General features: G+C 71.7%; 51 protein-coding genes (2 of these 51 cut by a window edge). 17 read left to right on the top strand and 34 right to left on the bottom strand.

From position 1 onward, the window contains the following. The 4 genes from AB0L89_RS20370 to AB0L89_RS20355 all read right to left on the bottom strand — a co-directional run. On the bottom strand, positions 1 to 104 hold the 5' portion of the coding sequence (locus AB0L89_RS20370) for a Trm112 family protein (RefSeq protein WP_079036845.1). 73 nt of this gene lie to the left of the window's left edge; 104 of the gene's 177 nt are visible here — the first part of the coding sequence; it begins with the start codon at positions 102 to 104; its stop codon lies off the left edge, out of view. Between the two features lie 326 nt (positions 105 to 430). After that, complete coding sequence (locus tag AB0L89_RS20365) at positions 431 to 1,795, bottom strand: phosphomannomutase/phosphoglucomutase (RefSeq protein ID WP_365142656.1); 1,365 nt, start codon at positions 1,793 to 1,795, stop codon at positions 431 to 433. Between the two features lie 167 nt (positions 1,796 to 1,962). Then, positions 1,963 to 3,579, bottom strand: coding sequence for a lactate permease LctP family transporter (locus AB0L89_RS20360; protein WP_365142654.1), 1,617 nt, complete (start codon positions 3,577 to 3,579; stop codon positions 1,963 to 1,965). Positions 3,580 to 3,804: 225 nt separating this feature from the next. Continuing rightward, positions 3,805 to 4,182 carry a DUF3499 domain-containing protein gene (locus AB0L89_RS20355; RefSeq protein WP_365142652.1) on the bottom strand — a complete coding sequence of 126 codons (378 nt, stop codon included), beginning with the start codon at positions 4,180 to 4,182 and terminating at the stop codon, positions 3,805 to 3,807. Between the two features lie 310 nt (positions 4,183 to 4,492). Between AB0L89_RS20355 and AB0L89_RS20350 the strand changes: the two genes are divergently transcribed. Further along, positions 4,493 to 4,954 carry a metallopeptidase family protein gene (locus AB0L89_RS20350; RefSeq protein ID WP_365142650.1) on the top strand — a complete coding sequence of 154 codons (462 nt, stop codon included), beginning with the start codon at positions 4,493 to 4,495 and terminating at the stop codon, positions 4,952 to 4,954. A gap of 94 nt (positions 4,955 to 5,048) precedes the next feature. Here AB0L89_RS20350 and AB0L89_RS20345 read toward each other — a convergent pair whose 3' ends face one another. From AB0L89_RS20345 to AB0L89_RS20335, 3 genes are all read right to left on the bottom strand, one after another. Next, complete coding sequence (locus AB0L89_RS20345) at positions 5,049 to 6,542, bottom strand: DUF5719 family protein (protein WP_365142648.1); 1,494 nt, start codon at positions 6,540 to 6,542, stop codon at positions 5,049 to 5,051. Beyond that, complete coding sequence (locus AB0L89_RS20340) at positions 6,539 to 10,186, bottom strand: glycosyltransferase family 2 protein (protein WP_365142646.1); 3,648 nt, start codon at positions 10,184 to 10,186, stop codon at positions 6,539 to 6,541. The genes AB0L89_RS20345 and AB0L89_RS20340 overlap by 4 nt, the downstream gene beginning before the upstream one ends. Positions 10,187 to 10,432: 246 nt before the next feature. Beyond that, positions 10,433 to 10,696, bottom strand: coding sequence for a WhiB family transcriptional regulator (locus tag AB0L89_RS20335; protein ID WP_016642094.1), 264 nt, complete (start codon positions 10,694 to 10,696; stop codon positions 10,433 to 10,435). A gap of 642 nt (positions 10,697 to 11,338) precedes the next feature. Here AB0L89_RS20335 and AB0L89_RS20330 point away from each other — a divergent pair. From AB0L89_RS20330 to AB0L89_RS20320, 3 genes are read left to right on the top strand one after another with little or no spacing between them, the layout of a single operon-like run. Further along, complete coding sequence (locus tag AB0L89_RS20330) at positions 11,339 to 11,854, top strand: cysteine dioxygenase family protein (protein WP_365142644.1); 516 nt, start codon at positions 11,339 to 11,341, stop codon at positions 11,852 to 11,854. Positions 11,855 to 11,888: 34 nt separating this feature from the next. Beyond that, on the top strand, positions 11,889 to 12,845 hold the full coding sequence (gene cofD / locus AB0L89_RS20325; RefSeq protein WP_365142642.1) for a 2-phospho-L-lactate transferase: 957 nt from the start codon (positions 11,889 to 11,891) through the stop codon (positions 12,843 to 12,845). Then, the gene (locus AB0L89_RS20320; protein WP_365142640.1) at positions 12,842 to 14,143 is read left to right on the top strand and encodes a coenzyme F420-0:L-glutamate ligase; all 1,302 of its coding nucleotides are present in this window, start codon (positions 12,842 to 12,844) and stop codon (positions 14,141 to 14,143) included. Before cofD ends, AB0L89_RS20320 begins: the two co-directional genes overlap by 4 nt. Before the next feature lie 282 nt (positions 14,144 to 14,425). Here the strand turns inward: AB0L89_RS20320 and AB0L89_RS20315 are convergent, their stop codons facing one another. From AB0L89_RS20315 to AB0L89_RS20305, 3 genes are all read right to left on the bottom strand, one after another. After that, a complete protein-coding gene (locus tag AB0L89_RS20315) occupies positions 14,426 to 15,430 on the bottom strand; it encodes a DNA-3-methyladenine glycosylase 2 family protein (RefSeq protein ID WP_365142638.1) in 1,005 nt (334 codons plus the stop codon). A gap of 66 nt (positions 15,431 to 15,496) precedes the next feature. Further along, complete coding sequence (locus AB0L89_RS20310) at positions 15,497 to 16,579, bottom strand: NDP-sugar synthase (RefSeq protein WP_365142636.1); 1,083 nt, start codon at positions 16,577 to 16,579, stop codon at positions 15,497 to 15,499. 96 nt (positions 16,580 to 16,675) lie between these two features. Beyond that, positions 16,676 to 18,040 (bottom strand): N-acetylmuramoyl-L-alanine amidase, encoded by a 1,365-nt coding sequence (locus AB0L89_RS20305; RefSeq protein WP_365142634.1) that lies wholly within the window; start codon positions 18,038 to 18,040, stop codon positions 16,676 to 16,678. A gap of 138 nt (positions 18,041 to 18,178) precedes the next feature. Between AB0L89_RS20305 and AB0L89_RS20300 the strand changes: the two genes are divergently transcribed. The 4 genes from AB0L89_RS20300 (at position 18,179) to AB0L89_RS20285 (ending at position 24,072) form a co-directional block, all read left to right on the top strand. Beyond that, positions 18,179 to 18,931 (top strand): TIGR03089 family protein, encoded by a 753-nt coding sequence (locus AB0L89_RS20300; RefSeq protein ID WP_365142632.1) that lies wholly within the window; start codon positions 18,179 to 18,181, stop codon positions 18,929 to 18,931. A gap of 139 nt (positions 18,932 to 19,070) precedes the next feature. After that, complete coding sequence (locus AB0L89_RS20295; protein WP_365142630.1) at positions 19,071 to 20,363, top strand: LCP family protein; 1,293 nt, start codon at positions 19,071 to 19,073, stop codon at positions 20,361 to 20,363. Between the two features lie 225 nt (positions 20,364 to 20,588). Then, positions 20,589 to 22,328, top strand: coding sequence for an LCP family protein (locus AB0L89_RS20290; protein ID WP_365142628.1), 1,740 nt, complete (start codon positions 20,589 to 20,591; stop codon positions 22,326 to 22,328). Between the two features lie 124 nt (positions 22,329 to 22,452). Continuing rightward, positions 22,453 to 24,072, top strand: a complete 1,620-nt coding sequence (locus AB0L89_RS20285) for an LCP family protein (RefSeq protein ID WP_365142626.1) — start codon at positions 22,453 to 22,455, stop codon at positions 24,070 to 24,072. 78 nt (positions 24,073 to 24,150) lie between these two features. On the opposite strand, the gene AB0L89_RS20280 is transcribed toward AB0L89_RS20285, so the two are convergent. After that, positions 24,151 to 25,188, bottom strand: coding sequence for a glycosyltransferase family 2 protein (locus tag AB0L89_RS20280; RefSeq protein WP_365142624.1), 1,038 nt, complete (start codon positions 25,186 to 25,188; stop codon positions 24,151 to 24,153). Between the two features lie 257 nt (positions 25,189 to 25,445). Here AB0L89_RS20280 and AB0L89_RS20275 point away from each other — a divergent pair, with 257 nt between their 5' ends. Continuing rightward, entirely contained in the window at positions 25,446 to 26,816 is a 1,371-nt protein-coding gene (locus tag AB0L89_RS20275) for an LCP family protein (protein ID WP_365142716.1), read from the top strand. 111 nt (positions 26,817 to 26,927) lie between these two features. Here AB0L89_RS20275 and AB0L89_RS20270 read toward each other — a convergent pair whose 3' ends face one another. Beyond that, complete coding sequence (locus AB0L89_RS20270; RefSeq protein ID WP_365142622.1) at positions 26,928 to 27,476, bottom strand: acyl-CoA thioesterase; 549 nt, start codon at positions 27,474 to 27,476, stop codon at positions 26,928 to 26,930. Positions 27,477 to 27,605: 129 nt separating this feature from the next. Between AB0L89_RS20270 and AB0L89_RS20265 the strand changes: the two genes are divergently transcribed. After that, positions 27,606 to 28,967 (top strand): LCP family protein, encoded by a 1,362-nt coding sequence (locus AB0L89_RS20265; RefSeq protein WP_365142620.1) that lies wholly within the window; start codon positions 27,606 to 27,608, stop codon positions 28,965 to 28,967. A gap of 168 nt (positions 28,968 to 29,135) precedes the next feature. Beyond that, positions 29,136 to 30,290 carry a dipeptidase gene (locus AB0L89_RS20260; RefSeq protein WP_365142618.1) on the top strand — a complete coding sequence of 385 codons (1,155 nt, stop codon included), beginning with the start codon at positions 29,136 to 29,138 and terminating at the stop codon, positions 30,288 to 30,290. 38 nt (positions 30,291 to 30,328) lie between these two features. Here the strand turns inward: AB0L89_RS20260 and AB0L89_RS20255 are convergent, their stop codons facing one another. Together AB0L89_RS20255 and AB0L89_RS20250 are read right to left on the bottom strand one after the other, a co-directional pair. After that, a complete protein-coding gene (locus AB0L89_RS20255) occupies positions 30,329 to 30,745 on the bottom strand; it encodes a VOC family protein (protein WP_365142616.1) in 417 nt (138 codons plus the stop codon). A 13-nt stretch (positions 30,746 to 30,758) separates the two neighbouring features. Further along, positions 30,759 to 31,121, bottom strand: coding sequence for a VOC family protein (locus AB0L89_RS20250; protein ID WP_365142614.1), 363 nt, complete (start codon positions 31,119 to 31,121; stop codon positions 30,759 to 30,761). A 91-nt stretch (positions 31,122 to 31,212) separates the two neighbouring features. Here AB0L89_RS20250 and AB0L89_RS20245 point away from each other — a divergent pair, with 91 nt between their 5' ends. Beyond that, on the top strand, positions 31,213 to 31,737 hold the full coding sequence (locus tag AB0L89_RS20245; protein WP_365142612.1) for a CGNR zinc finger domain-containing protein: 525 nt from the start codon (positions 31,213 to 31,215) through the stop codon (positions 31,735 to 31,737). A gap of 50 nt (positions 31,738 to 31,787) precedes the next feature. Here AB0L89_RS20245 and AB0L89_RS20240 read toward each other — a convergent pair whose 3' ends face one another. Further along, positions 31,788 to 33,131, bottom strand: coding sequence for a UDP-glucose/GDP-mannose dehydrogenase family protein (locus tag AB0L89_RS20240; protein WP_365142610.1), 1,344 nt, complete (start codon positions 33,129 to 33,131; stop codon positions 31,788 to 31,790). 177 nt (positions 33,132 to 33,308) lie between these two features. On the opposite strand from AB0L89_RS20240, the gene AB0L89_RS20235 reads away from it, so the two are divergent. Further along, a complete protein-coding gene (locus AB0L89_RS20235; protein ID WP_365142608.1) occupies positions 33,309 to 34,466 on the top strand; it encodes an acyl-CoA dehydrogenase in 1,158 nt (385 codons plus the stop codon). 345 nt (positions 34,467 to 34,811) lie between these two features. Here the strand turns inward: AB0L89_RS20235 and AB0L89_RS20230 are convergent, their stop codons facing one another. From AB0L89_RS20230 to AB0L89_RS20195, 8 genes are all read right to left on the bottom strand, one after another. Beyond that, the gene (locus AB0L89_RS20230) at positions 34,812 to 35,342 is read right to left on the bottom strand and encodes a hypothetical protein (RefSeq protein WP_365142606.1); all 531 of its coding nucleotides are present in this window, start codon (positions 35,340 to 35,342) and stop codon (positions 34,812 to 34,814) included. Between the two features lie 94 nt (positions 35,343 to 35,436). Continuing rightward, the gene (locus AB0L89_RS20225; protein ID WP_365142604.1) at positions 35,437 to 35,655 is read right to left on the bottom strand and encodes a DUF397 domain-containing protein; all 219 of its coding nucleotides are present in this window, start codon (positions 35,653 to 35,655) and stop codon (positions 35,437 to 35,439) included. 169 nt (positions 35,656 to 35,824) lie between these two features. Beyond that, positions 35,825 to 36,682 (bottom strand): helix-turn-helix transcriptional regulator, encoded by an 858-nt coding sequence (locus tag AB0L89_RS20220; RefSeq protein WP_365142714.1) that lies wholly within the window; start codon positions 36,680 to 36,682, stop codon positions 35,825 to 35,827. Beyond that, positions 36,666 to 37,202, bottom strand: coding sequence for a DUF6879 family protein (locus tag AB0L89_RS20215; protein WP_365142602.1), 537 nt, complete (start codon positions 37,200 to 37,202; stop codon positions 36,666 to 36,668). Before AB0L89_RS20215 ends, AB0L89_RS20220 begins: the two co-directional genes overlap by 17 nt. Continuing rightward, a complete protein-coding gene (locus AB0L89_RS20210; protein ID WP_365142712.1) occupies positions 37,183 to 37,386 on the bottom strand; it encodes a hypothetical protein in 204 nt (67 codons plus the stop codon). Before AB0L89_RS20210 ends, AB0L89_RS20215 begins: the two co-directional genes overlap by 20 nt. 270 nt (positions 37,387 to 37,656) lie before the next feature. Continuing rightward, positions 37,657 to 38,850, bottom strand: a complete 1,194-nt coding sequence (locus AB0L89_RS20205; protein WP_365142600.1) for a dipeptidase — start codon at positions 38,848 to 38,850, stop codon at positions 37,657 to 37,659. A 17-nt stretch (positions 38,851 to 38,867) separates the two neighbouring features. Further along, positions 38,868 to 39,413, bottom strand: a complete 546-nt coding sequence (gene purE / locus AB0L89_RS20200) for a 5-(carboxyamino)imidazole ribonucleotide mutase (RefSeq protein WP_365142598.1) — start codon at positions 39,411 to 39,413, stop codon at positions 38,868 to 38,870. Next, on the bottom strand, positions 39,410 to 40,600 hold the full coding sequence (locus AB0L89_RS20195) for a 5-(carboxyamino)imidazole ribonucleotide synthase (RefSeq protein WP_365142596.1): 1,191 nt from the start codon (positions 40,598 to 40,600) through the stop codon (positions 39,410 to 39,412). The genes purE and AB0L89_RS20195 overlap by 4 nt, the downstream gene beginning before the upstream one ends. A 171-nt stretch (positions 40,601 to 40,771) precedes the next feature. Here AB0L89_RS20195 and AB0L89_RS20190 point away from each other — a divergent pair, with 171 nt between their 5' ends. Beyond that, positions 40,772 to 41,281: a GtrA family protein gene (locus tag AB0L89_RS20190; protein ID WP_365142594.1), complete on the top strand. Its 510-nt coding sequence runs from the start codon at positions 40,772 to 40,774 to the stop codon at positions 41,279 to 41,281. A 71-nt stretch (positions 41,282 to 41,352) separates the two neighbouring features. Here AB0L89_RS20190 and AB0L89_RS20185 read toward each other — a convergent pair whose 3' ends face one another. Together AB0L89_RS20185 and AB0L89_RS20180 are read right to left on the bottom strand one after the other, a co-directional pair. Beyond that, complete coding sequence (locus tag AB0L89_RS20185; RefSeq protein ID WP_365142592.1) at positions 41,353 to 42,621, bottom strand: ATP-binding protein; 1,269 nt, start codon at positions 42,619 to 42,621, stop codon at positions 41,353 to 41,355. A 119-nt stretch (positions 42,622 to 42,740) separates the two neighbouring features. After that, positions 42,741 to 43,418, bottom strand: coding sequence for a response regulator transcription factor (locus AB0L89_RS20180; protein ID WP_055567988.1), 678 nt, complete (start codon positions 43,416 to 43,418; stop codon positions 42,741 to 42,743). Between the two features lie 471 nt (positions 43,419 to 43,889). Between AB0L89_RS20180 and AB0L89_RS20175 the strand changes: the two genes are divergently transcribed. After that, entirely contained in the window at positions 43,890 to 45,386 is a 1,497-nt protein-coding gene (locus tag AB0L89_RS20175; protein WP_365142590.1) for an oligopeptide:H+ symporter, read from the top strand. A 95-nt stretch (positions 45,387 to 45,481) separates the two neighbouring features. On the opposite strand, the gene AB0L89_RS20170 is transcribed toward AB0L89_RS20175, so the two are convergent. Further along, positions 45,482 to 45,844: a hypothetical protein gene (locus AB0L89_RS20170; protein ID WP_365142588.1), complete on the bottom strand. Its 363-nt coding sequence runs from the start codon at positions 45,842 to 45,844 to the stop codon at positions 45,482 to 45,484. A 263-nt stretch (positions 45,845 to 46,107) separates the two neighbouring features. Between AB0L89_RS20170 and AB0L89_RS20165 the strand changes: the two genes are divergently transcribed. Further along, positions 46,108 to 46,935, top strand: coding sequence for an alpha/beta hydrolase (locus tag AB0L89_RS20165; protein ID WP_365142587.1), 828 nt, complete (start codon positions 46,108 to 46,110; stop codon positions 46,933 to 46,935). A 127-nt stretch (positions 46,936 to 47,062) separates the two neighbouring features. Here AB0L89_RS20165 and AB0L89_RS20160 read toward each other — a convergent pair whose 3' ends face one another. From AB0L89_RS20160 to AB0L89_RS20135, 6 genes are all read right to left on the bottom strand, one after another. Continuing rightward, entirely contained in the window at positions 47,063 to 48,430 is a 1,368-nt protein-coding gene (locus AB0L89_RS20160) for a hypothetical protein (protein ID WP_365142710.1), read from the bottom strand. Continuing rightward, positions 48,430 to 49,593, bottom strand: a complete 1,164-nt coding sequence (locus tag AB0L89_RS20155) for a hypothetical protein (protein ID WP_365142708.1) — start codon at positions 49,591 to 49,593, stop codon at positions 48,430 to 48,432. Before AB0L89_RS20155 ends, AB0L89_RS20160 begins: the two co-directional genes overlap by 1 nt. Positions 49,594 to 49,712: 119 nt before the next feature. Then, positions 49,713 to 50,696 (bottom strand): hypothetical protein, encoded by a 984-nt coding sequence (locus AB0L89_RS20150; RefSeq protein WP_365142585.1) that lies wholly within the window; start codon positions 50,694 to 50,696, stop codon positions 49,713 to 49,715. Positions 50,697 to 50,752: 56 nt separating this feature from the next. Then, complete coding sequence (locus AB0L89_RS20145; protein WP_365142583.1) at positions 50,753 to 51,493, bottom strand: LPXTG cell wall anchor domain-containing protein; 741 nt, start codon at positions 51,491 to 51,493, stop codon at positions 50,753 to 50,755. A 266-nt stretch (positions 51,494 to 51,759) separates the two neighbouring features. Continuing rightward, the gene (locus AB0L89_RS20140) at positions 51,760 to 52,269 is read right to left on the bottom strand and encodes an ATP-binding protein (protein ID WP_365142581.1); all 510 of its coding nucleotides are present in this window, start codon (positions 52,267 to 52,269) and stop codon (positions 51,760 to 51,762) included. 250 nt (positions 52,270 to 52,519) lie between these two features. Next, positions 52,520 to 52,888, bottom strand: a complete 369-nt coding sequence (locus AB0L89_RS20135) for an STAS domain-containing protein (RefSeq protein ID WP_365142579.1) — start codon at positions 52,886 to 52,888, stop codon at positions 52,520 to 52,522. A 238-nt stretch (positions 52,889 to 53,126) separates the two neighbouring features. On the opposite strand from AB0L89_RS20135, the gene AB0L89_RS20130 reads away from it, so the two are divergent. Then, the gene (locus AB0L89_RS20130; RefSeq protein WP_365142577.1) at positions 53,127 to 54,068 is read left to right on the top strand and encodes an RNA polymerase sigma factor SigF; all 942 of its coding nucleotides are present in this window, start codon (positions 53,127 to 53,129) and stop codon (positions 54,066 to 54,068) included. A gap of 107 nt (positions 54,069 to 54,175) precedes the next feature. Here the strand turns inward: AB0L89_RS20130 and hutI are convergent, their stop codons facing one another. Both hutI and AB0L89_RS20120 read right to left on the bottom strand, forming a co-directional pair. Continuing rightward, positions 54,176 to 55,345, bottom strand: coding sequence for an imidazolonepropionase (gene hutI / locus AB0L89_RS20125; protein WP_365142575.1), 1,170 nt, complete (start codon positions 55,343 to 55,345; stop codon positions 54,176 to 54,178). A 148-nt stretch (positions 55,346 to 55,493) separates the two neighbouring features. Then, positions 55,494 to 56,279, bottom strand: partial view of a formimidoylglutamate deiminase gene (locus tag AB0L89_RS20120; protein WP_365142573.1) — the 3' portion only. 576 nt of this gene lie beyond the right edge of the window; 786 of the gene's 1,362 nt are visible here — the last part of the coding sequence; its start codon lies off the right edge, out of view; its stop codon occupies positions 55,494 to 55,496.

Raw genomic sequence — 56,279 nt, 5'->3', positions numbered from 1 at the left:
TCCTTGGCGTCCGCCGTGCAGACCAGCTCGGTCTCCGTCTCCTTGAGCGGGGCGTGGCAGGCCGGGCAGGCGAGGATCTCCAGGAGGCCGGCTTCGAGCGGCATGGGGTGGGTCCCTTCGAGCTGATGTGATGGGGTCGCGCGCTGCCGCGGTGCGGGGGTCCGCACGGGTCCCGCGCTGCGGCTTCCGCGCCGCCACCGCACGGGATGCGGCCTGGTCAGCCTACCTCCGTGCGGGGCGGGACGCGGGGGTGCCTGTGGATAAGTGGCGGGGTGCGCGGAGCGGCCGGGACGGGGGCCGCGCGCGACGGCCCCGGGGGCGTGCCGTACAGGTCCCGCCACACGGCTGCACGCCACACCGCTGCACGGCTACGCGGCTTGCACGGCCGTCAGCCGTCAGCCGTCAGCCGTCAGCCGTCAGCCGTCAGCCGTCAGCCGCGGATGATCGCCAGGGCCTCGTCCCGCACCCGCGCCATGGTGTCCTCGTCGCGCGCCTCGACGTTCAGGCGGAGCAGGGGCTCCGTGTTCGACGCGCGGACGTTGAACCACCAGTCGGCGGTGGTCACGGTCAGGCCGTCCAGCTCGTCCAGGGTGACGCCTTCCCCGCCCTCGTACGCCGTCCTGATCGCGGCGAGGCGGGCGGTCTGGTCGTCGACCGTGGAGTTGATCTCTCCGGAGCCCGCGTAGCGGTCGTACTGGGCGACCAGGGCGGAGAGCGGGCCGTCCTGCCCGCCGAGGGCCGCGAGGACGTGGAGGGCGGCGAGCATGCCCGTGTCCGCGTTCCAGAAGTCCTTGAAGTAGTAGTGCGCGGAGTGCTCGCCGCCGAAGATCGCACCGGTCTTGGCCATCTCCTCCTTGATGAAGGAGTGGCCCACGCGCGTGCGGACCGGCGAGCCGCCGTTCTCCTTCACGACCTCCGGGACCGACCAGGAGGTGATGAGGTTGTGGATGACCGTGCCCTTGCCGCCGTGGCGGGCGAGCTCGCGGGAGGCGACCAGCGCGGTGATGGCCGACGGGGAGACCGGGGCGCCGTGCTCGTCGACGACGAAGCAGCGGTCCGCGTCGCCGTCGAAGGCGATGCCGAGGTCGGCGCCCTCCTCGCGCACCCGCTTCTGCAGGTCCACGATGTTGGCCGGGTCCAGGGGGTTGGCCTCGTGGTTGGGGAAGGTGCCGTCCAGCTCGAAGTACATGGGGACGAGGTCCACGGGAAGGCCCTCGAAGACGGTGGGGACCGTGTGCCCGCCCATGCCGTTGCCCGCGTCGACGACGACCTTCAGGGGGCGGATGGCGGTCAGGTCGACCAGGCCGCGCAGGTGCGCCGCGTAGTCACCGAGGGTGTCGCGCTGGGTGAGCGTGCCCGGGGTGGCCGCGTTCCCCGGGGCGCCGGTGTCCCGCCAGTCCTCCACGAGGGCGCGGATCTGCGCGAGGCCGGTGTCCTGGCCGACCGGGGCGGCGCCCGCGCGGCACATCTTGATGCCGTTGTACTGGGCCGGGTTGTGCGAGGCCGTGAACATGGCGCCCGGCAGGTCCAGCGCGCCCGAGGCGTAGTACAGCTGGTCCGTCGAGCACAGCCCGATCTCCGTCACGTCCACGCCGAGGGCGGCCGCGCCGCGCGCGAAGGCCCGCGAGAGCCCCGGGGACGAGGGGCGCATGTCGTGCCCGACCACGATCGCGTCGGCCGCCGTGACCTGTACGAAGGCCGCACCGAACAGCTCCGCCAGCGACTCGTCCCACTGATCCGGGACCACCCCGCGCACGTCGTACGCCTTCACGATCTGGGACAGATCAGCAGTCACGGCCAACCCTCTCTGGAGGTTCTGCTAGTTCAGCGGTTGCGGGCAGCGCGTGGGTCGTGCCGCGCCGGTCACCCCAAAGCTACCCGCAACGGCCGACAAGCTGCTGCGACCTGTGCCAAGCCGCCTTCGGGCGACCGGCGCGGGGCACCCGGCGGCGGCCTGCCGGACTACGGGAGCATCCAGCCGAGCACAGCCGTGCTCTGTCCCACCACGAGCAGGCACATCACGAGGAGCAGGCCGAGGCTCCAGGGCAGCACCTTGCGGAGCAGATCGCCCTCCTTGCCCGCGAGTCCGACGGCGGCGCACGCGATCGTCAGGTTCTGCGGGGAGATCATCTTGCCGAGGACGCCGCCCGAACTGTTGGCGGCCGCGAGGAGTTCGGGCGAGAGCCCGGACTGCTGAGCCGCCGTCACCTGAAGTGCGCCGAACAGCGCGTTGGCCGAGGTGTCGGAGCCCGTCACCGCGACGCCGAACCAGCCGAGCACGGGCGACAGGAAGGCGAGTCCGGCGCCGGCGGCGGCCACGTAGTGCCCGATCGTGGCGGCCTGGCCGGAGAGGTTCATGACGTAGGCGAGGGCGAGCACGGACGTCACCGTCAGGATCGCGAAGCGCAGTTCGTGGACCGTGGCGGCCCATTCCCGTACCGCCACGCGCGCGTGGACGCCGATGACCGCGGCGGTGCCCACCCCGGCGAGCATCACGAGCGTGCCGCCGGTGCCGAGCAGGGGCAGCGAGAAGACGTTTCCGGCGACCGGGTCGCCCGAGGGGTCGGCGACGTTCAGGAAGGGCCAGTCGAAGGTGCGGGTGGCCTTCGCCAGGAGGTCCTTGACCGCGGGGATCTGGGCGAGCGAGAAGACGGCGACGATCAGGGCGTACGGGGCGTAGGCGCGCAGCACTTCGGGCCGCGGGTCGTCCTGGTCGAGGTCCTCGCTGCGGGCACCGGTGAGGACGGCGGCGCGGACGGGCTCGGCGGCGGGCCTGTGCGCGTGCGGGACCGCCACCAGCGCGCCCGCGCCCGCGAGGGCCGCCCCGATGTCGGCGAGCTGCGCGGAGACGTAGTTGGAGGCGACGAACTGCGCGGCGGCGAAGGCGAATCCGCACGCGAGGGCGGGCACCCAGGTCTCGCGCAGGCCGCGCCGCCCGTCCACGAGCACCACCAGGAGGAGCGGCACGACGAGGGCGAGCAGCGGGGTCTGGCGGCCGACGACCGTGGCGACGGTGTCCAGCGGCAGGCCCGTCACCTGAGCCAGCGTCACCACCGGTGTGCCCATGGCGCCGAAGGCGACCGGCGCGGTGTTGGCGACGAGCGCGACGACCGCGGCGCGCACCGGGTCGAAGCCGAGGGCGACGAGCATGACCGCGCTGATCGCGACGGGCGCGCCGAAGCCGGCGAGCGCCTCCAGGAGCGCGCCGAAGCAGAAGGCCACGACGAGCGCCTGGATGCGGGGGTCGTCGGAGAGCCGCCCGAAGGAGCGGCGCAGGATGTCGAAGTGCCGGGTGCGGACCGTCATGCGGTACACCCACAGGGCGTTGACGACGATCCACAGGATGGGGAAGAGGCCGAAGAGGGCGCCTTGCGCGGCGCTGGACGCGGTCTGCCCGAGCGGCATGCCGTACGCGAGCCAGGCGACGAGGACGGCGACCGCGAGGCCGATGAGGCCGGCCCGGTGCGCCTTCATGCGGACGGCGCCGAGGAGGACGAGGACGGTCAGGAGGGGCAGGGTCGCGACGAGTGCGGACAGGCCGAGCGAGTCGGCCACGGGCTCCAGTTGCTGCGTGAACACAAGCGACTCCCCGGTTTCCGTGATGCGGAAAGTGATCTCTCGCGAGTGGGGGAATGGTCGTGTCCGCAACAACGGCACGTCAATGGGGCGTACGCCAACTGTTGTTCACCGATAAACGACAGGGGTCTACGGAGACGGCTGAGCTTCACGGGGAAAGGTCGCCGCTCCCCGAAGAGAGGCCGTCGCACCGCACAGAGAAGCCGCTGCCCTACGGAGAGGCGGCCTTCAGGGCTCGGGGGACCGCAGCACCCTGAGGTGGCCGCGGCGCGCGACCTCCATCGGGTCCGCGGTGCGGGGGCCACCGCCGCCGGCCTCCGCCGCGCGCTCCTGCGGGCGGGCCGCCTCGCGGACGGCGTTGGCGAGGGCTTCGAGATCGTCGCCGGAGGGGCGGGCCGGACCCGAGGCGTCGGCGAGCCGGACGACCTCCCAGCCGCGGGGGGCGGTGAGGCGCTCGGAGTGCTCGGCGCACAGGTCGTAGCAGTGGGGTTCGGCGTAGGTGGCGAGGGGGCCGAGGACCGCGGTCGAGTCGGCGTAGACGTACGTCAGCGTCGCGACGGCGGGACGGCCGCAAGCGGTGCGCGAACAGCGACGTACAGGGCTCACGACGTTGGACGGTACCGCACTCTTGAGCGGGCCGCGACGACTCTCCCCGAGCTCACCCCACCGTGTCGTGCCGTGCGGCGCACGCCGGAGCGCAGTGCGGGCGCGCCGTTGACCTGCGCAGACGTCAGTGACTGCCGGGACGGGTGGTGTTGAATCCGGTCACCACATGGCGCGAATCACGTCATTTGGCGCGAGACCGACGGTCCCGGAGAGATACGGAATCGAGTCCAAGCTTGGCCGGAATGGTCAGGAAGCGACATGGCGCGCACCGCGCGGAAAGGCCGATCTCGGGGACTACGCTTCATCAGTGATGGACGACCCCGTACAGCCCAGCTCCGCAGACCCGAGGCCCCGCCGCCGCGACCGCCACGGCCGAGGCATGCGCGGCCCTGTCGCACCGCCGCAGGTGCCGCTCTCCGCGAGCCGCGCCGAGGCCTTCACCGACCTCGTGCAGGACTCCGTGGAGCGCCTGGAGCGGCGCTGGCCGCAGCTCACCGAGATCGAGTTCATGGTCCTGGAGGTGCCGCCCCTGAGCGGTCCCGGAGGGCCCGACGGTGAGTGGCGCGACGCGGTGGTGCCGCTGGGCGGCACGATCACGGCGTCCGAGGGGCGCCCCGCCCGCGTCGTCATCTACCGCCGCCCGGTGGAGATCCGCACCAAGGGGCGCGACGAACGCGCCGCCCTGGTGCACGAGGTGGTCGTCGAGCAGGTCGCCGAACTCCTCGGCCTGTCCCCCGAGTCGGTGGACCCGCGCTACGGGGACGAGGAGTGACGGGCCGCCTCCGCGAGGAGTGACGGCCCGCTTCCGCACGGCGTGCCGACCGCCCTCCACGAGATGACGGCCCGCTTCGGAGGAGACCGGCGGTCTACTTCTGCAACACCGTCAGATCCCGCTCCGCCGCCGGGACCGCCACCGACCCCCGGTCGTCGGGCAGCGTCTGCACCGTGAACATGGGGATGCCGTCCTCGGGCAGCTCCAGCATCCGCGAGCCGTAGACGTCGCCGCCGGACACCTGCTCCACCGTGAGCGCGTACACGCCCTTGAGGCCGCTGGGCACCGGCGGATCCTTGATCTCCAGCGTCGTGCCGCCCTTGACCGTGTACGTCTTGGTCGCCGGTGACCCGCCCTCCGTGCCGGCCGACGCCGTCACCTTCACCTTCCCCGACCTGCCCGGGGCCACCAGGGAGAGCGTGGAGCCCTTGGCGCGGTTGTCGGCGGCCGTCGCGCGCGTGCCCACCGCGCTCGTCGCCGGGATGAACGCCGTCTCCTGCTTGTCGCCCTTGCCACGGGTCACGCTCAGCGCCGCCACCACCGGCACCGACGTGTCCGTCGGCGTCAGGAGCAGCGAGCCCGCCTCGCCCTTGGTGACGTCGCCGAGGTCGGCGGCGGCCGTCATGCCGGACTTCACGTGCAGGCTCTCGTGCCCGGCCGGGGTGATCGTGCCGGTCGCCGAGACCAGCTGGATCTTCACGTCCGCGTCGTCCGAGCCGGGCGCGAAGGCGACCAGGCGCACCGAGGTGGCGTCCTTGGGGATGCCGGGCAGGACGAGGCTGTCCGCGGGGTCGGTGGCGGCGGGCAGCCAGTCGCCGCCCAGCTTCTCGTCGGAGGACTGCACGGCCGCCGAGACCCGGCCGCTGCGCACGATCACGTGCATCGTGAGGTTCGGGTACGCCTTCTCCGCGAGCGTGGACAGCAGCACCGGGACGCTGGAGTGCGGCTGCACCTGGATCGAGTCGCCCACCGGAGAGGTGACCTCGCCGTTCGGCCCGAAGAGCTCGACGTCGACGACGGCGGCGGAGTCGTCCGGGTTCGTCAGGTGGATGTAGTCGCTGCGGTCCTTGGCGGTGCTCGCGCCCGGGAACCAGAAGTCCGTGTCGGGCGCCGTGCAGTTGGCGCCCTGCACACCGCGGCCGCTGCCCGCCGCGTACGTCGTGGTCTGCTGCACGGCCCAGCCCGGGGCGAACCTTCCGGTGGCCGTGCCGATGAGCGCGGGCGACTCGGCGCCCGACTCCTCGCCGCCCACGGGGGCGCCCGGCTTCTTCTGCGTCAGGAAGGGCTTGGCGTTCTTCTTGTGCTCCTCCTTGGCCGCGTCCGTCAACGCCTTGCTCACGGGCAGCAGTTCCGCCGCGCCCTTGGTCTCCGCGCCGCTCGACTCGGGCGTGAAGGCGGTGTACGAGGTCTCGGCGAGGTCGGAGCCGCTGGGCACCGGGCAGAGCAGGCTGGTGCGCTCCACGGGCTGGCGCGCCGCGGTCTTCGCCCCGTCGTCGGCCGCGCCGTCCGGGCCGCCGAACGCGGCGAACCCGGTGACGGCGCCGAGCGCGACGACGACGGCGATCAGGGACTGGGTGGTGCGGTTCACTGCTGGCTCCCGTCGGGGCGCTCACTGTCGGTGCCGTGGGGCGGCTGCGGGGGCAGCGGCGGCATCGGGGGCTGCTGCGGGTCGTACGCGGGGTCGTAGGGCTGCGCGTACTGCTGCTCTCCGTAGACAGCACCCGCTCCTCCGTAGGAGGCGTACGGGTCGTACTGGCCGCCCTGGTAGGCGTCCGTCCCGTACGGCTGCTCGTACGTGCCCGCCGCGTACGGATCGCTCTGCTGCCCGCCGCCGTACGCGCCGTGCTCGGCGCCCGCGTGGGCCGGTGCCTCCCACTGCTCGTAGGACTGCTGCTGCGGCACCGCGGCCAGGGCCTCCTCCGAAGGAGGAGGCGGTACGTCCTGGCCCGCCTCCTGCGCGGCCTGCTCGTTCTGGGCGCGCAGCCTGCGTGCCCTGCGGCCCTCGCCCTCGACCGCCTGCGCCGGGACGACGGGCTCCTCGGGGAGGTCGTCGTCGATGTCGCGGCGCCGGCCGGGCAGGGCGAGCACCACGAGGACGACGGCGAGCGCGCCCTGCGCCCACAGCCAGGCCCTGTGGGTCACCGGGGTCTCGAAGGTGACGTCCAGGTGGCCGCCCGCGGTGGGCAGTTCGAAGCCCTGCGCCCAGCCGTCGACCGTGGTGCGGGGCAGCGGGCGGCCGTCGAGGGTGGCCGTCCAGCCCGGGTCGGCCGAGTCGGCGATCCGCAGGACGCGGCCCTCGTCGCCGGACTCGATCTTGGTGTGCAGCTCGACGGGGCCCGCGGCGACGGGCTCCGGGTCGCCGCTCTTGTGGACGACGGCGGCGCGGGCGACCTGGCGGTCCACGCGCCACAGGGCGCTGCCGTCCTCCTGGCTGAGCCGGGTCAGGCCCGGGGTCGCGTCCAGGGTGCGGCTCATCTGGCGGGGGGCGCCCTCGCGCACGAGGACGTAGCGCACGGCGTAGCCGCCGAGCTGGTCGGCCTGGTCGGCACCGGAGCCCGCGACAAGACGGGCGACGATCTTGTCGAGGCGCTCGTCCGCGGGGGCCGCCGCGGCGAGCTCCGCGTCACCGAGCCGGCCGCCCGATCCCCGTACCAGCGCGTACGCGACCTCGGCGGACGACTCGCTGTCGAGGACGAGCGTGCGGGCCTGGTCCTCCGTGCGGCTCTCCTCGGCGACGAACGCGGGCACCTGCACCGGGTCGCGCCGCTCCAGGGGGCCGTCGGCGCCGCGGATCATCCAGCCCGCGGCGAGCAGCAGCGGACCGGCGGCCGCGGCGAACGCGATGAGCGCGGCGACCGGCTGGCGCCAGCCGAAGCTCTGCTCGGCGACACGCGCGCGTGCCCCGTCGGCGCCGAGCGCGGCGGCGGCGAGGAGCGCGATGCCGTAGGAGAGGGTGGCGGGTCCGGCCCACGCCGAGCCGTTCGACAGGACCGCGAAGACCAGCGCGACCAGGGCGGCGGCCCAGGCGGTGCGGACGGCCGCCTGCCGCTCGCCGCGCAGCAGGGCACCGAGCGCGGCGAGCACGACGCCGACGAGCAGCAGGCCGTGCAGGGTCCCGGGGCCGCCGGGCCCGGCACCGAGCAGGTCGAGGGCGCTCGCCGAGCCGGTGCCGAACTCCAGGCCCGCTTCCTTGAAGAAGCCGAAGGGCAGCAGCGACAGGGACCACGGCGCGAGGACGAGCAGCGGGGTGCCGAGCGCGGCGAGGAAGCGCAGGCCATAGGCCGTGATGTCGCCGCGGCGGACCACCAGGAGCGCGAGGCCGAGGACCAGGGCGATGGGCCAGACGATCGGTGTGAAGGCCGTGGCGAGCGTCAGGAGCAGGGCGTACGCCCAGGTGGCGCGCCAGGTCCCGCGGGTGCCGTCCGGGGCGGCCAGGCCGCTCGCCGCGATGCCCGCGCGCGCGATGAGCGGCAGCAGGACGGCGAGGACGGCGGTGCCGACGCGGCCGCCGGCGAGCGCGCCGGTGGCGGCGGGCAGGAAGGCGTACGCGACCGACGCCCAGGCGCGCAGCAGGCGCGAGGTGACCAGCGGCCGGGAGGCGAAGTAGGCGGCGAAGCCGGCCAGCGGGACGGAGCCGACGAGCAGCACGGTGACGGCGAGCCCGGTGGAGCCGAACAGGAGCGAGGCCAGGCCCGCGACGAGCGCGAGGTAGGGCGGCGCGGACTGGGTGCCGCCGGTGCCGACGGGATGCCAGCCGTCCAGGTACCGCGCCCACAGCTCCGAGGAGTCGGCGGGCGCGGGCAGCAGGGCGCCGCCCGCGAGCGCGCCGGTGCCGAGCAGGCCGCGGCAGGCGATGAGCGAGACGAAGAGGAGGACGACGAAGAGCACCGGTCCTGGCTTGCGCGCGATGCGCTTGAGCCGGGCGAACTGCTCGATCTCCAGGAAGTCGGCGTCGTCGCCGCCGGGTCCGGACTCCACGACGCCGTGCCGTCCGGCGCCCGCGGGGGCCTCGGGGTCGGAGCGGCCGACGAGGCTGCCCGCGGCCTGTTCGACGGTGGCGCGCACGGTGGCGCCGGGCGGCGGGAAGAGCGGCCGCATCTCGCCCGCGTCGAGCGCCGGCTTGCCGCGCGTCCTGCGGGCGCCGAGGATGCGGCCGGGCCGCAGCAGGGTGGCAAGGAGACCGGCGATCTCGTCGAGGGCCTGTCCGGGCGCCTTGCCGACCAGGTAGGCGACGGTGCGCAGGAGCGTGCCGACGACGATCCGGAAGAGCACCCACGGCAGCACGGCCGACCGGGCGTTGACGAGCAGGGTGTAGGTGGCGCCCGCCTTGTCGACGCGGTGCGGCGAGGTCGCCGTGCGGCCGACGCAGTCGACGGTGCGGCGCTCGCGCGAGGAGGCCTCGGCGTGCCGCACGACGGCGTCGGGGGCGACGAGGACGCGGTGTCCCGCCGCGTGCGCGCGCCAGCACAGGTCGACGTCGTCGCGCATCAGCGGCAGCCTGCGGTCGAAGCCGCCCAGCTGTTCGTAGACGTCGCGCCGGATCAGCATGCCTGCGGTGGACACGGAGAGCACGGGCCGTACGTGGTCGTGCTGGCCCTGGTCCTGCTCGCGGCGGTCCAGGCCGGTCCAGCGGCGGCCGCTGTGGGCGATGGAGACGCCGACCTCCAGGAGCTGCCTGCGGTCGTACCAGCCGCGGAGCTTGGGGCCGACGACGGCGACGTCCTTGCCGAGCTCGCGTTCGTTCTCGACGACGCGCAGCATTTGCGCGAGGGCGTCGGGCTCGGGCGCGCAGTCGTCGTGCAGCAGCCACAGCCACTGCACGGGCTCGCCGTGCGGCAGCTCCGGCAGGTCGTACGCGTCGTCGCGCCAGCTCCGGCTCACCGGGTCCCAGCCGCTGGGGCGCTTGAGGTACGGGAGGTCCTCGGGGGTCAGCACGCCGGCGGTGCGGACGGCCTCGTCGACGGCGATGCCGAAGCCGGAGCGCCGGGCGAGGTGCAGCACGCGGTCGGCGCCGAGGGCGTCGGTGACCAGGCGGGCGGAGTCGTCGGCGCTGCCGGTGTCCGCGGCCACCGCGTTCTGCACGGGGCGCTCCTGGCCGAGCAGCCCGGCCAGGGCGTCGGGCAGCCAGCGGGCGCCGTCGTGGGAGACGAGGACGGCGGTCACGACGTGCCGCGGGAACTCAGGGGCGGCAGCTTCTTGTTGCTGGGCTGCCGAATGGCTGTGCACGGACATCGAGGTACGGGCCCCGGTTCGATGGACTGCGGTGGACGCCTGCGCCCTGCGGGGGCGCCGGGGCGTCTCGGACGGGGCCCCACACTAACGGCTGGCACCAGGGCGGCCCGCCGCCTGTGGATAACCCATGGGCGTCGGGCCGTTGGTTTGCGCCGTGTTCGAGGGAGTTGTGCGGTCGGTCGACCGGGTGGAGCACGGACGCGCCATCGGGGCGGGCACGTCCGGTCGGGCTGTGGACTTCTCCGGTCAGACCGCGGCCTTCTTCAGTCGCCGGCGCTCACGCTCCGACAGGCCTCCCCAGATACCGAAGCGTTCGTCGTTCGCGAGTGCGTATTCCAGGCACTCGGAGCGGACCTCGCAGGCGAGGCAGACCTTCTTGGCCTCGCGCGTGGAGCCGCCCTTCTCGGGGAAGAAGGACTCGGGGTCGGTCTGGGCGCACAGCGCGCGCTCCTGCCAGCCGAGTTCCTCGTCCGCGTCCTCGACCAGCAGTTCCTGAACCAGCTCGGTCATGTGCGCCCCTCGTCTGTCTGTGCGTCCCCGTGGTGCCTGCCGTTACCGATTTCGGCTGAACGACACGAGTGAAATTACAAGTGTGCCGATCCGGGCCAGTCAAGCCGAGATCTGCTATTGAGCCCCTTATTCACTCTGCGGAACCAAGGCTATGCGGAAAGTGTTCAAATCGGCATAAACCGTGACACTCGCGTGGGGCCGACCAGCACTCCCCTCCAGCGGGGCCCCGAGGGGCTCACAAGGGAAGACGTCGATGTTTGAGTGCCGGTTGCTGCGCCATGTGTCCGGTGGGGCGAGTGCACAAACCTTTCGCCTGGGAGATCAACCGGATGAGGTGAAACATATCCCACATAGCGGACATGAAGTTGACATCGAGGTGTGAGACCGGTGTCCTGGTGGGCATGCTCGCGAACTTGGCTCTTTCGATGACCCGCACCAGCGGGTCCATCGGTGCTGCCCACGCGCGCTGCTGCTGTTCCTGCTCCAGCTGTTGAGTCACTCCAGCTGTCGAGCCGCTTCTCCCGGCACCACCGCTCCACCCCTCTCGATCCCTCCCGGATCTCTCTCGATCTCTCGCTTTTCCAGCGCTTCACCCTTCCTTCGCGACACCCCAGCACTCTTACGTTGAGGAACCACCGCACGATGAACAGCGACAGCGACCTCCAGATCGCCGGCGACATCCTCGAAGTCCCGCACCTCCTTCAGCCCGCCCGCGAGCACCCCGCCACCGTGGCCGAGTTCGTCGGCCTCGCCCGCTCCATCGCCGCCGACCGCTCCCAGTGGGAGCACCTCGTCGAGTACGACGCCACCAGCCGCTGGTACCACCGCCTGCGCACCGGGCCCGGCTACGAGGTCTGGCTGCTCTCCTGGGTGCCAGGACAGGGCAGCGGCCTGCACGACCACGGCCCCTCCTCCGGCGTACTCACGGTCCTGCGGGGCGAATTGACGGAGCGCACGGAACGGGGCACGCGGGCGCTCGGCTCCGGCGCGCAGCGCGTCTTCGCGCCGGGCTACGCGCACGACGTCGTCAACGACTCCCTCGAACCGGCCGTCAGCCTGCACGTCTACTACCCGGGCCTGACCCGGATGCCGATGCACGCGGCGCAGTGCGCCGCCGCCACCGCGGACGGCGTCGCGGAGGATGTCGTAACCGCCTGACGCGCTGTCGTACCCGCCTGACATGCTGGGGGACATGCGCATTGTGGTTCTGGCCGGCGGCATCGGCGGCGCCCGTTTCCTCCGCGGGCTCAAGAAGGCCGCGCCCGACGCGGACATCACGGTCATCGGCAACACCGGTGACGACATTCACCTGTTCGGGCTGAAGGTCTGCCCCGACCTGGACACCGTGATGTACACGCTCGGCGGCGGCATCAACGAAGAGCAGGGCTGGGGACGTACGGACGAGACGTTCAAGGTCAAGGAAGAGCTCGCGGCCTACGGGGTCGGGCCCGAGTGGTTCGGGCTCGGCGACCGGGACTTCGCCACGCACATCGTGCGGACGCAGATGCTCGGCGCCGGCTATCCGCTCAGCGCCGTCACACAGGCGCTGTGCGAGCGGTGGCAGCCCGGGGTGCGGCTCATCCCCATGTCCGACGACCGCGTCGAGACGCACGTCGCCGTCACGGTCGACGGCGAGCAGAAGGCCGTCCACTTCCAGGAGTACTGGGTGCGTCTGCGCGCCTCCGTGGACGCGCAGGCCGTCGTGCCCGTCGGCGCCGAGCAGGCCAAGCCCGCGCCCGGCGTCCTGGAGGCCATCGCCGAGGCCGACGTCGTGCTCTTCCCGCCGTCCAACCCCGTGGTCAGCGTCGGCACCATCCTCGCCGTGCCGGGCATCCGCGAGGCCATCGCCGAGGCGGGCGTCCCGGTCGTGGGGCTCTCCCCCATCGTCGGGGACTCCCCCGTGCGGGGCATGGCCGACAAGGTGCTCGCCGCCGTCGGCGTGGAGACCGGCGCCGCCGCGGTCGCCGAGCACTACGGCAGCGGGCTGCTCGACGGCTGGCTCGTCGACACCGTGGACGCGGGCGTGGTCGAGCGCGTGGAGAGCGCCGGGATCCGCTGCCGGGCCGTGCCGCTGATGATGACCGACGTCGACGCCGCCGCGGAGATGGCGCGCGAGGCGCTCGCGCTCGCCTCGGAGGTCCGCGCGTGAGCGCTCCGTCCTACCGCGTGTGGGCCGTGCCCGGACTGCCCGAGGTGCGGGAGGGCGACGACCTCGCCAAGCTGATCGCGGCCGCCGAGCCGGAGCTCGCCGACGGTGACGTGCTGCTCGTCACCTCCAAGATCGTCAGCAAGGCGGAGGGGCGGATCGTCGAGGCGGCCGACCGCGAGGCGGCCATCGACGCCGAGACCGTACGGGTGGTGGCGCGGCGCGGCACCCTGCGCATCGTCGAGAACCGCCAGGGGCTCGTCATGGCCGCGGCCGGCGTGGACGCCTCCAACACGCCGTCCGGGACCGTGCTGTTGCTGCCGTCCGACCCCGACGCATCGGCCCGCGCCGTCCGGGACGGGGTGCGGGACGCGCTCGGCGTGGACGTCGGCGTCGTCGTCACCGACACGTTCGGGCGGCCCTGGCGGTCCGGGCTCACCGATGTCGCCATCGGGGCGGCCGGAGTGCGGGTGCTGGACGACCTGCGCGGCGGCGTGGACGCGTACGGGAATCCGCTGAGCGCCACCGTCGTGGCCACCGCGGACGAGCTCGCCGCGGCGGGGGACCTCGTCAAGGGCAAGGCCGCCGGGCTGCCCGTCGCGGTGGTCCGCGGGCTGCCGCACGTGGTGGGCGGGGAGCCGGACGACGGCGCCCGCGCGCTGGTGCGGGGCTCGCGCGACGACATGTTCCGGCTCGGTACGTCCGAGGCGGTGCGGGAGGCGGTGGCGCTGCGGCGGACCGTCCGGGAGTTCACCGACGAGGAGGTCGACCCCGGCGCCGTGCGGCGGGCCGTGGCCTCGGCGGTCACCGCGCCCGCGCCGCACCACACGACGCCGTGGCGGTTCGTGCTCCTGGAGTCCGCCGCGGCGCGGGTCGAGCTGCTGGACGCCATGCGGGACGCGTGGATCGCGGATCTGCGGCGGGACGGGAAGTCGGAGGAGTCCATCGCCAAGCGGGTGCGGCGCGGGGACGTGCTGCGCCGGGCGCCCTACCTGGTGGTGCCGTGCCTGGTCATGGACGGCTCCCATACGTACGGGGATGCGCGGCGGGATGCCGCCGAGCGCGAGATGTTCGTGGTCGCGGCGGGGGCCGGGGTGCAGAACTTCCTGGTCGCGTTGGCCGGGGAGCGGCTGGGCTCCGCGTGGGTTTCGTCGACGATGTTCTGCCGGGATGTCGTTCGGGAGGTGCTGGGGCTTCCCTCGGCGTGGGATCCGATGGGGGCGGTGGCGGTGGGGCACCCGGCCGGTGAGCCTGCGGCTCGCGCCGGGCGTGATCCGGGGGGCTTCATCTCTGTTCGGTAGTGGGGCTGTGCGCGTTCGTCTGGGTTTCTCGCGCAGCTCCCCGCGCCCCTTGATCGGGTCGCTCTTCGGGTGCGGGATCGTCTCGGTTGCTCGCGCAGTTCCCCGCGCCCCTTACGGGGCACTCCTGCGCTTCTTCCTCTGACCGTTCACTGCCGTTGCTCGCGCCCGCGCGGCGGAGCCGCTCGTGTCACAGCCCCGCGCCCCTTCGGGGCACTCCTGCGCGTCTTCCTCTGACCGTTCGCTGCCGTGCTCGTGTCACAGGCCCGCGCCCCTTCGGGGTGCCTACAGTGCCCCGATGTTGCCCCTCGGCATGCGGGGGTGTCGTCGGGGTGGGGTTTTGCCGCTCAGGAGGATCAGGCGGGCCGCTCGGTGGCGTTGGCCCTCGTAGGGGGTCAGGAGCGCGAGCATCTCGGTGTCGTCCGCCTCGCGGTTGTCCGCCAGGGCGTAGCCGATGATGCCCGGGAGGTGGAGGTCGCCGACCGTCACCGCGTCGGGGGCGCCGTTGCTGCGCTGGACCGTCTCCGCCGAGGTCCAGGGGCCGATGCCCGGGATCAGTTCCAGGCGGGCCTGCGCCCGGGGCGGGTCCATCGCCGCCGCCTCCTCCAGGCGGGCCGCCCGCGCGACCGCGCGCAGGATCGTGGACGCCCGCTTGTTGTCCACGCCCGCCTTGTGCCACTCCCAGGAGGGGATCAGGGACCAGGCGCGGGGGTCGGGCATCACGTGCATGCGGGCCTGGGCGGGGGTCGGCCCGGGGGCCGGTTCGCCGTGCGCGCGGACCAGGAGGCGCCAGGCGCGATACGCCTCGTCCGTCGTGACCTTCTGCTCCAGGATCGACGGGATCAGGGATTCGAGGACCAGGGACGTGCGGGTCAGCCGCAGCCCCGGGCGACGGCGTTCCGTCGCGGCGACGAGGCGGTGGCGGGGCTCGAAGGCCGCCGGGTCGTCCGACGCGCCCAGGAGCGCGGGGAGCCCGTCCAGGAGCCAGTCCGCTCCCGGGCCCCACGCCTCCGCCTCCACCGTGTCCGCGCGCCGGGCGACCCGGAGCGTGCCGGGACCCTGCGGGGTGCGGCTCGCGCGCCAGACCGAGCCGTCGGGGGTCGCGCGGAAGGTGGGGTCGGCCGGGCCGCGCCGCAGCGGGCCGAGCGTCAGGCCCAGGTCCACCGGGAAGGGCGGGCGCCAGGTGCGGGTGCGGGCCGCGGTGGCGGGGCGGGGAACGCCCGCCGGTACGGCCGTCTCGCCACCGCGCACGGTGGTGCGTGTGGGGCGCGGGGCGAAACGGGACGACATTCGTACGAGGGTAGGGGACGGCCGCCCCCACCGGGACGGATACCGGTGCGCCCCCCGCCGGGACGGCTACTGGTCCGAGGAGAACCGGACCGCGCCCGCCGGCAGCGTCGCCTCGCACCACACGCGTACGCCGTCGCGCAGTTCGTTGTCGGCGCCGACGGTCGCGCCGTCGCCGATGACCGCTCCCGAGAGCGCCGTGCGGGCGCCGATCCGCGCGCCCGCGCCGACCAGGGAGTCCGTGATGACCGCGCCCGGCTCGATGACCGCGCCGGAGAGGATCGTGCTGCCGAAGATCCGGGCGCCCTCGCCGATGCGCGCGTTCTCGCCGACGACCGTGCCGCCGGTGAGCTTCGCGTCGGGCGCGACGCTGGCGCTGGGCAGGACCAGGCGGTCGCCGCAGCGGCCGGGGACCGCCGGGGAGGGGGCGCGGCCGAGGACCAGGTCCGCCGAGCCGCGTACGAAGGCCTGGGGCGTGCCCAGGTCCAGCCAGTACGTCGAGTCGACCATGCCCTGGAGGTGGGCGCCGCCGGACAGCAGGCCGGGGAACGTCTCGCGCTCGACGGAGACCGGGCGGCCCGCGGGGATCGTGTCGATGACCGAGCGGCGGAACACGTAGGCGCCCGCGTTGATCTGGTCGGTGACGATCTCCTCGGGGGTCTGCGGCTTCTCCAGGAAGGCGGTGACCCGGCCGGTGGGGTCGGTGGGGACCAGGCCGTACGCCCGGGGGTCGTCGACGCGGGTCAGGTGGAGCGAGACGTCCGCGCCGGTGTCCTCGTGCGTGCGCACCAGGGCGCGGATGTCGAGGCCGGTGAGGATGTCGCCGTTGAAGACCAGGACCGGCTCGTCGGGCCGCGAGTGCAGGCGGGACGCCACGTTGCGCAGGGCGCCGCCCGTGCCGAGGGGTTCGGTCTCGGTGACGTACTCGATGTGCAGACCGAGCGCGGAGCCGTCGCCGAAGTACGGCTCGAAGACCTCGGCGAGGTAGGAGGTGGCGAGGACGATGTGCTCGACACCGGCCGCCCTGGCCCGCGCCAGTTGATGGGTGAGGAACGGGACGCCCGCCGCCGGCACCATCGGCTTGGGGGTGTGGACCGTGAGCGGTCGCAGCCGGGTTCCCTTGCCGCCGACCAGGAGGATCGCTTCTGTCACCTGTCGTCTCTGCTTCCTGCTGGGGCCGGCCGAACTTGAGTTTCGGCCGGCCAGTGTATGCAGACGGGTTTGCAGATCGTGCAGTGCGACCGGGCCTCAGCGGCCCTGGAAGCGGGCCGAGGTGGACCGGGCCTTGCCGAGCTTCTTGTACAGGCGGCTACCGGGGCACTCGGTGGCGAATCCGTCCCGATGACCGGAGATCACGCGGAGCCGGACGTTCGTCCCTTTCTTGTACAGGTTGCCACCGCCGGACTTCAGGTAGGTAGTACCGCGCGGGTTGGCGCCGTACAGGCCGAGCTTCCACGCGGTCAGCCGGGCGACGGCGTCCACGGCGGCCTTCGGCGGGTTGGAGTCGCTGTACGTGCCGAGAACGGCGATGCCCATGCTGTTCGTGTTGAAACCGAGAGTGTGGGCCCCCAGGACCGGCTTGGCCACACCTCCGGCACGTCCTTCGTAGATGTTTCCGCACCGGTCGACCGCGAAGTTGTAGCCGAAGTCACGCCAGCCACTGCTCTTGACGTGGTAGCGGTAGATGCTGCGCAGGACGGAGCCCGCCTGCGAGCAGCGGTAGTTGTTGCCGGACGCGCTGTGGTGGACGAAGGCGGCCTTCACGGTCTGCGTGTACGCGAAGTCCTTCTCGCGCAGCTTCTCGTCGGCGCCCCAGCCCTTGCGCGTGATGATGCGCGGGCGCGGTCCGACGAACGGCCGGGCCTTGCCGACCGCCTCGGGGCCGCCGCGGACGGCGATCAGGTCCTCCTCGGTCTGCCGCTTGGTCAGCGCGGGGATCACCGTGGCGCCGAGCGGGGCGAGGTCCGCGTTCACGGCCGAGGCCGCGGCGGACTGGACGGTCAGGGCCGAGGCGCGGGACACCTCCGCCTGGCCGCCGCGCGGGGGCTCGTCGCCCGGGTCGACCAGTTCGAGGCGCAGCCCCGCGGGGAGCGGGGACGGGGCGGCGGCCCGGTCCGCGTGCGCGTCCGGCTCCGCCCGTACGCGGATCTCGACGCCGTCGGAGTCGCCGACCCACAGGGGCGCGGTCGAGCCGCGGACCGCGCGGGTGCCGCGCTCGGCGGTGCCGGGGTCGGCGGCGTGCTCGCCGTTGTGCGTCTCGACGTCCTGCCAGCCGGACCAGGTGGTGGTGCCGGTGGCCCGGGTGCGGACCTGGACGGTGCCGTGCAGCTCGGCTTCGGGGTCGTCCCAGACGACACCCACCAGGGAGAAGGGGCGGACATCGCGCCGGGCGAGGCCCTGTTCGCCGGCGCCGGCCGAGCCGAGCGAGCGGTCGGCGCCGAGGGAGGCGAGCGGGAGGGACTGGGTGCTGCCGGGGACCGCCTCCGCGGCGGGCCCGGCGGCCGTGGCCGCGGCGGGCGTCGCGGCCACGGCGCCGGACGACGGCAGGGTGAGGGGCAGGGCCAGGGCGGCCGCGCACGTGACGCCGATCGAGGAAGCAAGAAATCCACGCATACGTATGATCGTCGGCACAACGGAACATATCTGTCCATTGGGGAACTGACGGACCGTCGGCCGGGAGCGGTCGTTCCGGTCTCCCGCACTCCCCCGCCACGCCGAGGGGCGCGCGGGCGCCCGCGTACGCTTGCGCCCGTGAACGCCAACGACCGCACCCCTGCCGACCTGCTGCGATCCGCGCTCGCCTCGGACCCGGGCCGCCCCCTTGTCACCTTCTACGACGACGCCACCGGCGAGCGCGTGGAATTGTCCGTGGCCACCTTCGCCAATTGGGTGGCCAAGACCGCCAACCTCCTCCAGGGCGACCTCGCCGCCGAGCCCGGCGACCGGGCCGTGCTGCTGCTGCCCGCGCACTGGCAGACGGCGGTGTGGCTGCTCGCCTGCGCCTCGGTGGGCGTGGTCGCGGACGTGGGCGGCGATCCGGCGGCCGCCGATCTCGTCGTCAGCGGGCCGGACTCGCTGGAGGCGGCGCGCGCCTGCTCCGGGGAGCGGGTGGCGCTCGCGCTCCGGCCGCTCGGGGGGCGCTTCCCCCAGCCGCCGGCCGGCTTCGCCGACTACGCGGTCGAGGTGCCCGGTCAGGGCGACCGGTTCGCTCCCTACGCTCCCGTGGACCCGGACGAGACCGCGCTGGTGGTCGACGGGGTCGAGCTGACGGGGGCGGAGCTGGTGGAGCGGGCGCGCGCCGATGCGGGGCGGCTGGGCGTCGGGCCCGGGGGGCGGGTGCTGTCCGGGCTCCCCTACTCCTCGTGGGACGGGCTCAGCGGTGGGCTCTACGCGGCTCTGGCCGCGGGGGGTTCCGTGGTGCTCTGCCGGCATCTCGGGCAGCTCGGCGAGGACGGGCTGGAGAAGCGGGTCGTCGACGAGAAGGTGACCCTCACCCTGCGGTGAGCCCTCCGGCTGCCGGTGCGCCCCTTTCCCCCGTTCGGCGCAGCCCCGCCCCCGGCCCAGAGGCCGCCCGCGTCGCGTCGGGCCATGGTCGTTAAGGACGCACCACGCACCGACGCAGCCATGAGGGGTGGACGCACACGTGACCGACACCGAAGGGACGCCTGAGCCGAGGGCCACGTACGGACCCGGTGCCGGGGCGAGCCCCACCGGGGCGGGGGCCGTGCGGCGCAGGCGTCGCTGGCTGCGCTGGACGGCCCTCGGCGTCGCCGTCCTGGTGCTCGCCGCGGGAGGCGTGGGCTGGGCCGCGTACGAGAAGCTCAACGGCAACATCACCAAGGACACCGACGCGGCCGCCGAGCTGGCCCGCTACGAGAAGGAGCGGCCCACCCCGCTGGTGCACGACGCGCAGAACATCCTGCTCATCGGCTCCGACACCCGCGCGGGACAGGGCAACGGCAAGTACGGCAGGGACCCCGGCACCCAGCGCTCGGACACCACGATCCTGCTGCACCTGGCCGCCGACCGGCAGAGCGCGACCGCCGTCTCGATCCCCCGCGACCTGATGGTGGACATCCCCGGCTGCCGCCGTCCCGACGGCTCCCGGACGCGGGCCCAATTCGCCCAGTTCAACTGGGCGTTCGAGTTCGGCGGGACGGCCTGCACGGTCCGTACCGTCGAGAAGCTCACCAAGATCCGCGTCGACCACCACATGGTCGTGGACTTCGCGGGGTTCAAGGACATGGTCGACGCGGTCGACGGCGTGCGGGTGTGCGTGCGGAACCCGATCGACGACGCCGACGCCCATGTGAAGCTCGCCGCCGGACTGCGGACCCTGAACGGCGAACAGGCACTGGGTTACGTACGCGCCCGCAAGAGCCTCGGCAATGGCAGCGACACCGACCGGATGGACCGCCAGCAGGAGTTCCTCGGCGCTCTCGTCAACAAGGTGCGGAGCAATGACGTCCTCTTGAATCCGACGAAGCTCTATCCCGTTCTCGACGCGGCGACTTCTTCGCTGACGACCGATCCCGGACTCGCGAGCCTGCGGGGTTTGTACGAACTGGTGCGCGGCATGCGCAATATCCCCACAGAACGGGTGCAGTTCCTCACCGTGCCCCGGCAGTCGTACACCTATGACGCGAACCGCGACGAACTCGTCGAGCCCGCGGCGGAGCAGCTCTTCACCCGGCTCCGCACGGACACCCCGGTCGAGGTGGCCCCGCAGGAGCCCGATAAATCGGGGACGGGCCAGGAACAGGCGTCCGAGGAGTCCTCCTCGAACGGGTCGTACGAAGAGGAGTCCTCCTACGAGGAGGAGTACGACGACTCCGGCGACTACGAGAGCGACGAGAAGCCCGACGACCCTTCGCATACTCCTTCGCCCGCGCCGACATTCCGGGGCAACACGGCTGCCGGGTCCTCCTGCGAGTAAAGCGATCCTCAAGGGAAGGGCACGCCCCACCAAGAAATAGGGCGGATTGCCCAGTTGTAGGGGAGTGGAATTTGTCACCGGCGTCGTTCGACGCTGAACTGGGCGGATAGTGTGAGCGATCCGGTGCGCCGGGCCAATCGGCCGCGCACCGCTGGAACGAGTGACCGAGCGCCTTCTTGAGGGGGGAAAGGCGCCGCGTGGCCCTGACGGAGGACGCAAACAACCGTGGACGCGCAAGGCCGTGGGCGGGCGGAGAACATCGACCCCGCAGACCAGTGGGTACTCAACCCGGATACCGGTGACTACGAACTGCGACTGAGCCCCTCCGCAGGGCAGTCGTCGGTGCCCGGACCCCGTAGATCGGCGTCCCGGCAGGGTGGCCGCCGCCGCCCCGCGCCGGGCCGTGAGCGCCCCCGCGGGGACGAGCGCGACGAGCAGCGCGAGGTGCCCGTGCAGCGCAGGCGCCGCGTCAAGGAGCCCGAGCCTGCGCCGGCCGGCCGGCGCAAGCAGAAGCCCCGCAAGTCCAAGGGCAAGAAGGTCATGATCTGGACGGGCGGCACGCTCGCCTTCCTGCTCGTGGCGGGCTGCACCGGCGGCTATCTCTACTACCAGCACCTCAACGACAACATCACGTCGATAAACGACGACGGCGCGGGCACCGGCGGCTTCAGCAAGGACCGGGCCATCAACATCCTGGTGATGGGCACCGACAAGCGCAGCGGTGACGGCAACAAGGGGTACGGCGACGAGGGCAGCGCCGGTCACGCGGACACGACGATCCTGCTGCACGTCTCCAAGGACCGCACGAACGCGACCGCGTTGAGCATCCCGCGCGACATGATCACCGATATCCCGGACTGCCCGACCACGATGGACGACGGCACCAAGAAGACCATCCCGGGTTCGCAGAACGTCCGCTTCAACGAGAGCCTCGGTCAGTTCGACCGCACCCCGAGCTGCACGATGCGCACGGTCACGAAGATCACGGGGATAAAGCTCGACCACTTCATGGTGGCCGACTTCAACGCGGTCAAGACGCTCTCCAGCGCCGTCGGCGGTGTCGAGGTCTGCCTCGCCAAGGACATCGACGACCCCAAGTCGCACCTGAAGCTGGGCAAGGGCAAGCACACCATCGAGGGCGAGGAGGCGCTGGCGTTCGTCCGCACGCGCCACTCCGTGGGCACCGGCGGCGACTTGAGCCGGATCGAGCTTCAGCAGCAGTTCCTGAGCGCGCTGATGCGCAAGCTCAAGTCGAACGACACCCTCACCAATCCGAAGAAGATGATCGACCTCGCGGAGGCGGGCACCAAGGCCCTCACCGTCGACTCCACGATCGCGGACATAATGAAGCTCCGTGACCTGGGCATGGAGCTCGGCAAGCTCGACATGAAGAACCTGAGCTTCGCCACGCTGCCGGTCATCGACAACCCCAATGAGAGGGTCCACACCACGGTCGTGCCCGACCCGGCCAAGTCCGAGCAGCTCTTCGCGATGATGCGCGCCGACGAGTCGCTGACCGAGGTGAAGAAGAAGGAGAAGAAGGAGAAGGCCGCGGTGGCCGCCCGGCTCAAGGGCCCCAAGGCCGACGCCTCCGAGGTGCGGGTCGACATCTACAACGGCAGCGGGAAGACCGGCGCCGCTCAGACAACTCTCACGTGGCTGCAGAACAATGAGGGCGTGCTCAAGTCCAGCCAGCTGGGTAACGCGCCCTCGGACATCAAGAAGACGACGCTCGAGTACGCGCCGGACCAGGCGGACCAGGCCCGTCGGCTCGCCGACATCATGGGTCTGCCCGCCGCCGCCCTCAAGCCGGGCAAGAGCGAGAAGAACGCACAGGGCCTCCCGGCCATGAAGCTGACGCTCGGCGGCGACTTCAAGGGCGCTGGGGTGCCCATCTCCGCTCCGGCGAAGGCGCCGGAGGGGATCCAGAAAGTCGAAGCCGACAAGACTGTGTGTGCCAAGTGACCTGAAGCGGTCGTTCTGCGTCTAACAACGCGCCAAGGGCGTGACATCGGGGGGATGTCGCCTCGGCGCCAAGTGGACGCAGGACGCACGCAGTTCAGGACAGGGGCGGGGAGGGGCTGGGGAGATGAGGCAGGACAGTGTACGGAGGGAGAGGACCGAGCGGTCCGTGGAGCCCTCGGACGGGGGCGGTGAGCCCCCGGAGGAGGCCGCGGACGGTGCCGGCAGGCACCGGCAGCGCAGACGGGCCGGCCAGGAACGTCCGCCGCGCCGCAAGCGCGGGGTGCTCCGCTGGTCGGCAACGGTCCTTTCCGTACTGATACTTGGCACGGCCGGCGCCGGTTACCTCTACTACCAGCACCTCAACGGCAACCTGGAGACGGACGACCTGAACCTGGGCGAGCACAGGGCCCCGGAACCGACGCCCAACGCGGCGGGTCAGACTCCTCTGAACATCCTGCTCATCGGCTCGGACGCGCGGGACTCCAAGGCGAACCAGAAGCTCGGCGGCGCGAAGGAGACCTTCGGCTCGCCGCCCCTCGCGGACGTCCAGATGCTGCTCCACCTCTCGGCCGACCGCAGCAACATGTCCGTGGTCAGCATGCCGCGCGACACCCTGCTCCAGATCCCCAAGTGCACGGACCCCGACGACGGCAAGGTCTATCCGCAGACCGGCCCGAAGTACATGACGAACGAGTCGCTCGGCCGCGGCGGACCCGGCTGCACGGTCGCCACCTGGGAGAAGCTCACCAACATCCACATCGACCACTTCATGATGGTCGACTTCTCGGGTGTGGTCTCCATGGCCGACGCCATCGGCGGCGTACCGGTCTGCGTGGACAGGAACATCCACTCGCGCGACCGGGAGGGCCACGGCTCGGGCCTGAAGCTCAAGAAGGGCACCACGGAGGTCAAGGGCAAGCAGGCGCTGCAGTGGCTGCGCACCCGCTACGGCTTCGAGGGCGGCACCGACATCAGCCGCGCCAAGGCCCAGCACATGTACATGAACGCGCTGGTCCGCAAGCTCCGCGAGAACACCGGCCTGACCAGCCCCAACCAGCTGCGCAAGCTCGCCGAGAAGGCGACGAGCGCACTGACGGTCGACGACGCCCTGGGCAGCCCCAAGAAGCTGTACGACCTGGGCAACGAGCTCAAGAAGGTCTCGCCGGAGCGCACGACGATGACGACCATGCCGTTCGACTACGCCGGCGAGCGCGTCGTCCCCAAGCCCGGCGACGCGGAGCAGCTGTTCCGTCTGGTCCGTGACGACGTCCCGCTGGACGGCAAGGGCAGGAAGAAGCCGGCCAAGGAGAAGCTGTCCGACGACCCGCCGGCCGCGGACGACAAGATCGCAGTCCAGGTGCAGAACGGCACGCGCTCGGCCACCGAGCCCCCGGCCGGCGGCCGGGCGAGCGCGGTCGCGCAGCTCCTGGCCGGCAAGGGCTTCACGAAGGCGACACCGGACACGACGACGGCGCTCAGCGAGGAGAAGACCGTCATCCGCTACCCCAGCGCCGAGCTGGAGGGTGACGCCCAGCGGATCGCCAAGTCCCTGGGGATGCGGCTGAGTTCGGTGAAGAAGTCGACGGACGTCTCCGGGGTCACGCTGGTCGTCGGCGCCGACTGGCGCGAGGGCGACGCACCGCCCAAGGCGAAGAAGGACGACAAGACGCCGGATTCGGCGGACGCGCTCAGCGGCTCCGACAAGAAGGCGTGCATGAAGGTGGACCCGAACTTCACCTGGTGACGAACGCGCGTGGGCCCTGCTTCCCGGCCTCGGGAAGCAGGGCCCACGCGTGTTGTCGCGTACGCCTGTCGTCGTCGCTCAGGCCTGCTGGGTCTCCCCCATGACGGCGGGGCGGCGCGAGGCGATGACCTTCCTGGCCAGCGCGCGCGGGCTGGTGAGGAAGCCCCAGCCCCACGACATGTGCATGGTCGCGAGGGCCACCGGGATCTGCAGCCGGGCCTTCAGCGGCAGCCCCTTGCCCGCGGGGACGGACCCGGCGGCGATCGCCGCGAGGTAGCCGCCGGGGATCACGAGGCCCCACGGCGTGAGGGCCGCGCCCACCACGACGCCCGCCGCGATCGCGCAGACCGCGGTCGGCGGCGCGAGGTAGCGCAGGTTGATGGAGCCCTGGTGGTAGCGGGCGACGACGTGGCGCCAGCGGCCGTAGTCCTTGTACTGCTTGGCGAGGGCCTTCACGCTCGGGCGCGGGCGGTAGGAGACCTTCAGCTCGGGCGAGAACCAGATCAGGCCGCCCGCCTCGCGGATGCGGAAGTTCAGCTCCCAGTCCTGCGCGCGGATGAACTCCTCGTTGTAGCCGCCCTGTTGCTCCAGGGCCTCGCGGCGGAAGACACCGAGGTAGACCGTCTCGGCCCGCTGGGCCTCGCCGCCGGTGTGGAAGGCGGCGTTGCCGACGCCGATCTTCGAGGTCATGGCGGCGGCGACGGCCTGCTCCCAGGCGTTGGTGCCCTGGGCGTGCATGATGCCGCCGACGTTCATCGCGCCGGTCTCCTCCAGGAGGCGGACCGCGGTCGTGATGTAGCCGGGCGAGAGCGCCGCGTGGCCGTCCACGCGCACCACGATCGGGTGACGGGACGCCTTGATGGCGGCGTTCAGCGCCGCGGGGGTGCGGCCCGTCGGATTGGGGACCGTGTGCACGCGCGGGTCCTCGCGGACCAGCTCGGCGGCGATCTCGTCCGTGCGGTCGGTGGAGGGGCCGAGCGCGACCACGACCTCCATCTCGCCCGCGTACTCCTGCTGCAGGATCGCGTGCACCGCCTCGCGCAGATGCCGCTCCTCGTTGAGGACGGGCATGATCACCGATACGGCGGGAGGCTGCACCTCAGACTTCGCGTTCATCACGCGTCACGTTACCGCGAATGGGGGACACGGGCGCGCGCCGTCCGGGTCGCTACCCCGGGCCGCATTTCGTATGGCCTTACGTTTCTCGGGTTCCCGGATCTTCGCCCACCCCCATACGGCCCGTTCTCCGCGGAGGTGTCCCCCACGTGCCCACACCGCCCCGCTCCCCCGCCCCCTCACCGCGCCGTCCCCGTCCACCGGCCAGGAAGCCCGCGCGCAGGCCCGCCGGGCGGGGGAAGCGGCCCCGCTGGGCCATGCGGGTGGCGACCACCTTCTCCGTGACGGTCCTGGCCGCGGCCGGCATCGGGCACGGGGTCGTCACCAGCCTCGACACCGGGATCAAGCGCGTCGACGCCTTCAAGGACATGAAGAACAGGCCCGCGTCGGGCAACGGCATGAACGTGCTGCTGGTCGGCACCGACGGCCGGGACAAGATCAGCCCCGAGGAGAAGGAGAAGTACCGCCTCGGGGGCGCGCCCTGCCACTGCACGGACACGATCATGATCGTGCACATCTCGCAGGACCGGGACCGCGCGAGCGTCGTGAGCCTGCCCCGGGACAGCTACGCCGAGCTGCCCCCGCACACCGACCAGACCACCGGCAAGAAGCACCACGAGCACGCCAACAAGATCAACGCGGCGTACGCGGAGGGCGGGCCGAACCTGACCGTACGGACCGTCGAGCACATGACGAAGGTCAAGATCGACCACTATCTGGAGGTCGACTTCACCAGCTTCATGAAGACCGTGGACGTGCTCGGCGGCGTGGAGATCTGCACGGCGCGCCCCCTGAAGGACTCGCACACCGGGCTCGACCTGTCGGTCGGCACGCACGAGCTGAACGGCGGCGAGGCGCTGCAGTACGTGCGCTCGCGGTACGTCGACGGGGCCTCCGACCTGGGCCGGATGCAGCGCCAGCAGCGCTTCCTCGCGGCGCTCATCGCGAAGACGACCGGCAGCGGAGTGTTGTTGAATCCGGTCAAGTTCCGCGACGTGACGCGGACGCTGCTCGGCTCGGTGCGCGCGGACAAGGGCTTCGGGACGGGCGAGATGCTGGACCTGGGGCGGGCGATGCGGGGCTTCTCGCCGTCGTCGTCGGAGTTCACGACCGTGCCGCTGAGCGCGAAGGGCAAGAGCGTGCCCGGCATCGGCTCGATGCTGAAGTGGCACAGGACCAAGTCCAAGAAGCTGTTCGAGGCGCTGCGCGAGGACCGGCCGCTGGCCCCGCACCGGGCCAGGGCGAGGGCGGCCCTCGTCGGCGTCTCGCCCCAGCAGATCCGCGTCCAGGTGGACAACGGCACGGGGGCGCCGGGCCTCGGCAAGCGCGTCGACTCGGCGCTGCGGGCGACGGGCTTCCGCACGACGCGGGCGCCGGGGAACGTGCCGGGCGCGAAGGAGAAGCCGGCCGCGCGGACGGTCGTCGCCTACGACCCGCGCTGGGACCGCTCGGCGAAGGCCCTGGCCACGGCGCTGCCGGGGTGCGAGATGCGGAAGGTCAAGGGCCAGGGGGCGACGCTGAAGGTGATCGCGGGAACGGACTACAGGTCCGTGCGTCCGGTCCACGCGGAGGACGCCTACCAGGGCGAGTTCGGCGCGGTCACGGGGGACCAGGTGGTGTGTCCGTAGCGGGTGGAGTCCGTAGCGGGCGAGGCGGCCTCGGCGGGAGCGGTGGCCGCCCCGGCCGCCTCGGTCGTCGGAGCCCTGCGCCGCCTCAGTCGTCGTACCCCCTGCGCCGCCTCAGTCGTCGTACCCCTCCGCAGCCCGTGACTCCCGCAGTTCCTTGATGGCGCGGCGGCGGGCCAGGCGGTGGGTGCGGCGGATCTGCGCCTCCTGGTGGCGGCGGCGGTCGCGGTCGGTCTCCGGGAGGACCGGGGGGACCGTGCGGGGCTTGCCGTCGGCGTCGACCGCGGCGAAGACGAGGTAGGCGGAGCCCACCTGCTGCGCGGGCTTCGACTCGTTCCAGCGCTCGGCGAGGACCCGGACGCCGACCTCCATGGAGCTGCGTCCGGTCCAGTTGACCTGGGCCTTCACATGGACGAGGTCGCCCACGCGGACCGGTTCGAGGAAGGCCATCTCGTCCATGGACGCGGTGACGGCGGGGCCGCCCGAGTGGCGTCCGGCGACGGCGCCGGCCGCGTCGTCGACCAGCTTCATGATCACGCCACCGTGCACCGTCCCGAGGAGGTTGGTGTCGTTGTGGGTCATGATGTGGCTGAGCGTGGTGCGGGACGCCGAGGTCGGCTTGCCCGGAATTTCCGAATCCGGACTGGGGGCCTGATCTGTCATGCCCTCCACCCTAAGCCGGACGTATGTCCAAGCCCTCCCGGGCCGCTTTGCATCAGCTCTGCAACAGCCCTGGCCCGAAATCCCGACCGCCCTGTAAGCCTCACCGCCCGGCAGGTCACACTGGGCCACATGAGCGATTGGCCAGACGATCAGGCCGGCGGCCGGGGACACGGCCGCGGCAGCGGGAACGCCCAGCCCGAAGGCGCCCGTGTGATGCGGCACATCCAGCGCGGCCAGGCCTCCCGTCCGGCCGGCCCGCCCGGCGGGGTGCCTCCCCAGCAGGGACACGACGACGGCTACGGCGACGACCGGTACGGCAACGGCCAGCCGTACGGCGACGCCCGTGACGAGGTCTTCGAGCCGCGGACCCCGCGCCAGGACCCCTACGGGCAGAACCGGAGCCAGGGCTACGACAGCGGCTACAACACCGGCCAGGTCTACGGCCAGCCCCAGGGCGGCGGCAACGGCGGCCAGGGCGGCGGCCGGCCGCAGGGCACCCCGCGCCCCGCGCCGAACTGGCGCAAGCGCATCAAGTGGGGCGCGATCACCCTGGTCAGCGTGCTCGTCGTGACGTCCGTCGCCACGTACTTCTGGGCCGACTCCAAGCTCAAGCGCGAGGTCGACCTCTCCAAGGTCATCGAGCGGCCCGAGGGCGGCGCCGGCACGAACTACCTGATCGTGGGCTCCGACAGCCGCGAGGGCATGTCCGCCGAGGAGAAGAAGAAGCTCCACACGGGCTCGGCCGAGGGCAAGCGCACGGACTCGATGATGATCCTGCACGTCGCGGACGACGGCGGGAACACGATGATCTCGCTCCCCCGCGACTCGAACGTCACGATCCCCTCCTTCAAGGGCGCCGAGTCCGGCAAGCTCTACCCGAACACGGGCCGCCAGACGAAGCTCAACGCGGCGTACGCGGAGGACGGCCCCGAGCTGCTGGTGCGCACCGTCGAGTACAACACCGGCCTGAAGATCGACCACTACGCCGAGATCGGCTTCGGCGGCTTCGCCAAGATCGTGGACGCGGTCGGCGGCGTCGAGCTGGACATCCCCAAGGGCTTCAAGGACAAGAAGTCCGGCGCCGACTTCGAGGCCGGCAAGCAGACGCTCAACGGCGAGCAGGCCCTCGCCTTCGTCCGTACGCGCTACGCCCTGCCGGGCAGCGACCTGGACCGCACGAAGAACCAGCAGAAGTTCCTCGCGGCCCTCGCCAACCAGGCGGCGACGCCGGGCACGGTCCTGAACCCCTTCAAGCTCTACCCGACGATGGGCGCGGGCCTGGACACGCTGATCGTTGACAAGGACATGGGGATCACCGACGTGGCGTCCATGTTCTGGGCGATGAAGGGCGTCACCGGCGGCGACGGCAAGTCCATGAACATGCCGATCGCGGGCTCCACGGGCGGCAATCTGCTCTGGGACAAGGCCAAGGTCAAGCAGCTGGTCAAGGAGCTGAACAACGACGAGAAGGTGACGGTCTCGGGCAACTGAGGCGCGCTTCGTCCGTACGGGGAGGGCCCCGCCGACTCCGGTCGGCGGGGCCCTCCCGCGTCCCGACACGCCGTGCGCATACCCCGAACGCTGCGCCCGCCGCGAAGCCGCGGCCGCCCCGTGTCACGGTGGTCCGAACTGCCACCCGCCGACGTCCGGAGCACTGCCATGGCAGACCTGCTGGAGGAACTCAACACCACCGCCGAGGCCGGGGAGCGCGACCAGCCCCCCGCTCCGCCCGATCCACCGTCCGCCGACGCCCCCGAAGGACCATCCGCCGACGACCCCGACTCACCACCCGACGCCGCGCCCGCCGCGGCACCGGCGGCACGGGCCCGCTCCCTGCTCGCCGCGCACCCCGTCGCCGACGGCTACAGCGGCCTGCCGTGGACGCTGCGCGAGCTGCACTGGCACGACTTCGAGACCGGCGACAGCGGCCTGGAGAGCGACATCCCGCGGCTGCGCGAGGGTCAGGTCGGGGCGCAGTTCTGGTCCGTGCACGTGCCCGAGGCGGTGAGCGCCGACCGGGCCGTCGGGGCCACCCTCGAACAGATCGACCTCGTGAAGCACGTCGTCGACGCCCATCCGGAGGGCCTGCGGCTCGCCCGCACCGCCTCGGACGCCACCGACGCGCGCAACTGCGGCCGCGTCGCCACCCTCATCGGTCCGGCCCTCGGTGCCGCGCTCGGCGACTCGCTGGGCACGCTGCGGGCGCTGCACAGCCTGGGCCTGTGCGCGGTGACCCTCTCGGGCACGTCGTGGGCGGGCCCGGACGGGCTCACGGCGTTCGGTGAGGAGGTCGTGCGGGAGATGAACCGGCTCGGGGTCCTCGCGGACCTGTCCGGGGCGTCCGAGGCGACGGTGCGCCGCGTGCTCGGTGTCTCCAAGGCCCCGGTGATCTTCACCCGTTCCGGGGCGCGCGCCCTGCGCGACCATCCGGCGAACCTCACGGACGAGCTGCTCGCCGAGGTGGGCGCCGCCAAGGGGCTGTGTCTGGTGCCGCTCGCCGCCGGGCGCACGGGACCCGCGGTGGGCGACGTGGCGGACCACCTCGACCGGGTGCGCCAGGTAGCCGGTCCGGAGTGCGTCGGCCTCTCGGGTGCGTACGACACCGAGGAACCGCATCCGGAGGGCCTCGCCGACACGTCCTGCTACCACCGGCTGATCGCCGAGCTGCTCGAACGCGACTGGTCCGAGGCCGAGTTGGCGCTGCTCACCTGGGGCAACGTCCAACGCGCCCTGCGCGGCGCCGACTTCACCGCGCGGGCGGCACGGGAGCGGAGGGCCGCGTCGACGGCGACGAGGGAGGGGCTGGACGGCTGACCGGGGAGGGCGGGCCCCGGTCAGGGAGCCCGCCCCGGTCAGGGGATCTTGCAGAGGCAGAAGGGATGCCCCGCGGGGTCGGCGTACACGCGGAAGTCGCGTTTGCCCCCGTCGTCGTCCAGGTCGAGGGGGCGCGCACCGAGGGCGAGCACCTTCTCCTGGGCGGCGTCGACCTCCTCGTCGGTGCTTCCCGCGTCCAGGTCCAGGTGGATCTGCTGGGCGTTGACGTCGGAGCGGGGCCACTCGGGCGGGCGCAGGCCCGCCACCCGCTGGAACGACACCTTGACGCGCCCCTCGGCCACGAGGTCGACCCAGTCGCCGTCGTCCTCGATGGTGCCGCCGATGATCCGGGCGTAGAACTCGGCGAGTTCGCGCGGGCGGGGGCAGTCGAGGACCACGGTGCGCAGGCGGGCGACGGGGGCGGTGGGGACGGCGGGGTCTCGGGCGTCCGTCATGTCGTACTCCTCCTCAGTTTCCGCAGAGACAGAACGGGTGCCCCGCCGGATCCGCGTACACACGCCAGGTGCGGCCGGGGGTGCCCGCGTCGAGGACCGTGGCGCCGAGCGCAAGGATCTCCCGCTCCGCGGCGTCGATGTCGTCCACCGTGAAGTCCAGGTGGAGCTGTTGCGAGCCGTCGTCGGAGGGCCACTTCGGCGGTACGTGGCCGGGGGCCAGCTGGAACGCGAGGGTGGTGCCCCCGTGGCCTTCGAGGAGCACCCATTCCTCCTCGCTGCGGTCGGGGGTGCCGCCGACCAGCGCGGCGTAGAACCCGGCGAGGGCGAAGGGGTCGCGGCAGTCCAGGGCGACGACGTCGAGCTTGGCGAGAGGCATGGTTCCTCCAGGCGATCAGGTGATTACCATCTGACGGCTTCAAGCGGTAACGGTTACTCCATGCTCCCGCAGAAGGGGTAACGTCGCAACCATGAATGACAGGGCGCCCGCACCGGGTGGGCTCGCGCTGGTCCAGAAGCTGATGAACACGCTGGACCTGGAGTCGGGCGCCGACGCCCTGGACACGGCGGACGGGCTGAGCGCGTTCGGCATCGCGCCGGGCGAGGCGGCGGCGGCGCGCGAACTGCGGGAGTCGCTGCGGGCGGCGTGCCTGGCGCACGCGGGGCACCCGCCGCACGGGCCGGTGCGCGATCTGAACCGGCTCCTCGCGGAGGCACCGCTGCTGGTGACGGTGGACTGCGCCGACGGCTCGGCGGCCCTGCGCCCGGCCGAGCCGGACTCGCTGACCGCGCGGGTGGCGGCGGCGATCGCGGAGGGCGTCGCCGCGGGCACCTGGACGCGCCTCAAGGCGTGCGAGGCGCCGGACTGCCACTGGGCGTACTACGACCGCAGCCCGGCGTGCCGCAGCCGGTGGTGCGACATGGGGGTGTGCGGGGCGCGGGCGAAGATGCGGGCGTACCGGGCCCGGCGGGCGGCACCCGGAGGCGCCCCGTAGGGGGCGCGGGGAACCGCGCGACCAGCCGGGGACGGCCCGCGGCGCGGCGGCTAGGCCGCGGGCCTGCCCATCGCCCGGTACGTCCAGCCGGCCGCCCGCCAGACCGCCGGGTCCAGGGCATTGCGGCCGTCCAGGACGACCGGCGACTCGGCCACCGAGGCCAGCTCCGCCGGGTCGAGCTCACGGAACTCGCGCCACTCCGTGAGGTGGAGGACGACATCCGCGCCCCGGACCGCGTCCAGCGCGGTCTCCGCGTAGCCGAGGGTGGGGAAGAGCCGACGGGCGTTGGCCATGCCCTTGGGGTCGTACACCGTGACCTGGCCGCCCTGGAGGTGGATCTGCCCGGCGACGTTCAACGCCGGGGAGTCGCGGACGTCGTCCGAGTCGGGCTTGAACGTGGCGCCGAGCACCGCGACCCGCTTGCCCAGGAAGGACCCGCCGCCCAGCGCCTCGCGCGCCATCTCGACCATCTGGCCGCGCCGCCGCATGTTGATGGAGTCGATCTCGCGCAGGAACGTCAGCGCCTGGTCCGCGCCCAGCTCGCCCGCCCGCGCCATGAACGCGCGGATGTCCTTGGGCAGGCAGCCGCCGCCGAAGCCGATGCCGGCCCGCAGGAACTTCTTGCCGATGCGGTCGTCGTGGCCGAGCGCCTCCGCCAGCTTCACGACGTCGCCGCCCGCCGCCTCGCACACCTCCGCCATGGCGTTGATGAAGGAGATCTTCGTGGCGAGGAAGGAGTTCGCCGAGGTCTTCACCAGCTCCGCGGTCGGGAAGTCCGTCACCACGAAGGGCGAGCCCTCCCCGATCGGCGTCGCGTACACCTCGCGCAGCAGCTTCTCCGCGCGCTCGCTGCGCACGCCGACCACGATCCGGTCGGGGTGCAGCGTGTCCTGCACGGCGAGACCCTCGCGCAGGAACTCCGGGTTCCAGGCCAGCTCGGCCTCCTCGCCCGCCGGGGCGAGCTCCAGGAGGCGCGCGGCGAGCCGGTCCGCGCTGCCGACCGGCACGGTGGACTTGCCGACCACCAGGCACGGCCCGGTGAGGTGCGGTGCCAGCGACTCGACCGCGCTGTCGACGTACGACATGTCGCAGGCGTACTCGCCGTGCTTCTGCGGGGTGTTCACGCAGACGAAGTGGATGTCGCCGAACGCGGCGACCTCGGCCGGGTCCATCGTGAAGCGCAGCCGTCCGCTGGAGCCCTCGATGCCCGCGACGTGCTTGCGCAGCAGCTCCTCCAGGCCGGGCTCGTACATCGGGACCTCGCCCCGCTGGAGCATCTCCACCTTCTCGGGGACGACGTCCAGGCCGAGCACCTCGAAGCCCAGCTCGGCCATGGCCGCGGCGTGCGTGGCGCCGAGATAGCCGGTGCCGATCACGGTGATCTTGAGGGCCATGCGGTGCTCCAGGGATGGGAGGTCTGTGATGCGCTGCCCGAGCATAGTCGGGCGTGCCGGGGCCGCTCACCGGGCACGATTCCCGCTGTCGCCAAGCTCACGTATCCCTCGTGAGGGAGCGACCACTAAAATTTGGGTTACTTAACGGTAGTTAGCGTCATGGGAGCGTGAGACACCTTGGCCGGATCGGCTGATTTCGACCTGTACCGCCCGTCCGAAGAGCACGACATGCTCCGCGACGCGATCCGCTCGCTGGCCGAGGCGAAGATCTCGCCGTTCGCCGCCGCGGTGGACGAGGAGGCCCGCTTCCCGCAGGAGGCCCATGACGCGCTGGTCGCCAACGACCTGCACGCCGTGCACGTCCCGGAGAGCTACGGCGGCGCGGGCGCCGACGCCCTCGCGACCGTCATCGTCATCGAGGAAGTGGCCCGCGTCTGCGCCAGCTCCTCGCTGATCCCGGCCGTGAACAAGCTCGGCTCGCTGCCCGTCATCCTCTCCGGCTCCGAGGAGCTGAAGAAGAAGTACATGACGCCGCTGGCCAAGGGCGAGGGCATGTTCTCGTACTGCCTCTCCGAGCCGGACGCCGGTTCGGACGCGGCGGGCATGAAGACCAAGGCCGTGCGCGACGGCGACTTCTGGGTGCTCAACGGCGTCAAGCGCTGGATCACCAACGCCGGCGTCTCCGAGTACTACACGGTGATGGCCGTCACCGACCCGGAGAAGCGCTCCAAGGGCATCAGCGCCTTCGTCGTCGAGAAGGGCGACGAGGGCGTCTCCTTCGGCGCCCCGGAGAAGAAGCTCGGCATCAAGGGCTCCCCCACCCGCGAGGTCTACCTCGACAACGTCCGCATCCCCGCCGACCGCATGATCGGCGAGGAGGGCACGGGCTTCGCGACCGCGATGAAGACCCTGGACCACACCCGCATCACGATCGCGGCGCAGGCCCTCGGCATCGCGCAGGGCGCCCTCGACTACGCCAAGGGGTACGTCAAGGAGCGCAAGCAGTTCGGCAAGCCGATCGCCGACTTCCAGGGCGTGCAGTTCATGCTGGCGGACATGGCCATGAAGATCGAGGCCGCCCGCCAGCTGACGTACGCCGCCGCGGCCAAGTCCGAGCGCGGCGACAGCGACCTCACCTTCCAGGGGGCGGCCGCCAAGTGCTTCGCCTCGGACGTCGCGATGGAGGTCACCACGGACGCGGTGCAGCTCCTCGGCGGGTACGGGTACACCCGTGACTATCCCGTCGAGCGGATGATGCGGGACGCGAAGATCACGCAGATCTACGAGGGCACGAACCAGGTCCAGCGCATTGTGATGGCGCGGAACCTGCCGTAACTGGGTTTTCGCAGGTCAGTGGACATTTCCGATGACTCGCGGGCTGTGATGGGCTTCCGGTCCGTTCGGGGCCGTTTCGGGCCGGTCATGGGCGTCATGCTGGGGAAATCCTGAGCTGACGCCGGGCGGGAAACCGGCCCTCACCTGCATATGCGCAACGGCCCCCGGCGCTCTGCCGGGGGCCGTTCCCATGGGCTCTGTCAGGCGACTTCCGTCCGGCCTTCGGTGGGATCGTCCGCGCCGGGCCTCAGCATCGAGGCGATGGCCGCCCGGCCACGCTGTTCGGCCCCGCGAGAAGACCGGCCGATCGGCCACCGTGTTCACGCTGCGCGGTGACAGTCCCCTTCACGCGCAGCCACGGCCGGCCGCCGAACCGTCATCGGAACAGACCTGCTGAAGCGGGCAGCCCAGCTCCGGGGCTGCGTGGTTAGGAGAGCAGCACACCAGGGCCAGGGAGAGGAACGAGGGCCGTTCAAGGTAGAAGCCGTGCGACACGTCCCCGCCCCAACCGAGTCGTTCGGCGGCGGAGTTGACCAGTATCGCCAGGCGGGTGCTGTCGCGGTCGGCGTCGGACATGAACCGGGGTGCGTACTCGGTGAGCCGTTCCCCGAGCCATTCGGCAGCTTCCTTCGGCTCGCCCCAGGTTTCTTGGATCAAGGCCGGGGGCTTCATGAGCCAGAAGGCGGTTTCCATCGGGGGCAGGTCGCCCGAGCGGAACTCGGCTGCGGCTTCCCGGTAGCGCTGATTGAGCTTGTGCCCGTCCGTATCGTCTTCGCCCGTCGGCGGGGGAGGCGGGTTGGGATGCGGGGGCCGCCGGTGTCCTTCCTGGCCGAGCCGCGTTCGGGAACCGGTCCACAGAAATCCATGGTGGTGCACTGCCGTTTTCCCTCCGGGGTGTGCAAGGGAGTGGATCCGACCGGCCCCCGCCTGCCGGAAGGGAGGTGGGGACCGGTCGGAGATGGAGTGACCGTCAGGCGGAGACGGTGAAGCGAGCCGGGTCGATGCCGGCCGCGTCCAGTTCCTCGGTGGTGAAGCGCAGGGGAGTCATGTCGGGCCTCTTGCTATCGCCCAGCGCCCATGCGCCCTCACCGATCTCGGTGAGAGTGACGCACCCCTCGGTGCAGGGGCCACCGCACACCTTGTTGAACACGGCGGCCTCGGAGATGGGGAGTTCGTACAGGTCGGTCATCGCATGCCTTCCTGAGTAGACGACAGTCCCAGGGCAGGACTGTCCCCCGCCCGTGCCGGGCGGAAGTGATGGGGTGCCTGAATGTCAGGCAGTATCCAACCCCGCTCCCGTGATTTCTCGTTACTCGCCATGAATCCATCATCGGGACTCAAGCGCGGTGACGGAAGCGCTAGTTACGTTGACGCATAAATCCCTGGGCGGCTTCGGCGAGGAACGCTGTAACTGCGTCGCCCGTGATGGCATGCGACCAGAAAAGATCGAACAGACTGAGGTGCTGGGATATGTCTCGGGGGTCTCGCAACACGACCTCCCCGGAGAAGAGTTCGACCGTGACGAGCCGGTCGTCGTAGACGACAAAGATATTCATGGGGGTTCCCGGAACCTCGACAGACTGGGGAATGACCCCCAGGTGCACGTTCGGCTTCTCGTTCACCTTCGCCAAATGTGCGCACTGCGCGGCCATGACTTCTGAGGTCGCTCGGCGCCACCTGACGGCCTGCTCGGTCATCAAGAAGAAGAACGAGCGAGAGGCGTCGTCCAATACCTTCTGGCGCTCCATGCGGGCATCTACCGCCCTGGTCACGTCCCGGGCGGGATCGCTCTCGACGGTGGGCGAGAGGGTGGCCGTCGCGTAGTCCCGTACGTGCAAGAGGCCAGTAGGGACGGCAGGCAGAAAATGTCTCATGACCTGCGAGGAGGACTCCAGGGCCTTCAACTCGGCCTGTTTCTGGTACAGGCCCACGCGGGCATAAGCCCGCCAGGAGGCGTAGTCGACGTTCGCTCTGCGCGCCAGCCGCAGAATTTCTTCAGCCACTTCGCCAGGCACTGCAAGGGCCTTCAGGATGCGCTCAACGTCCATGACAGTGGGCAAAGCCCGACCGGTCTCGATTCGACTGATCTTCGTCTGGCTCATGTTGCAGCGAACGGCCAGGCGTTCACCGCTCAACCCAGAAGCGCGGCGGAGGCTCCGCGGAGCCCCCGCCAAATCCCTACGCTCCTGCGCCTGTGTCTCAGGTTCGATAGGCACGGAATGGAACTGCGCTTTCAAGTGCCAGGTCCCGCCACGCGAGATACTTGCTGATGCCGGGATCCTGGATCAGTTCGCGGTTGATCTGTGTCCCGTCGGCCCGGTAGTTCAGATGGACCACCGTGGTTTCGTCGAACAGCCAGAAGTCCTGTTCCGGGAGTTCCGGGTTCGGTCCGTCGGTCAAATCAACGATCTGGTAGTTCTCTCCGGCCGCGACATTGCCGGGGATGCACCACTCGAACAGATAGCGGCTGTAGTCGGTCAGCGGCTGCCGGACAATCTTGGCCCGCGTCATCCTGCGCCCGGCCACGGCGTGATCCCGGATCAGGTCATGCCACGATGCGTTGAAGTCCTCCGGCATCGGCTCCCCGGCGAGGAAGGCACGGACCGTCTCCGCCTCGGCGGGCATGGTGTAGGTCTGGTGGACCTCCAAGCGGAACGCGGAGCGCTTGAAGTCCCGGAAGTACGACTGCCACTCCTCCCCGTCCAGGAGGATCGGGCTAGAGCCATCCACGGGCACGTGCGGCCTCCTTCAGGATCTCCTCGGGGATCAGGACGACCGACTCCCCCTCGGGCGCCTGCCGGTCCACGTCGTATCCCTGGATCGCTAACACCGCGGGATCTGCCGTCTCGTACACAGTCGGGCAGTCGCCGTTGCCGCACTTGTCGTCGTCATCGCTCCGGCACGGTCCGCCCGCGATCATGCGTAGTCCGTCCACTGAGACCCCCTCCGGTCCTGTGTGGTCAGCAAGCTATGGACGGCATTCCCACGACACAAGGTAGGCCCGCGCTTCAGTCACGTACTCGCATAACTTGGTCGGCGTGAGTCACGACCGTATGGCCACTGACCAGGGGCGAAAGCAGCCCTGTTCCGGGGCCGCGCATGACCGGCAATGGCCGAGGTCAGGACCCTCCCACGGCGCCGGGGCCGAACCTTTCCGTTCAGTTGCCCGGCGCCGTGGGCACCGCAGCGGCTACTTGTCCAGCTGCTCCAGCGTCGCCACCGACGGGCCCCTGCGTGACTGCACGTCCCGTGCCACGTCCTCCGCCGCGCCCAGGACCCGTACCGCGTTCTGCCACGTCAGTTTGGCCAGGTCGGGCTTCGACCAGCCGCGGGTCAGGAGTTCCGCGATCAGGTTGGGGTAGCCCGACACGTCGTCCAGGCCGTCCGGGGTGAACGCCGTTCCGTCGTAGTCGCCGCCGATGCCGATGTGGTCGATGCCCGCCACCTCGCGCATGTGGTCGAGGTGGTCGGCGACCGTGGCGGTCGTCGCGATCGGGCGGGGGTTGCGCTCCTCGAAGGCCTCGTGGACCTTCATGGCCTCCGGCGTCGTGTCCAGGTGGTGGAAGCCGTTGGCGCGCATGTTCTCGTCCGCGGCCAGGGTCCAGTCGACCGCCGCCTGGAGGACGAACTTCGGCACGAACGTCGCCATCGCCACACCGCCGTTGCCCGGCAGCCGCTCCAGGACGTCGTCCGGGATGTTGCGCGGGTGGTCGCAGACCGCGCGCGAGGACGAGTGCGAGAAGATCACCGGCGCCGTGGAGGTGTCCAGGGCCGCCCGCATCGTCGTCGCCGCCACGTGGGAGAGGTCCACGAGCATGCCGACGCGGTTCATCTCGCGCACGACCTCGTGGCCGAACGGCGACAGACCGCCGACGCCCGGCTCGTCGGTCGCCGAGTCCGCCCACGCGATGTTGTCGTTGTGCGTGAGCGTCATGTAGCGGACGCCGAGCGTGTGGAACGCCCGCAGCGTGGCCAGGGAGTTGTTGATGGAGTGGCCGCCCTCGGCCCCCATCAGGGACGCGACGCGGCCCTCGCCCCGGACCTTCTCCATGTCCGCCGCCGTCAGCGCCCGGCCGAGTTCGGCCGGGTAGCGCGTCAGCAACTGATCGACGCAGTCGATCTGTTCGAGGGTCGCGCTGACCGCCGCGTCGCCGGACAGGTCCGTACGGACGTACACCGACCAGAACTGGGCGCCGACGCCGCCCGCGCGCAGGCGGGCGATGTCGGTGTGCAGGCGGCCCGTCTGGTCGGCGGCGATGTCGAGGCGGTCGATGTCGTAACCGGCCTTCTCGCGCAGCGCCCACGGCAGGTCGTTGTGGCCGTCGACCACGGGGAACCCGGCGAGCAGCGCACGTGCTTCTTCCAGCTTCTCGGGATGCGTCATACCCGTCACTGTGCCGGTCACTTCCCCGAACCGAAACCGAATCCGGAACCTGCCCCCTCGACCTTGGCGCGCAGGCGCTTGCCCTTCTCCGTCGCCTGGTCGTTCAGCTCCTGCTGGAAGTCCCGCATGCGGGAGAGGAGTTCGGGGTCGTGCGCCGCCAGGATGCGGGCGGCGAGCAGGCCCGCGTTGCGCGCGCCGCCGACCGAGACCGTCGCCACCGGGACGCCGGCCGGCATCTGCACGATGGAGAGCAGGCTGTCCATGCCGTCGAGGTACTTCAGCGGGACGGGCACGCCGATCACCGGCAGCGGGGTCACCGACGCCAGCATGCCGGGCAGGTGGGCCGCGCCGCCCGCGCCCGCGATGATCGCCTTGAGGCCTCGGTCGGCCGCCCGCTCGCCGTACGCGATCATCTCGTGCGGCATGCGGTGCGCGGAGACGACGTCGACCTCGAAGGGGATCTCGAACTCGTCGAGGGCCTTCGCAGCGGCCTCCATGACGGGCCAGTCCGAGTCGGAGCCCATGACGATGCCGACGACCGGGGACACGGGGGACGTACTCATTCGGTGATCGTTCCTCTGAGGTAGCCGGCTGCGTGACGGGCGCGCTCGAGCACGTCGTCCAGATCGTCGCCGTAGGTGTTCACGTGACCGACCTTGCGGCCGGGCTTCACGTCCTTGCCGTACATGTGGATCTTGAGCTGGGGGTCGCGGGCCATGCAGTGCAGGTACGCGGCGTACATGTCGGGGTAGTCCCCGCCGAGGACGTTCGCCATGACCGTCCACGGTGCGCGCGGGCGCGGGTCGCCCAGCGGCAGGTCGAGCACGGCGCGGACGTGGTTGGCGAACTGCGAGGTGATCGCGCCGTCCTGCGTCCAGTGGCCCGAGTTGTGCGGGCGCATCGCGAGTTCGTTGACCAGGATGCGGCCGTCACGGGTCTCGAAGAGCTCGACCGCGAGGTGGCCGACGACGCCGAGTTCCTTGGCCACGCGCAGCGCCAGCTCCTGCGCCTCGCCCGCCAGGGCCTCGTCCAGACCGGGCGCCGGGGCGATCACCGTGTCGCAGACGCCGTCGACCTGCTGGGACTCGACGACGGGATAGGCGACGGCCTGGCCGTGCGGCGAGCGGACGACGTTCGCCGCCAGTTCGCGCGCGAAGTCGACCTTCTCCTCCGCGAGCACCGGGACACCGGCCCGGAAGGGGTCTTCGGCGTCCTCGACGGAACGTACGAACCACACCCCCTTTCCGTCGTATCCACCACGCACCGTCTTCAGGATCACCGGGAATCCGTCGCCCTCGGCCGCGAAGGCGGCCACGTCGGCCGGGTCCTCCACGATCCGGTGGCGCGGACACGGCACCCCGATCGACATGAGCTTCTCGCGCATCACACCCTTGTCCTGGGCGTGCACCAACGCGTCGGGCCCCGGGCGCACGGGAATGCCGTCCGCCTCCAGGGCCCTGAGGTGCTCGGTGGGTACGTGTTCGTGATCGAAGGTGATCACGTCGCAGCCCCGCGCGAACTCGCGCAGCGTGTCGAGGTCGCGATAGTCGCCGATGACGACATCGCCGACGACCTGCGCCGCGGAATCCTGTGGGGTGTCACTGAGGAGCTTGAACTTGAGGCCGAGGGGGATGCCCGCCTCGTGGGTCATGCGGGCGAGCTGACCGCCGCCGACCATGCCGACTACCGGGAACGTCACACCCCCAGGGTATCGGCCGGTATCGGCCACCCGGGAACGGCCGGATCCCACGGCTGCCCGCCGCTCCTGTCACAGCGCCGCCACAGTGTCCGGGCGCCCCCGCGCGCGAGAGATGCCCGCTGGTTAGCATGGCGGGGTCGACACGACCGAAACACCAATCCGTCGGCACGTACACGACCGGCGAACGACCGGTACGAATCGACGGGGGCTGGGGCGACCACCATGACGGAGCGGGGCGCACTGCGGGTGCGGCTGGACCAGCTGGCACGCGAAGTTGCCAAGTTCGGTGCCGTGGGAGCGGTCGGAACGCTGGTCAACTTCGGTGTCTTCAACCTCGTGCGGCACGTCACGGACCTGCACGTGGTGCGCGCGAGCGTGATCGCCACGGTCGTCGCCATCGTCTTCAACTACGTGGGGTTCCGGTACTTCACCTACCGTGACCGCGACAAGAGCGGCCGCACCAAGGAGCTCACGCTCTTCCTGCTGTTCAGCGCGGTCGGCCTGGTCATCGAGAACGGCGTGCTCTACGCGGCGACGTACTGGTTCGGCTGGGACGGCAGGCTGGAGGCGAACTTCTTCAAGTTCCTCGGCATGGGCATCGCGACGCTCTTCCGCTTCTGGTCCTACCGCACCTGGGTGTTCAAGGCGCTGCCCGCCCGCGAGGCCGTCGCCCATGCCGAATCGTTCCTGGAGGACTCGGACGAACGGCCCGTGGCGCGCCGCGCGAGCTGAGCCCGCCGTCCCCGTCCGCCCGGCCGCTCCGCTTGGCCTCTTGGCCCCTCGGCCCTGCGGCCCTTCGTCCCTCACCGGACGGTCTGCGTGTCCTCCGCGGTCCGCGACGGGGGCGTGCGCGACAGGAAGAGGCCGAAGACGGGCGGCTTCGTCTGGAGCATCTCCAGACGCCCGCCGTCCGCCTCGGCCAGATCCCGGGCCACCGCGAGGCCGATTCCCGTCGAATTGCGGCCGCTGATCGTCCGCTCGAAGATCCGCGCCCCCAGGTCGGGCGGGACGCCGGGCCCCTCGTCCGTGACCTCGATGACCGCCTGGTTGCCGGTCACGCGGGTCCGCAGCGCGACCGTGCCGCCCCCGTGCATCAGGGAGTTCTCGATCAGCGCCGCGAGGACCTGCGCCACCGCGCCCGGCGTGCCCACCGCCTCCAGGTGCCGCTTGCCCGAGCTGACGATCGCGCGGCCCACGCTGCGGTAGGCGGGGCGCCACTCCTCCAGCTGCTGCTTGATGACCTCGTCCAGGTCGAAGGAGACCGCGGAGCCGGTGCGCGGGTCGCGGGAGTTGGTCAGCAGGCGCTCCACGACGTCGGTGAGCCGCTCGACCTGGGCCAGCGCGATCGTCGCCTCCTCCTTCACCGTGTCCAGCTCGTCGGTGACGGTGATCTCCTCCAGGCGCATGGACAGCGCGGTCAGCGGCGTGCGCAGCTGGTGCGAGGCGTCGGCGGCCAGGCGCCGCTCGGCGGTCAGCATGCGTCCGATGCGCTCGGCCGAGGAGTCCAGGACGTCGGCGACGCGGTCCAGCTCCGGCACGCCGTACCGCTTGTGCCGGGGCCGGGGGTCGCCGGAGCCGAGGCGCTCCGCGGTCTCGGCGAGGTCGGTGAGCGGCGACGCCAGACGGTTGGCCTGGCGTACGGCGAGGAGCACGGCGGCGACGATGGCGAGCAGGGCCACGGCGGCGATGATCAGGAGGGTGCGGCCGACCTCGCGGGTGACGGCGGCCTTCGGCTCCTCGACGGTGACCATCTCGCCCTGCTCGCCGGGGCGGGTGGCGCTGATGACGTCGCCGGCGGGGCGGTCACCGATCTCGATGGGGGCGCGGCCCGGGATGTCGATGCGGGCGTACCGGTCGCCGGCGACCTGGTCGCTCAGGACGTCGCCGGTGATCCGCTCGTCGCTGATGAGCCGGCTGTCCACGATGCTGGCGAGGCGCAGGGCCTCGGAGTCGACGCGTTCCTGGGCGCTGCTGCTGATGGTCCTCGTCTCGACGATGACGAGGCTCACCCCGAAGACGGCGATCACCACGAGGACGACGGCGAGGGTGCTGTTGATCAATCGGCGGCGCATAGGTTCAGTGTGCCGCGAATGAGGCGGGCCCCGTCAGGGCGGCCCGAAGGGGCGCGGGCGGGCTGATCACGCGGTTCCCCGCGCCCCTGACGGGGCTCGGCCCTCCGTAGGGCGTGCCGTCAGCTCTTCTCGAAGCGGAAACCGACGCCCCGGACCGTCGCGATGTACCGCGGGTTCGCCGCGTCGTCGCCCAGCTTCTTGCGGAGCCAGGAGATGTGCATGTCGAGCGTCTTGGTGGACGACCACCACGTCGTGTCCCAGACCTCCCGCATCAGCTGGTCGCGGGTGACGACGCGGCCCGCGTCGCGCACCAGGACCCGCAGGAGGTCGAACTCCTTGGCGGTGAGCTGGAGTTCCTCGTCGCCCATCCACGCACGGTGCGACTCGACGTCGATCCGCACGCCGTGCGTGGCGGGCGCCTCCTTGGGCTCGGTGGCCCCGCGCCGGAGCAGGGCCCGCACGCGGGCGAGCAGCTCGGCGAGGCGGAACGGCTTGGTCACGTAGTCGTCGGCGCCGGCGTCCAGGCCGACGACGGTGTCCACCTCGTCGGCGCGCGCGGTCAGGATGAGGATCGGCACCGTGAGCCCGTCGGCCCGCAGTCGCCGGGCCACCTCCAGGCCGTCCATCCCGGGCAGCCCCAGGTCCAGTACGACCAGATCGACGCCGCCCTGCAGTCCGGCGTCGAGAGCGGTCGGGCCGTCCTCACGCACTTCGACCTCGTAACCCTCCCTGCGCAGGGCGCGGGCCAGCGGCTCCGAGATGGACGCGTCGTCCTCGGCGAGCAGTACACGGGTCATGGGGTGATGGTAGTCCGCGGTGGACAACAGGCGTGCGGTGATCGCACAGTGGAGGTCAGGGCCTGCGGCTGTGGGAAGCGATTCTGTGAAACACCTTTGATTGTGTGCCGTTGGTTGCAGCGACACCTGTGATCCATCTCTCAAGTCCTTCCATATGCATCCCTGACGTGTCGTATGGTGACCCAACGCCTGATGCACTACTCAAGGACCTATGGCCCGCTGTGCGCGCCTTAGGTCTCTTTTATGTGCGGGCTGGCCTCGGCCAGCCTTGAAAGGAATGACCTGTGGTCGGGCCCTGCGCGCGAGGAAGCGCCCAGGGTGTGGATCCCGGAGTCGCCGTCCGACACCTCCTCCCGCGGAGGTGAACCGCCCCTGGGCGTGGGGTCTGGACGTACGACAACGGTGCCGACCGCCCCCCACCGGGCGCGCTCACGCTCCTGCCGCGCGTCCCGAACCCACGAGGATCGACCCATGGCGTCCAGCCTGACGAAGGACTCCGCCAGTACCCCTGGCTCCGAGAAGACCTTCTTCGGCCACCCCCGCGGACTGGCCACTCTCTTCATGACCGAGATGTGGGAGCGCTACAGCTTCTACGGCATGAAGGCCCTGCTCCCGCTGTACCTGATCGCCCCCGGCGGCATGCACATGAGTGCCACCACGGCGACGGCGATCTACTCCGTCTACATGTCGATGGTCTACCTGCTCGCCATGCCCGGCGGCTGGATGGCCGACCGTTTCTGGGGACCCCGCAAGACGGTCATCATCGGTGCCGCCGTGGTGATCCTCGGCCACATCACGCTCGCGCTGCCGAGCTCGGCGTCCTTCTTCGCCGGTCTCGCGCTCGTCGCACTCGGCTCCGGCCTCCTGAAGGCGAACATCTCCGTGATGGTCGGCCACCTCTACGACGGCCCGGAGGACCCGCGCCGTGACGGTGGCTTCACGCTCTTCTACATCGGCATCAACCTCGGTGCCTTCCTCGCCCCGCTGTCCATCGGCACGGTCGGCGAGAACGTCAACTGGCACTTCGGCTTCGCGCTCGCCGCGGTCGGCATGGCGCTGGGTCTCCTCCAGTTCGTCATCGGCTCGCGCCACCTGAGCGCGCAGAGCAGCGTCGTCTCCGAGCCCGCCACCCCCGAGCAGCGCTCGCGCGCCCTGCGCAACGGCCTGATCTGGCTGATCGTCGCCGCCGCGCTCTACACGATGCTCGGTGTCACCGGGAACTTCGCCGACTGGGCGCTGATGCCGCTCATCATCGCGGGCCTGATCATCCCGATCGTCGTCCTGGCCCGCATGAAGCGCGACAAGGAGCTCACGCAGCTGGAGCAGGCCAAGCTCTCCGGTTACGTCTGGTTCTTCGTCGTCGCCGCCGTCTTCTGGATGATCTACGACCAGAACGGCTCGACCCTGTCGATCTTCGGCAAGACCTCGACGACGAACAGCCTGCTCGGGTTCGACTTCCCGACCTCCTGGTACCAGTCGCTGAACCCGATCTTCATCATGGCGCTGGCCCCCGTGGTCGCCTCGGCGTGGCTGTGGCTGAACAAGCGGGGCAAGGAGCCGAGCACGGCCGTCAAGTTCGCCTCCAGCCTCACGCTGATCGGCATCTCCTTCGCCGTCTTCCTCATCCCGCTGATCGACACCGCCAACAACGGCGGCCGGGTCAGCCCGATGTGGCTGGTCTCGATCTACTTCATCCAGACGGTCGGCGAGCTCTGCCTCTCCCCGGTCGGCCTGTCGCTGACCACGAAGATGGCGCCCGCGAAGTACAGCGCCCAGATGATGGGTGTCTGGTTCCTCGCGGTCACCGCGGGCGACTCGATCACGGGCCTGCTCACGTCCCCGCAGCTCGGCGTCGACCTGAACAATTCGGGCGCGGTCGCCGTCGAGGCGGTCATCGCGGTCCTCGCGGGCTTCGGCATCTGGTCGTCCCGCAAGAAGGTCAAGGAACTGATGGGCTCGGTCAACTGACCCCCACCTCCTGAGAACCCGAGAAAAGGGCCGTCGCTCCGTGGAGCGGCGGCCCTTCGCTCTTGCTGCCTCAGTGGGCGGGCGTCTCGGCCCGACTACTTCGTCTCGACCTTCCAGGAGCGCGTGAAGCTGCTGAACCCGCACATCACGGTGGACTTCTGGCCGGGCTTCTTCCAGGAGCCGTACTGCGTCATCGCGATGGTGTGCTCCTGCCCCATCCCCGCACCCTTGACGACGTCACAGACGAGCTTGACCCGGTGCTTCTTGATCTTCTTGCCCGAGGCGGACTTCTTGCAGGACGACGTGGCCTTCGGACGGCCCAGGTCGAGGGTCACCGAAGACTTGCACTTGTACTTGGCCCCTGCGGCCGCAGCCGGAGCCGCCGTCGCGAGACCGAGGCCCCCCGTCATCAGGACGGCCGCGAGCGCCCCCGAAGCCAGCTTCTTCTTCACGTTCATGTGGACTTCCCCTTAAACCCCGTTTGATCGCGTTCGCCATGGTCAGGGCGACATCGCGGTACATGGTGACGCTATGGAACAAGATCCACTCCAGGCAATGCGCCGAGGGAATCCCTGAGCAAGATTTGAGGAACGGGACTCTCCGATTCCTTTTCATGGCCATGCCTCGTGTCACGCGAACAGAGGGGCCGTTCCACCACCCTCAGTGGTGAAGCCGAGCGTTTCTGCGGTAGCCGAGAGCTCCGCCGGTGGACCATCTGGCCATGCGTCGTGCGTTGTTCATCCTGGCCCTGTGCGGGGCGTTGCTGTCGTCCGGTGCGGCCGTCGAGGCCGCGCCCGAGCCGTCGCCCGGGCGGTTCTTCGCGTACGGAGGCCATGCCCGGCAGAACGTCACCGTGTACGGCGACGGGGGCATCCCGCTCGTGATCCTGCACGGCGGGTACTGGTCCAAGGACACCGACTGGAGCGGCTGGGCGCGGTGGTTCGCGGGCCGGGGCTTCACCGTGTACGACACCGACTACCGGCTCACCTCGGACGCGGTCTGGCCCGCGCAGCGCGACGACGTGCTCGCGGCGCTGCGCTGGATCAGCCGGCGGGAGAGCGGCCGGCGGCCGCTGGTGCTCGGCTCCTCGGCGGGCGGGCACCTGGCCCTCCAGGCGGGGGCCTACGGGGCGGGGCGCACGCGCGTGCGGGGCGTGGTCGCGCTCTCGCCCGTCGCGTCGCCCCACCGCGCCTGGACGGACGGCGCCCGGCCCGGGGCCTCCGCCGAGCGGCGGGAGCTGCGCCGGGCCGCCGAGCGGCTCGCCGGGTGTGCGCCGGACCGCGCGGGGCGGCTCTGCCGGGAGCGGTGGGACGACCTCGCCGTCCTCTCCCACGCCTCGGGCCCGGACGACGCCCCGCTGTTCCTCGTCCACTCGGCGGACGACTTCGTCCCGCCGGTCCACTCGGCCGACCTCGCGGTCGCGCAGCACCGGGAGGGACTGGACGACGTGACGGTGCGGACGGTGCGGGGGTCCGCGCACGGGGGCCCGCTGCTGCGGCGCCCTGGGATGGCCCGGGACGTACGGGAGTGGCTGCTGCGGCACGCCTAGGCGCCCCCGAGGGGCGTGCCCCCCCAGGGGCGCGGGGAACTGCGCGATCGGCCCGCGACGGCTCGACGGCGGGCGCGGCTTTGTCCTCGGCCGCTCGCGCAGTTCCCGCGCTCCTTACGGGGCTCGCCTAACGCAGTCCGCGGCGCCGCTTCGGCAGGAACGTGAAGACGGCCCCGCCGAGCAGGATCACCGTCCCGGCGACCAGCCCGAGCGCCCGCAGCGCCCCGTTGTCCTCGGCACCGGTGTCGGCGAGGCCGCCGCCGGACGCGGAGCCGCCGGCCGCCGAGCCGCCCGAGGCGGAGCCGCCCGCCGAACCGCCCGCCGAGCCGGAGCCGCCGGACGCGCCGCCCGGCTGGGCCTTCGTGTCGATCTCCAGGGAGACCTCGCTCTTGGCGGGCGTGCACGTCGTGGTCGTACCGAGCGCCTTCACCGTCAGGACGCCAGGCGACAGCGTCGACTTCCCGTCGGCGCCCGGCTTGTACGTGCCGGTCAGGTCGGGGATCGTCATCGGGTCACCGGACTTGATGGGCTCCTTGTTGGTCGGGCCCTCGACATGCACGGTGCCCTTGTCCGCGCCGCCCAGCGCGACCTCCATCGACGGCTTCACGGAGTCCGCCGGGATGTCGGCGGGGCTGTCCATCACGGCCTTCTTGAACTGCACGGTGAGGCCGTAACTCCCGCCGTCCTTCTTGGCGTTGATCTGGACGGGCGAGGTGGCCTCCTTGTCGCCGATGGGCGTCTTGCACTTGTAGGGGGTCTGGACCTCCTTGCCGGGGAAGTCGGTCTGCCCGTCACCGCCGCCGGTCGAGCCGCCCGAGGACCCGCCGGTCGAGCCGCCCGAGGACCCGCCGGTCGAGCCACCGGACGTACCGCCGTTCGAGCCGCCCGAGGCGCCACCGGTACCGCCCGAGCTGCCTCCCGTGCCCCCGGTCCCGCCCGAACTGCCGCCGCCCGCCGTCACCTTGATCGTCGCGCCCGCCGCCACCTGCTCCTTCGGCGTGCACTTGGTGTCGGTCGAGATCGGCTTGTTGACGTTGATGTTGTACGCGTCCGGGGTGAGCGTCACCTCGCCCGCGGCGGTCAGCTTCAGCTTGCCCTTCATGTCGGAGAGGATCATGGGGCTGTTCTTCTTGATGGGCGGGTTCTTGCGCTCGCCCGTCAGCTTCAGCTCACCGCTCTGGCCGCCGCCCAGCTTGACGGTGCCGGTCGGCTGCACGGTGTTCTCGGCCAGGTCGAGGACGTCGGGGTTCTTCGACGCGGCCTGCGTCGTCTTCCACACGACGTCGACCTCGTCGCCCACCTTCGCCGTGGCGGGCGCGCTGATCTCCACCTTGGTGGTGCCCTGCACGGGCGGCAGGCCGGAGATCGCCGGGGGGATGCACTCCGTCTTGTACGCGACCTCGGCGGCCTGTGCGGGCCCCGCGGTCAGCAGGATGCCCGCGCCGCCGAGCAGCAGCGCCACCGAGGCCGCGCCGGCTCTCCGTCGATGCGTGATCACGTGTTTCCCTTCGTCGGACTGTTGTCGGACGGTGCGGAGAGCCGGCCTGTGGGAGCGCCGGGGTCGGTGTCGGGCGTGAACCACGGCAGGGAGGCGGTCGACTCCGTCGTGCCGGGGGTGCCCGAGGGTTTCGTACGGGGGGTGCGGGGCGCCCGCGCCCTGTCGTCCGCCGCGAGCGCGCCCTGCGGGAGCCGCAGCCCGGGCAGCTTCCCCGCGAGCTCGGACAGACCGCCGCCGCGGTGGCGCCCGGCGGGCGCGGCGCGGCGCCGGTGCGGGCGCAGCCGGTCGACGACCGCCATGCCGATGCGGAAGACGGCCGCGGGGACGACGACGCAGAGCAGGATCCAGAAGAGGGTCACGCCCCAGGGGCGGCCCACGCCCCACGGCTGCTCGGCGAGGACCTTCCCGCCGAACTTCAGCGAGACCAGGTAGTCGCCGTGCGCGCCCGCCGAGAGCTCCACCGGCAGCTTGATCTGCGCCTTCTTGCCGGGAGCCAGGGTGCCGCGCCACTGCTGCTCCTCCCACTGCGGGGCGAACACGCCGTGGGAGGTGCCGACCTGGAAGACGGGGTTCTTGACGGGGGCCGAGCCGACGTTGCCCACGGTGAGGACGAGCGTGCGCTGCGCCGGGGCGCCGAACCAGGTCAGAAGGCCGCTGGAGCCGTCCAGGCGGGTGTCCGTCAGGACGGAGAGCCGGCCGCCCGTGGCCTGCTCGGGCAGCGGCTTCACGGGGTGGCCCGCGACCTTCAGCGCGGTGTCGACCTGCGCCTTCTCGCCCGTCACGGTGGCCACGTGGACGACGCAGGGGCAGGGCCTCGGCGGCTCGGCCACGGGGAGCTTCTTGCTGAAGGCACCGTCGGCGTCCGTGGTGACGGCGAGCCCCTCGGAGTTGGCACAGGAGTTGGTCCCGCCGACGACGCCCTTGGCGGGGGTGGCCTGGCCGCAGACCAGCAGCATGAGCAGCGCCCTGGAGCGCCAGCCGGCCCCCTTGACGGTGACGGAACCTCCCTTGCCCGCCTGGGACTTGGAGAGGGCGACGGTGGGCTTGTCGGCGGCGACGGACGCCGCGGACGACGCCACCGCCACGGACGACCCGGCCGCCGTGGACGACGCCACCGCCACGGACGACCCGGCCGCCGCGCCGCCCTGCGGCAGCAGCATCCCGCCGAGCACCGCCGCCACCGCCACCGCCAGGCCCGCCGCACGACGGCCCGTCCCGCGCCGTCGCCTCCGGGCGCGCCCGCCCGGCGCCCCGTCCGACCGGTCTGCCCACATGCCGCTCACCGGACCTCTCCCGTTCCAGCCGTCGCCAACTCCCGTGCCACGTCCTGCTCCTCGGACTCCGGCGGCACAGCCGCGTCCCGTCTGCGGCGGCGTACGAGACGGTGGGCGGCCGCGGCGGCGGCGAGGAGCAGGGCCGCCCCGCCCGTCACCGCGCCCCACGGCACGAAGCGGTGCGAAGCCCGGGCCGTGTCACGGGCGCCGCCCGCCGCCGTGGCCGTGAGCCGCACGTCGGCCGCGTCGAACGCGGGGGCGTCCGGCCACGGCTCGGTCAGGGAGACGCGGCGGCCGGGCAGCAGCTCGACCGGCAGGGTGCGCGCGGGCCGGTCGATGAGCGTGCCGAAGACGCCCTTCGCGTGGACCGCCAGCCTGGGGGTCAGCACGGTGTTGCCGCGGTTGACCAGGTCGTACGCGATGCGCCCGGCGTCCTCGTCGACCTTCACGCGCTCCACGGTGAGCGCCGAGAGCGTCGGCCCGCCGACCCGCAGATGCACCCGCACGCCGACCGTGCGGCCGCCGCCGCTCACCACGACCGCCCCGGGGTGGTCGCCGGGCAGCGCGTCCGCGGGCACCGTCAGGGTGAACGGCACCTCCGCGCGGGTGCGCGACGGCACCGTCACCCGCTGCTTCGCGAAGGTGATCCACGCCCCGGTGTCCTTGGGCTTCCCCTTGGCCGGGGTGAGGGAGAACTCGCCGGAGCCGGTGTTGTCCGCGTCCGCGCCGCGCAGCGAGACCGTGCGGGGCCTCGGCCCCGGATTGGTGACGGACAGGGTGTCCTGGAGCACCGTGCCGGGGGCGCCCTCGGCGTAGAAGGAGGGCCTGCCGTCCTTCGCGGGGCGCGTGCCGCCGCCCGCGGAGGGCGCGGCGGACCACCGCTCGGAGCCGCCGCCGTCCGCGTACGCGGGGGTCGCGGCCGCCGCCAGCAGGGCGAGCGCGACCAGGGCGGCCCGCGCGGAGGACGTCGTCGGCGGCTTCGGCGGCATCGGCGGCTCCTGGTCGTCGGTCCTGGTCGTGGGGCGCGGAGTTCCTGCGGCGTCCGCTACCGCGAGCGCGCCGCCTGGTTCCTGCGGGTCAGCCAGAGCGCACCCGCCGCGCCCGCGAGCAGCACGGTGCCGCCGAGGGTGCCGAGCGCGATCGCGGAGTCCGCGGGGCCGGTCTGCGGGAGTTCCCCGCCGCCGGAGGGGGTGCTGTCGGACCCGCCGGACCCGTCCGACGTACCGCCGGAGCCCGCGTCGGAGCCACCGGAGCCGGAGCCGCCCGAGCCGCCGCCGGAGCCCTTGACGTCCAGTTCGAGGGACGGCTTGGGGTTGTTGGAGGGCGTGCACGTGGTGGTCGTGCCGAGCGCCTTGATCGTGAGGACCCCGGCCGTGAAGGTGACCTTGCCGCTCTTCTTGGGCGTGTACGTGCCCGACAGGTCACTGATCTTGATGGGGGTGTTGGCCGGGATCGCCTCCGCGTTCGTCGCCCCGGAGACCGGCACCGTGCCGCTCTCCGCGCCGCCCAGCTTGATCAGCGCGCTCGGCTTCATCGCGCCCTTGCCGAGCTCCACGGGGCTGGAGGAGACGCCCTTCTGGAAGGACATGGTGAGTTTGTAGCCGCTGCCGCTCTTGACGCTCTTGATGTCGATCGGCGAGACGGCGCTCTTGTTCCCGATGGGTGTCTTGCACTGGTAGTCGACGTCCTGGACGGTGGCCTGCGCGGCGGGGGCGGCCATCAGCACCGCTGAGCCGCCGGCCAGGGCGGTGGCAAGCGCGAGCGCGGCCGATTTCTTGTACGACACCTCGTGATCCCCTCATGCCGGTCGTCGTGGCGTGCCGCGGTGCGGAGTAACGCTGGATTACTGACGGCACATCAGATTGGGCGCTCAAGGTACGCCCGGGACCTTGTCGAGGGAAGACAAAGGACGCGCCGGATCGCGATGATCCGGCGCGTGCACGAACCGTGGGTAACAGCCGTGGCCCAAGGCCTGTGGCGGGCGGGCGCTCCGGCCCGCACCCCGTGCGGGCGCTCCGGCCCGCGCCCTGCGCGGGCGCCCCGGCCTGCGCCCTACGCGGGCGCGCCCAGCTCCGCCCAGACCGTCTTGCCCGTGACCCCGGGCGTACGGACGACGCCCCAGTCCAGGCAGAGCCGCTGGACGATGAACATCCCGTGCCCGCCGGGGCGCCCGGCGCGGTGCGGGGTGCGCGGCGCCGGCTGGCCCGCGCCGCGGTCGGACACCTCGATGCGCAGCACCTTGCCGTCGCAGGAGAGCCAGAGCTCGTCCGGGCCCTCGGCGTGCAGGCAGGCGTTGGTGACGAGCTCGGACACGACCAGGAGCACGTCCTCGGCGGCGGCCCTGCGGTCGGCGCTGTCCGCGGGGAGCCAGCCCCAGGCGTGCAGCGCCTGGCGCGTGTAGTCCCGGGCGAGCGGAACGATGCCGCTCGCACCGTTCAGGCTCAGCCTGCGGATCTGCCGAGCCGCGGGCACCCCGGAGACCTGGTCCGCGGGAGCGTCCGCGACGGCGGCCTCGGACTCCGGGCCGCGGTCGCCCGGCGAGTAAGGCCGGGTGGTGCTCATCAGCGCTTCACCTCACCGACAGAGGGACTGAGGACTCTGGACAAGTAGGGGACTCTGGACGAGTGGAGAACATCGGCTGCTTGCCGTTCTGACTGTTGACTTGAGGATCGCTGTGGACGGATCCAGGTCTCTCCTGCCCGGCCGAACCGTGAGAACACCCACTTGTTCGGGACGGTCCGTGTGACGCTGGTAACGCCCTGGTCACGCTGTGACAACTGACGCGTAACTTTCGCGTGTGACCGCCATCCGCTCAGTCGGCGAGAGCCGCTTCGAGCGTCTCGTGCACGGTGAAGACCGCCTCCGCGCCGGTGATCTCGAAGACCCGGGCCACCACCGGCAGCATCCCGGCCAGATGGACCCCGCCCCCCTCGGCCTCGGCCTTGAGCCGGGCCCCGAGGAGCACATTGAGCCCCGTGGAATCACAGAACTCCAGACGCGAACAGTCCACGACAAGCCGTGCGTACCCCTCTGCGAGGCAGCCTTCGAGCGGCTCCCGCAACAGATCGGCGGTGTGGTGATCCAACTCACCCGCCGGGGTCACGACGGCACTCGTGCCCTCTTTCCGCACCTCGACCAGAAGCCGGCCCCTGTGTGCGCTGCCGACCGTCCCGCGGTCCATGCCGTCACTCTCTTCCGACCGTCGTGGCTGTTGATGACGCCCCTGAACATTACGCCTTCCGTACGTTCCGGGGTACCCGAACATCCCCCCGAATTCGGACATTTCGCCGCAGAACGCACTTGCGACCCGTGTGGAGAAGCGGGTAGGGGTAGAAGGGACAGCAATCGACACGGACGGCTTCGGAGGCGCCGCACACCGCAGTGCACGTATTGGCATCGGCAGCCATATGCCGAGAACGATGGAGGACACCATGTCACCCCGGCTCGACGAATCGCGCACTGACCAGGCGACGTCGACACTCCCGCCGCACCGCCCCGCTCCCGAGATCCCGGGTCCCGCCCAGGAGCCCCAGCCGGCTCCGGACGCCCTGGAAGGGCTCCACGACCTTCCCGAGATCCCGCCGTACGACGAGGTGGGGCCGCTGGATGCGCGGGCCCTGTCCAAGACCCTCTTCGGGCGCCTCGAGTCCCTCGAGGAAGGCACGCACGAGTACGCGTACGTCCGCAACACCCTGGTCGAGCTGAACCTCGCCCTGGTGAAGTTCGCGGCCTCCCGGTTCCGCTCCCGCAGCGAACCGATGGAGGACATCATCCAGGTCGGCACGATCGGCCTCATCAAGGCGATCGACCGGTTCGAGCTCAGCCGCGGGGTCGAGTTCCCGACCTTCGCGATGCCGACGATCGTCGGCGAGATCAAGCGCTTCTTCCGCGACACCAGCTGGTCGGTGCGGGTCCCGCGCCGCCTCCAGGAACTCCGACTGGACCTCGCCAAGGCGGGCGACGAACTCGCCCAGCAGTTCGATCGCGCCCCCACGGTGGGCGAGCTCGCCGAGCGCCTGGGCATCTCCAACGACGAGGTCGTCGAAGGCATGGCGGCGTCCAACGCCTACACGGCGAGCTCCCTGGACGCCCAGCCCGAGGAGGACGACTCCGAGGGCGCTCTCGCGGACCGCATCGGCTACGAGGACCACGGCCTCGAAGGCATCGAGTACGTCGAGTCGCTGAAGCCGCTGATCGCCGAACTCCCCCCGCGCGACCGGAAGATCCTCTCGCTGCGCTTCGTCGCCAACATGACGCAGTCGGAGATCGGCGACGAGCTCGGCATCTCGCAGATGCACGTGTCCCGGCTGCTGTCGCGGACCCTCGTCAAGCTCAGAAAGGGTCTGACGGTCGAGGAGTGACCCTCGGTCCGGGAGATCCGGGCGTGACTCCGGCAGTGGGCGCTTCCCTCAGCGACTGAGGGAAGCGCCCACTGCCGTTGCGCGCTGTGCCCGGAGACCGCGGGAATCTACTGGAGCACGCCCCGCTGCCACACCGCGCTCACCAGCGGCACCCCCGGCCGGTAGGCGAGGTGGACGTGGCTCGGGGCGTCCAGGAGGGCCAGGTCGGCGCGGGCGCCCTCGCGGAGGACGCCGACGTCCGTGCGGCGCAGGGCCGCCGCGCCGCCCGCCGTGGCCGACCAGATCGCCTCGTCGGGGGTCATGCCCATGTCCCGTACGGCGAGGGCGATGCAGAACGGGACCGAGGACGTGAACGACGATCCCGGGTTGCAGTCCGTGGAGAGGGCGACCGTGGCGCCCGCGTCCAGGAGGCGGCGGGCGTCCGGCCACTGAGCACGCGTGGAGAACTCGGCGCCGGGCAGGAGGGTCGCCACCGTGGAGCTGTTCGCCAGGGCGTCGACGTCCTCGTCGGTGAGGTGCGTGCAGTGGTCGGCGCTCGCGGCGTCCAGTTCCACGGCCAGTTGGACTCCGGGGCCGTAGCTCAGCTGGTTGGCGTGGATGCGGGGGTGCAGGCCCTTCGCCTTGCCCGCCGTGAGGATCGCGCGGGCCTGGTCGCCGTCGAACGCGCCCTTCTCGCAGAAGACGTCGATCCAGCGGGCGTGCGGGGCGCAGGCGTCCAGCATCGGGCCCGTGACCAGGTCGACGTACGCCGCCGGGTCCGCCGCGTAGTCCGGGGAGACGATGTGGGCGCCGAGGTAGGTGACCTCCTCGGTGTGGGCGGCGGCGATGCGCAGGGCGCGGGACTCGTCCTCGGTGGTCAGGCCGTAGCCCGACTTCGTCTCGAACGTCGTCGTGCCCTGGCGGAGGGCCTCACGGAGGTAGTGGGTGAGGTTCGCCTCCAGCTCGGCGTCCGTGGCGGCGCGGGTCGCGGCGACCGTGGTGCGGATGCCGCCGGCGGAGTAGGCGCGGCCCGACATGCGGGCGTTGAACTCCTGGGTGCGGTCGCCCGCGAAGACGAGGTGGGAGTGCGAGTCGACGAAGCCGGGGATCGCCGCGCGGCCCCCGGCGTCGTGGGACACGTCCGCCGACGGGGCCCTGTCCGCCGGGCCCGCCCAGGCGACGGTCTCGCCGTCGAGGACGACGGCGGCGTCCGTGATGAGGCCGAGGGCGGTTCCGTCGCCCTGCGCCGGGTCGTTGGTGACGAGGCCGGCGATGTTGGTGATGAGGGTGGTCGTCATGGCTTCTCCGGGGAGGGGCTGGGGTCCGAGCGGGTTCTCTTCCCCGAGCCCGCCCCTTCCCGAAACCGGGGCTCCGCCCCAGACCCCGCTCCGCAAACGCCGGAGGGGCTGAAAGACACGAGCTGAAGGGGCCGGCGCGGGGAAGGCGTCAGTCTCTGAGGGCCGCCACCGCCTCCGCCAAGGCCGACGGGACGTCCTCCACCAGCGTGTGGCTGCCGTCCCGCACGACATGGCGTCCCCCCACCACCGTGTGCCGGACGTCCGCCGACGTCGCCGCGAAGACGGCCGTCTCCGCCGCGAGGCGCGGGACGGGGCCCGCCGTGCGGACGGAGTCCAGCGCGATGGTGGTGAGGTCGGCCAGGGCGCCGGCCTCCAGGACGCCCGCGTCCGGCCAGCCCAGCGCCGCGTGGCCGTCCGCCGTCGCCGCGCGCAGCAGCGCCGCCGCCGTCCAGTGGCCGCGCGTGTGCGAGCGCAGGCGCTCGTTCAGCTCCATCGCCCGCGCCTCCTCCAGGAGGTCGATCACCGCGTGGCTGTCGCTGCCCAGGGAGAGCGGGCTGCCCGCCCGCTGGAGGGCGACGGCGGGGCCGATGCCGTCGGCCAGGTCCCGTTCCGTCGTCGGGCACATGCACGTGCCCGTCGTCGAGCCGCCGAGCAGCGCGATGTCCTCGTCCGTGAGGTGGGTGTTGTGCACGCCCGTGGTGCGGGGGCCGAGCACCCCGTGGTCGGCGAGCAGCTGCGTCGGCGTGCGGCCGTGGACCGCCCGGCACGCGTCGTTCTCCGCCGTCTGCTCGGAGAGGTGGACGTGGAGGGGGGCCCGGCGCGCCGCGGCCCATTCCGCGACCGTGCCCAGCTGCGCCGCGGGCACGGCCCGTACGGAGTGGATCGCCGCGCCGATGCGCGCGTGGTCGCGGTCCTTGAGCGCGGACGCCCGCTC

The sequence above is a fragment of the Streptomyces sp. NPDC052114 genome, from assembly GCF_040680155.1.
Classification (GTDB): Bacteria; Actinomycetota; Actinomycetes; order Streptomycetales; family Streptomycetaceae; genus Streptomyces.
This window is presented reverse-complemented; position numbering and strand designations above follow the sequence as displayed.

Coding starts and splice junctions, on each gene's coding strand:
- AB0L89_RS20190 (WP_365142594.1), top strand. CDS start 40,772: ATGACGGAGCGGGGCGCACTGCGGGTGCGGCTGGACCAGCTGGCACGC.
- AB0L89_RS20285 (WP_365142626.1), top strand. CDS start 22,453: ATGAGGCAGGACAGTGTACGGAGGGAGAGGACCGAGCGGTCCGTGGAG.
- AB0L89_RS20225 (WP_365142604.1), bottom strand. CDS start 35,655: ATGACCGACCTGTACGAACTCCCCATCTCCGAGGCCGCCGTGTTCAAC.
- AB0L89_RS20330 (WP_365142644.1), top strand. CDS start 11,339: ATGAACAGCGACAGCGACCTCCAGATCGCCGGCGACATCCTCGAAGTC.
- AB0L89_RS20180 (WP_055567988.1), bottom strand. CDS start 43,418: ATGACCCGTGTACTGCTCGCCGAGGACGACGCGTCCATCTCGGAGCCG.
- purE (WP_365142598.1), bottom strand. CDS start 39,413: ATGAGTACGTCCCCCGTGTCCCCGGTCGTCGGCATCGTCATGGGCTCC.
- AB0L89_RS20260 (WP_365142618.1), top strand. CDS start 29,136: ATGGCAGACCTGCTGGAGGAACTCAACACCACCGCCGAGGCCGGGGAG.
- AB0L89_RS20210 (WP_365142712.1), bottom strand. CDS start 37,386: ATGATCGCGGGCGGACCGTGCCGGAGCGATGACGACGACAAGTGCGGC.
- AB0L89_RS20270 (WP_365142622.1), bottom strand. CDS start 27,476: ATGACAGATCAGGCCCCCAGTCCGGATTCGGAAATTCCGGGCAAGCCG.
- AB0L89_RS20280 (WP_365142624.1), bottom strand. CDS start 25,188: ATGAACGCGAAGTCTGAGGTGCAGCCTCCCGCCGTATCGGTGATCATG.
- AB0L89_RS20240 (WP_365142610.1), bottom strand. CDS start 33,131: ATGGCCCTCAAGATCACCGTGATCGGCACCGGCTATCTCGGCGCCACG.
- AB0L89_RS20185 (WP_365142592.1), bottom strand. CDS start 42,621: ATGCGCCGCCGATTGATCAACAGCACCCTCGCCGTCGTCCTCGTGGTG.
- hutI (WP_365142575.1), bottom strand. CDS start 55,345: ATGACGACCACCCTCATCACCAACATCGCCGGCCTCGTCACCAACGAC.
- AB0L89_RS20165 (WP_365142587.1), top strand. CDS start 46,108: ATGCGTCGTGCGTTGTTCATCCTGGCCCTGTGCGGGGCGTTGCTGTCG.
- AB0L89_RS20135 (WP_365142579.1), bottom strand. CDS start 52,888: ATGGACCGCGGGACGGTCGGCAGCGCACACAGGGGCCGGCTTCTGGTC.
- AB0L89_RS20250 (WP_365142614.1), bottom strand. CDS start 31,121: ATGCCTCTCGCCAAGCTCGACGTCGTCGCCCTGGACTGCCGCGACCCC.
- AB0L89_RS20205 (WP_365142600.1), bottom strand. CDS start 38,850: ATGACGCATCCCGAGAAGCTGGAAGAAGCACGTGCGCTGCTCGCCGGG.
- AB0L89_RS20315 (WP_365142638.1), bottom strand. CDS start 15,430: ATGTCGTCCCGTTTCGCCCCGCGCCCCACACGCACCACCGTGCGCGGT.
- AB0L89_RS20150 (WP_365142585.1), bottom strand. CDS start 50,696: ATGCCGCCGAAGCCGCCGACGACGTCCTCCGCGCGGGCCGCCCTGGTC.
- AB0L89_RS20265 (WP_365142620.1), top strand. CDS start 27,606: ATGAGCGATTGGCCAGACGATCAGGCCGGCGGCCGGGGACACGGCCGC.
- AB0L89_RS20130 (WP_365142577.1), top strand. CDS start 53,127: ATGGAGGACACCATGTCACCCCGGCTCGACGAATCGCGCACTGACCAG.
- AB0L89_RS20140 (WP_365142581.1), bottom strand. CDS start 52,269: ATGAGCACCACCCGGCCTTACTCGCCGGGCGACCGCGGCCCGGAGTCC.
- AB0L89_RS20275 (WP_365142716.1), top strand. CDS start 25,446: ATGCGGGTGGCGACCACCTTCTCCGTGACGGTCCTGGCCGCGGCCGGC.
- AB0L89_RS20155 (WP_365142708.1), bottom strand. CDS start 49,593: ATGCTGCTGCCGCAGGGCGGCGCGGCGGCCGGGTCGTCCGTGGCGGTG.
- AB0L89_RS20255 (WP_365142616.1), bottom strand. CDS start 30,745: ATGACGGACGCCCGAGACCCCGCCGTCCCCACCGCCCCCGTCGCCCGC.
- AB0L89_RS20245 (WP_365142612.1), top strand. CDS start 31,213: ATGAATGACAGGGCGCCCGCACCGGGTGGGCTCGCGCTGGTCCAGAAG.
- cofD (WP_365142642.1), top strand. CDS start 11,889: ATGCGCATTGTGGTTCTGGCCGGCGGCATCGGCGGCGCCCGTTTCCTC.
- AB0L89_RS20350 (WP_365142650.1), top strand. CDS start 4,493: ATGGACGACCCCGTACAGCCCAGCTCCGCAGACCCGAGGCCCCGCCGC.
- AB0L89_RS20305 (WP_365142634.1), bottom strand. CDS start 18,040: ATGCGTGGATTTCTTGCTTCCTCGATCGGCGTCACGTGCGCGGCCGCC.
- AB0L89_RS20340 (WP_365142646.1), bottom strand. CDS start 10,186: ATGTCCGTGCACAGCCATTCGGCAGCCCAGCAACAAGAAGCTGCCGCC.
- AB0L89_RS20170 (WP_365142588.1), bottom strand. CDS start 45,844: ATGAACGTGAAGAAGAAGCTGGCTTCGGGGGCGCTCGCGGCCGTCCTG.
- AB0L89_RS20175 (WP_365142590.1), top strand. CDS start 43,890: ATGGCGTCCAGCCTGACGAAGGACTCCGCCAGTACCCCTGGCTCCGAG.
- AB0L89_RS20335 (WP_016642094.1), bottom strand. CDS start 10,696: ATGACCGAGCTGGTTCAGGAACTGCTGGTCGAGGACGCGGACGAGGAA.